Origin of the sequence: Streptomyces sp. NBC_01410, from assembly GCF_045040195.1 — a bacterium.
Classification (GTDB): domain Bacteria; phylum Actinomycetota; class Actinomycetes; order Streptomycetales; family Streptomycetaceae; genus Streptomyces.
Genome location: NZ_CP109530.1, coordinates 5957368 through 6015038, shown reverse-complemented (window position 1 = coordinate 6015038; position 57671 = coordinate 5957368). Strand labels below are relative to the sequence as shown.

The 57671-nt window shown below is 69.7% G+C and carries 45 protein-coding genes and 1 riboswitch (2 of these 46 only partly in view); of the genes, 19 read left to right on the top strand and 26 right to left on the bottom strand.

Annotated elements, in window-relative coordinates:
• The 8 genes from OG741_RS27780 to OG741_RS27745 form a co-directional block, all read right to left on the bottom strand.
• A protein-coding gene (locus tag OG741_RS27780) for an ABC transporter ATP-binding protein (RefSeq protein ID WP_405602362.1) crosses the window boundary here: on the bottom strand, positions 1–961 show its 5' portion. 332 nt of this gene lie to the left of the window's left edge; 961 of the gene's 1293 nt are visible here — the first part of the coding sequence; the start codon lies at positions 959–961; its stop codon lies off the left edge, out of view.
• Positions 962–981: 20 nt separating this feature from the next.
• Positions 982–2079 (bottom strand): ABC transporter ATP-binding protein, encoded by a 1098-nt coding sequence (locus OG741_RS27775; protein ID WP_405602360.1) that lies wholly within the window; start codon positions 2077–2079, stop codon positions 982–984.
• Complete coding sequence (locus OG741_RS27770) at positions 2076–3074, bottom strand: ABC transporter permease (RefSeq protein WP_324987716.1); 999 nt, start codon at positions 3072–3074, stop codon at positions 2076–2078. The genes OG741_RS27775 and OG741_RS27770 overlap by 4 nt, the downstream gene beginning before the upstream one ends.
• 125 nt (positions 3075–3199) lie before the next feature.
• Complete coding sequence (locus OG741_RS27765) at positions 3200–4978, bottom strand: ABC transporter substrate-binding protein (protein WP_405602358.1); 1779 nt, start codon at positions 4976–4978, stop codon at positions 3200–3202.
• 108 nt (positions 4979–5086) lie between these two features.
• Positions 5087–6085, bottom strand: coding sequence for an ABC transporter permease (locus OG741_RS27760; RefSeq protein ID WP_405602357.1), 999 nt, complete (start codon positions 6083–6085; stop codon positions 5087–5089).
• A gap of 438 nt (positions 6086–6523) precedes the next feature.
• Positions 6524–7312: an enhanced serine sensitivity protein SseB C-terminal domain-containing protein gene (locus tag OG741_RS27755; protein WP_405602354.1), complete on the bottom strand. Its 789-nt coding sequence runs from the start codon at positions 7310–7312 to the stop codon at positions 6524–6526.
• A gap of 67 nt (positions 7313–7379) precedes the next feature.
• On the bottom strand, positions 7380–8150 hold the full coding sequence (locus OG741_RS27750) for an enhanced serine sensitivity protein SseB (protein ID WP_405602353.1): 771 nt from the start codon (positions 8148–8150) through the stop codon (positions 7380–7382).
• 280 nt (positions 8151–8430) lie between these two features.
• Positions 8431–9093 (bottom strand): AAA family ATPase, encoded by a 663-nt coding sequence (locus OG741_RS27745; protein WP_405602351.1) that lies wholly within the window; start codon positions 9091–9093, stop codon positions 8431–8433.
• Positions 9094–9238: 145 nt separating this feature from the next.
• Positions 9239–9336, top strand: a riboswitch (glycine riboswitch).
• 148 nt (positions 9337–9484) lie between these two features.
• On the opposite strand from OG741_RS27745, the gene gcvT reads away from it, so the two are divergent.
• The 5 genes from gcvT to OG741_RS27720 all read left to right on the top strand — a co-directional run bounded on the left by gcvT (position 9485) and on the right by OG741_RS27720 (position 14385).
• On the top strand, positions 9485–10609 hold the full coding sequence (gcvT, locus tag OG741_RS27740; protein WP_405602348.1) for a glycine cleavage system aminomethyltransferase GcvT: 1125 nt from the start codon (positions 9485–9487) through the stop codon (positions 10607–10609).
• 59 nt (positions 10610–10668) lie between these two features.
• Positions 10669–11043, top strand: a complete 375-nt coding sequence (gene gcvH / locus OG741_RS27735; RefSeq protein WP_266489817.1) for a glycine cleavage system protein GcvH — start codon at positions 10669–10671, stop codon at positions 11041–11043.
• 22 nt (positions 11044–11065) lie between these two features.
• Positions 11066–12325 (top strand): serine hydroxymethyltransferase, encoded by a 1260-nt coding sequence (gene glyA, locus OG741_RS27730; protein WP_405602345.1) that lies wholly within the window; start codon positions 11066–11068, stop codon positions 12323–12325.
• Between the two features lie 127 nt (positions 12326–12452).
• The gene (locus tag OG741_RS27725; RefSeq protein ID WP_405602342.1) at positions 12453–13820 is read left to right on the top strand and encodes an L-serine ammonia-lyase; all 1368 of its coding nucleotides are present in this window, start codon (positions 12453–12455) and stop codon (positions 13818–13820) included.
• Between the two features lie 175 nt (positions 13821–13995).
• The gene (locus OG741_RS27720) at positions 13996–14385 is read left to right on the top strand and encodes an STAS domain-containing protein (RefSeq protein ID WP_405602339.1); all 390 of its coding nucleotides are present in this window, start codon (positions 13996–13998) and stop codon (positions 14383–14385) included.
• A 46-nt stretch (positions 14386–14431) separates the two neighbouring features.
• Here OG741_RS27720 and OG741_RS27715 read toward each other — a convergent pair whose 3' ends face one another.
• On the bottom strand, positions 14432–14647 hold the full coding sequence (locus OG741_RS27715) for an EF-hand domain-containing protein (RefSeq protein WP_405602336.1): 216 nt from the start codon (positions 14645–14647) through the stop codon (positions 14432–14434).
• A gap of 125 nt (positions 14648–14772) precedes the next feature.
• Between OG741_RS27715 and OG741_RS27710 the strand changes: the two genes are divergently transcribed.
• Positions 14773–15411, top strand: coding sequence for a GNAT family N-acetyltransferase (locus OG741_RS27710; RefSeq protein ID WP_405602334.1), 639 nt, complete (start codon positions 14773–14775; stop codon positions 15409–15411).
• Positions 15412–15414: 3 nt separating this feature from the next.
• On the opposite strand, the gene OG741_RS27705 is transcribed toward OG741_RS27710, so the two are convergent.
• The 5 genes from OG741_RS27705 to OG741_RS27685 all read right to left on the bottom strand — a co-directional run bounded on the left by OG741_RS27705 (position 15415) and on the right by OG741_RS27685 (position 21306).
• Entirely contained in the window at positions 15415–16605 is a 1191-nt protein-coding gene (locus OG741_RS27705) for a YncE family protein (RefSeq protein WP_405602331.1), read from the bottom strand.
• Positions 16606–17026: 421 nt separating this feature from the next.
• Positions 17027–17530 carry an ATP-binding protein gene (locus OG741_RS27700; protein ID WP_405602328.1) on the bottom strand — a complete coding sequence of 168 codons (504 nt, stop codon included), beginning with the start codon at positions 17528–17530 and terminating at the stop codon, positions 17027–17029.
• A gap of 263 nt (positions 17531–17793) precedes the next feature.
• Positions 17794–18561, bottom strand: a complete 768-nt coding sequence (locus tag OG741_RS27695; protein WP_405602327.1) for an enoyl-CoA hydratase/isomerase family protein — start codon at positions 18559–18561, stop codon at positions 17794–17796.
• A gap of 78 nt (positions 18562–18639) precedes the next feature.
• Positions 18640–19884, bottom strand: coding sequence for an Ig-like domain-containing protein (locus OG741_RS27690; protein ID WP_405602324.1), 1245 nt, complete (start codon positions 19882–19884; stop codon positions 18640–18642).
• Positions 19885–20079: 195 nt separating this feature from the next.
• Positions 20080–21306 carry an Ig-like domain-containing protein gene (locus tag OG741_RS27685; RefSeq protein ID WP_405602322.1) on the bottom strand — a complete coding sequence of 409 codons (1227 nt, stop codon included), beginning with the start codon at positions 21304–21306 and terminating at the stop codon, positions 20080–20082.
• Positions 21307–21468: 162 nt separating this feature from the next.
• Between OG741_RS27685 and glgX the strand changes: the two genes are divergently transcribed.
• From glgX to OG741_RS27665, 4 genes are all read left to right on the top strand, one after another.
• On the top strand, positions 21469–23775 hold the full coding sequence (glgX, locus tag OG741_RS27680; protein WP_405602320.1) for a glycogen debranching protein GlgX: 2307 nt from the start codon (positions 21469–21471) through the stop codon (positions 23773–23775).
• Positions 23776–23847: 72 nt separating this feature from the next.
• The gene (locus OG741_RS27675) at positions 23848–25668 is read left to right on the top strand and encodes an ABC transporter ATP-binding protein (RefSeq protein WP_405602317.1); all 1821 of its coding nucleotides are present in this window, start codon (positions 23848–23850) and stop codon (positions 25666–25668) included.
• The gene (locus OG741_RS27670; RefSeq protein WP_405602315.1) at positions 25665–27572 is read left to right on the top strand and encodes an ABC transporter ATP-binding protein; all 1908 of its coding nucleotides are present in this window, start codon (positions 25665–25667) and stop codon (positions 27570–27572) included. Before OG741_RS27675 ends, OG741_RS27670 begins: the two co-directional genes overlap by 4 nt.
• Positions 27573–27977: 405 nt before the next feature.
• Complete coding sequence (locus OG741_RS27665) at positions 27978–30011, top strand: M4 family metallopeptidase (protein WP_405602313.1); 2034 nt, start codon at positions 27978–27980, stop codon at positions 30009–30011.
• Positions 30012–30088: 77 nt separating this feature from the next.
• On the opposite strand, the gene OG741_RS27660 is transcribed toward OG741_RS27665, so the two are convergent.
• Both OG741_RS27660 and OG741_RS27655 read right to left on the bottom strand, forming a co-directional pair.
• A complete protein-coding gene (locus OG741_RS27660; protein ID WP_405602312.1) occupies positions 30089–30727 on the bottom strand; it encodes an NADPH-dependent F420 reductase in 639 nt (212 codons plus the stop codon).
• A 41-nt stretch (positions 30728–30768) separates the two neighbouring features.
• A complete protein-coding gene (locus OG741_RS27655; RefSeq protein WP_405602310.1) occupies positions 30769–31620 on the bottom strand; it encodes an inositol monophosphatase family protein in 852 nt (283 codons plus the stop codon).
• A gap of 126 nt (positions 31621–31746) precedes the next feature.
• On the opposite strand from OG741_RS27655, the gene OG741_RS27650 reads away from it, so the two are divergent.
• Positions 31747–32658, top strand: a complete 912-nt coding sequence (locus OG741_RS27650; RefSeq protein WP_405602307.1) for a LysR family transcriptional regulator — start codon at positions 31747–31749, stop codon at positions 32656–32658.
• A 15-nt stretch (positions 32659–32673) separates the two neighbouring features.
• On the opposite strand, the gene OG741_RS27645 is transcribed toward OG741_RS27650, so the two are convergent.
• The 7 genes from OG741_RS27645 to OG741_RS27615 form a co-directional block, all read right to left on the bottom strand.
• Positions 32674–33906, bottom strand: coding sequence for an alginate lyase family protein (locus OG741_RS27645; RefSeq protein WP_405602305.1), 1233 nt, complete (start codon positions 33904–33906; stop codon positions 32674–32676).
• A 185-nt stretch (positions 33907–34091) separates the two neighbouring features.
• A complete protein-coding gene (gene glgP, locus OG741_RS27640) occupies positions 34092–36767 on the bottom strand; it encodes an alpha-glucan family phosphorylase (RefSeq protein ID WP_405602303.1) in 2676 nt (891 codons plus the stop codon).
• 161 nt (positions 36768–36928) lie between these two features.
• Positions 36929–38215 (bottom strand): flavin-dependent oxidoreductase, encoded by a 1287-nt coding sequence (locus OG741_RS27635; protein ID WP_405602301.1) that lies wholly within the window; start codon positions 38213–38215, stop codon positions 36929–36931.
• Between the two features lie 18 nt (positions 38216–38233).
• A complete protein-coding gene (locus tag OG741_RS27630; protein WP_405602298.1) occupies positions 38234–39355 on the bottom strand; it encodes a monodechloroaminopyrrolnitrin synthase PrnB family protein in 1122 nt (373 codons plus the stop codon).
• A gap of 126 nt (positions 39356–39481) precedes the next feature.
• Complete coding sequence (locus OG741_RS27625) at positions 39482–40897, bottom strand: MFS transporter (RefSeq protein WP_405602296.1); 1416 nt, start codon at positions 40895–40897, stop codon at positions 39482–39484.
• The gene (locus tag OG741_RS27620; RefSeq protein ID WP_405602295.1) at positions 40894–42342 is read right to left on the bottom strand and encodes a 4-hydroxyphenylacetate 3-hydroxylase family protein; all 1449 of its coding nucleotides are present in this window, start codon (positions 42340–42342) and stop codon (positions 40894–40896) included. The genes OG741_RS27625 and OG741_RS27620 overlap by 4 nt, the downstream gene beginning before the upstream one ends.
• 103 nt (positions 42343–42445) lie before the next feature.
• Positions 42446–43414 (bottom strand): AraC family transcriptional regulator, encoded by a 969-nt coding sequence (locus tag OG741_RS27615; protein ID WP_405602293.1) that lies wholly within the window; start codon positions 43412–43414, stop codon positions 42446–42448.
• Between the two features lie 118 nt (positions 43415–43532).
• Between OG741_RS27615 and OG741_RS27610 the strand changes: the two genes are divergently transcribed.
• The 5 genes from OG741_RS27610 to glgB all read left to right on the top strand — a co-directional run bounded on the left by OG741_RS27610 (position 43533) and on the right by glgB (position 52657).
• Positions 43533–44462, top strand: a complete 930-nt coding sequence (locus OG741_RS27610) for an SDR family oxidoreductase (RefSeq protein ID WP_405602290.1) — start codon at positions 43533–43535, stop codon at positions 44460–44462.
• A gap of 611 nt (positions 44463–45073) precedes the next feature.
• Positions 45074–47074 carry an alpha-1,4-glucan--maltose-1-phosphate maltosyltransferase gene (locus OG741_RS27605; protein ID WP_405602288.1) on the top strand — a complete coding sequence of 667 codons (2001 nt, stop codon included), beginning with the start codon at positions 45074–45076 and terminating at the stop codon, positions 47072–47074.
• Positions 47071–48777, top strand: a complete 1707-nt coding sequence (treS, locus tag OG741_RS27600; RefSeq protein WP_266487617.1) for a maltose alpha-D-glucosyltransferase — start codon at positions 47071–47073, stop codon at positions 48775–48777. Before OG741_RS27605 ends, treS begins: the two co-directional genes overlap by 4 nt.
• A gap of 154 nt (positions 48778–48931) precedes the next feature.
• On the top strand, positions 48932–50320 hold the full coding sequence (locus tag OG741_RS27595; protein WP_405602285.1) for a maltokinase N-terminal cap-like domain-containing protein: 1389 nt from the start codon (positions 48932–48934) through the stop codon (positions 50318–50320).
• A 165-nt stretch (positions 50321–50485) separates the two neighbouring features.
• Positions 50486–52657 carry a 1,4-alpha-glucan branching enzyme gene (gene glgB / locus OG741_RS27590; protein WP_405605809.1) on the top strand — a complete coding sequence of 724 codons (2172 nt, stop codon included), beginning with the start codon at positions 50486–50488 and terminating at the stop codon, positions 52655–52657.
• Here glgB and OG741_RS27585 read toward each other — a convergent pair.
• Entirely contained in the window at positions 52632–54842 is a 2211-nt protein-coding gene (locus tag OG741_RS27585; RefSeq protein ID WP_405602283.1) for a HelD family protein, read from the bottom strand. The genes glgB and OG741_RS27585 overlap by 26 nt on opposite strands.
• A gap of 139 nt (positions 54843–54981) precedes the next feature.
• Between OG741_RS27585 and OG741_RS27580 the strand changes: the two genes are divergently transcribed.
• The 3 genes from OG741_RS27580 (at position 54982) to OG741_RS27570 (ending at position 57194) form a co-directional block, all read left to right on the top strand.
• Positions 54982–55545, top strand: a complete 564-nt coding sequence (locus OG741_RS27580; RefSeq protein WP_405605807.1) for a DUF6817 domain-containing protein — start codon at positions 54982–54984, stop codon at positions 55543–55545.
• A gap of 94 nt (positions 55546–55639) precedes the next feature.
• Positions 55640–56242, top strand: a complete 603-nt coding sequence (locus OG741_RS27575; protein ID WP_405602281.1) for a TetR/AcrR family transcriptional regulator — start codon at positions 55640–55642, stop codon at positions 56240–56242.
• A gap of 97 nt (positions 56243–56339) precedes the next feature.
• Positions 56340–57194 (top strand): hypothetical protein, encoded by an 855-nt coding sequence (locus OG741_RS27570; RefSeq protein WP_405602278.1) that lies wholly within the window; start codon positions 56340–56342, stop codon positions 57192–57194.
• A gap of 64 nt (positions 57195–57258) precedes the next feature.
• Here OG741_RS27570 and trxA read toward each other — a convergent pair whose 3' ends face one another.
• Positions 57259–57600 (bottom strand): thioredoxin, encoded by a 342-nt coding sequence (gene trxA / locus OG741_RS27565; protein WP_405602275.1) that lies wholly within the window; start codon positions 57598–57600, stop codon positions 57259–57261.
• On the bottom strand, positions 57597–57671 hold the end of the coding sequence (locus OG741_RS27560; protein WP_266487592.1) for a MerR family transcriptional regulator. The gene runs 342 nt beyond the window's last position; the window shows 75 of its 417 coding nt (coding positions 343–417); its start codon lies beyond the right edge, outside the window; it ends in the stop codon at positions 57597–57599. The genes trxA and OG741_RS27560 overlap by 4 nt, the downstream gene beginning before the upstream one ends.

The window sequence follows — 57671 nt, the reverse complement described above, 5'->3', positions numbered from 1 at the left end:
CCAGCAGCGGCGGCTCCTGCGTCTTGCAGATCTCCGTCGCCTTCCAGCACCGCGTGTGGAAGCGGCAGCCCGACGGCGGGGAGATCGGCGAGGGGACGTCGCCCTTGAGCAGAATGCGGTCGCTCTTGGTGCCGCGCCTCCTGGGGTCCGGCACCGGCACCGCGGAGAGCAGGGCCTTCGTGTACGGGTGCATCGGCGCCTCGTACAGCGACTTGCGGTCCGTCAGCTCCACGATCTTGCCGAGGTACATGACCGCGATACGGTCCGAGACGTGCCGGATGACCGACAGGTCGTGGGCAATGATCACGTACGTGAGGCCCAGCTCGTCCTGGAGGTCGTCCAGCAGGTTCACCACCTGCGCCTGGATCGACACGTCCAGCGCCGAGACCGGCTCGTCCGCCACGACCAGCTTCGGCTTCAGGGCGAGTGCCCGCGCGATTCCGATGCGCTGGCGCTGGCCGCCGGAGAACTCGTGCGGGTAGCGGTTGTAGTGCTCGGGGTTGAGACCGACCAGGCCCAGCAGCCGCTGGACCTCCTTCTTGATCCCGCCCTCGGGCGTCACGCCCTGCAGCTTGAACGGCGCGCTGACGATCGAGCCGACCGTGTGCCGCGGGTTCAGCGAGCCGTACGGGTCCTGGAAGATCATCTGGACGTCGCGGCGCATCGGGCGCATGCCCGCGACGCCGAGGTGCGTGATGTCCTTGCCCTCGAACTCGATCTTGCCACCGGTCGGTTCGAGCAGCCGGGTGATGAGCCGGCCCATCGTCGACTTGCCGCAGCCGGACTCGCCCACGACGCCGAGCGTCTCACCGGGAAGCACGTCGAAGCTGAGGCCGTCGACCGCCTGGACGGCACCGGCCTGGCGGCGCAGCAGCCCCTTGGTGATCGGGAAGTGCTTGACCAGTCCGGTGACCTTGAGCAGCGGCTCGGGCGAGGAGGTGGCCTGCTCCGGGATGACCATGCCGGAATCCTTTGTCTCACTCACAGCTTCGGCGCAATCTCTTCGGTCCAGATCCGCGTGCGGTCCTCCTGCGACATGTGGCAGGCCGAGTGGTGCCGGCTGCCGACCTCCCGCAGCTCCGGCCGTTCGGTGCGGGTGACCCCGCCCTTGGGCACATCTGCGTACGGGCAACGCGGGTGGAAGGCACAGCCACTGGGGATGTTGATCAGGCTGGGCGGGGAGCCCTTGACCGGGATGAGGCGCTCGGTCTGGTCACGGTCGATGCGGGGCATCGAGCCCAGCAGGCCCCAGGTGTAGGGGTGCTGCGGCTCGTAGAAGACCTGCTCGGCCGGACCGCGCTCGACGCAGCGGCCGCCGTACATCACCAGGATGTCGTCGGCCAGTTCGGCGACGACGCCCAGGTCGTGGGTGATGATGATGACCGCGGAGCCGAACTCCTTCTGCAGATCCCGGATCAGGTCGAGGATCTGCGCCTGGACGGTGACGTCCAGGGCGGTGGTCGGCTCGTCCGCGATGAGCAGCTCGGGGTTGTTGACCAGTGCCATCGCGATCATGGCGCGCTGGCGCATACCGCCGGAGAACTCGTGCGGGTAGCTGTCCACCCGCTTGTGGGGCTCCGGGATGCCCACCCGGTCCAGCAGTTCGACGGCTCGCTTCAGGGCCGTCTTCTTGTCCACCTTGTTGTGGACCAGGTACGCCTCGCTGATCTGCTTGCCGATGGTGAAGTACGGATGCATCGCGGACAGCGGATCCTGGAAGATCATCGCCATGTCGCGACCGCGCAGCTCACGCACCTCGTCCGGGGCGGCAGTCAGCAGTTCCTTGCCGTTCAGCCAGATCTCACCGGAGAGGTGAGCCTTCTGACGGCCGTACTGACCGACGCGGTGCAGGCCCATGATGCCGAGCGAGGTCACGGACTTGCCGGAGCCCGACTCGCCCACGATGCCGAGGGTCTTGCCCTTCTCCAGCGTGAAGGAGAGTCCGTCGACCGACTTCACCAGACCGTCGTCGGTCGGGAAGTGCACCTGGAGGTCGCGTACTTCGAGGAAGGCGCTGGACGGGGCCGACCCCGCGGAGACGGGTTCGCCGACGGCGCCGGTCTTCGTCAGATCGGTCATGAGAGCCTCACTCGGGGGTCGATCACTGCGTACATGAGGTCCACGACGAGGTTGGCGAGGACGACGAAGAAGGCCGCGATGAGCGTGACCCCGAGAATCACCGGCAGATCGTGGTCGCTGATTGCCTTCACCGCGTTGTAGCCGAGGCCGTGCAGGGAGAATGTGCTCTCCGTGAGGACCGCGCCGCCCACCAGGGCTCCGAGGTCCAGGCCGAGGACGGTCAGGATCGGGGTCATGGTCGAGCGCATGGCGTGCTTCCCGATCACCACGGGTTCCGTGAGGCCCTTGGCCCGGGCGGTACGGATGTAGTCCTCGTTGAGGACTTCCAGCATGGTGGCCCGGGTGAGCCGGGCGTACATCGCGGCGTACAGGAAGGCCAGCGTGACCCACGGCAGAACCATGCCGTTGAACCAGGCCGCGGGATCATCGCTGAACGACGCGTCCGGCCGGTCGAACCACCCCAGCTGGTCGGAGAAGAGCGCCAGGGAGAGCATGCCGGTGAAGTAGATGGGCAGCGAGACACCGCCGAGGGCGATGCCCATCGCCGAACGGTCCAGGGGCGTACCGCGCTTGAGGGCGGAGATGATGCCGGTGGAGACACCACCGATCACCCAGAGCACGACGGCGCCCGCGGCGAGCGAGAGGGTGACCGGCAGCCACTCGAGGAGCAGCGGCCAGACCTCCTGCTCGGTCTTGAACGAGTACCCGAAGCAAGGTGCGGCGCAATGCGTGACGTCGGCACCGTTGGCGTAGGTACGCCCGGCCACCAGGCCGACCACGAACTTCCCGAACTGGACCAGGATCGGGTCGTCCAGGCCCATCTTCTGCCGGATGCCCTCGATCGACGCGGGATCGGACTGCTTGCCGACGAAGTACAGCGCCGGGTCCGTCCCGATCATCTTGGGGAAGAGGAAGAAGATTCCGAAGGTCACCAGCGTGATGACCATCAGCATGACGACGACGGCGAAGATTCGCCTGATGAGATATGCAAGCACTGCGCTTGGCCCGACGGTGGCCCGGGAGCCCTCTCTTATGGAGAGGGCTCCGGGCCACCGTTCGCGGCCATCACCTGCCCTTCGTGCCTAGCGGGTGTGGCACTGAAACGTGAACTGACGGGGTTTTACTTGACGACGCCGAGCGAGGCGTAGTCGTAGCGGCCGTTGTAGGCGTCGGCCGTGTAGGCGTTGGTCAGTCGGCTGCTGCGCCAGGTGATCGTCTTGTCGTAGACGAAGGGCAGGTAGACAGCGGCCTCGGAGACCTTCTGGTTCATCTGCTTGTAGATCTCGCCGGCCTTGTTCGGGTCGGTCTCCGCGATGGCGTCGTCGAAGAGCTTGTTGACGGCGGGGTCGTTCAGCTCGGAGAAGTTGTTGTTACCGCTCTGGAGGATGAACCGGCCGTCGACCAGCGGCTGCGAGAAGCCCTGGCCGGTCGGGAAGTCCGCGCCCCAGCCCATGATGATGATGCCGTAGCCCTTGGACTTGACGACCTTCGGCGAACCGATGATGCCGGACGTCTGGGCGCCGTCGAACTGGTCGACCTGGGCGTCGATACCGACCTGCTTCAGCGCGTTCTGCAGCGAGACGGCAGTGGCGACCTCGACCGGCTTGTTGTTGCGCACCGCGATGGTGGTCTTGAAGCCGTTCGGCTGGCCACAGGCCTTCAGCGCCGCCTTGGCCTTCTCGACGTTCGGCTTGCCGTCGTTCTTCAGAACCTCGTACGGGTCGTACGAGGGGTCCGCGCCCTTGATGCCCGCGGGGAGCATGTTCGGGGCGATGTCGCCACCGGCCTGCGGGCCGCCACGCGCCGTCTGGAGCGACTTGTGGTCCGCGGCGTAGATGACCGCCTTGCGGCACTCGATGTTGTCGAACGGCTTGACCGTCTGCGGGAAGACCGCGTAGCGGATGAAGCCGGTCTGGCCGTTGTCCAGGTTGCCCTTGTGCTTGCGCAGGGCGGTGGTACGAGCGGCCTGGCCGATGCCCGTCGCGTTGATGTCGATGTCGAAGTCGCCCTTGAGCAGGCGCTTGTCCATGTCGTCCGCGTTGGTCATGAAGGTGACCGTGATCTTGTCCGGAAGCGCCTTGCGGATCGTGTCCGTGGACTGCTTCCAGTTGGCGTTGCGCGACAGCACCATCGACTTGTTCGGCGCGTACGAGTCGATCTTGTACGGGCCGTTGGAGAAGGGCTTCAGGCCGTACTTGGCGGCCGTGTCCTTCTCCTTCTTCACCGGAGTGGCGGCCGGCATGGCGAGCATCTGCTCGAAGTCACCGTTCGGCTTCGGCAGCTTGAAGATGATGGTCTTCGCGTCCGGCGTCTCGATGGCCTTCAGGCCGAGCTTGTCGGCGGCCTTGTCCTTGTAGGGACCCTTGTACTCGGTCTTCGGGTCGAGGACCTGCATCAGGTAGACCGGGCCGCCGGAGATGACGTCCTGGGCCCAGGTGCGCTCGATGCCGTACTTGATGTCCTGCGAGGTGATGGGCGAGCCGTCCTCCCACGTGACACCGTCCTTGAGGGTGTACTTGTAGGTCTTGCCGCCGTCCGAGACCTCGCCCTTCGCGGTCGCGAGGTCCGGGACGAGCTCGGTGCTCGCCTGGCCCGGCTCCGGCTTGAAGCTGACGAGCTGGCGGGTGTAGTAGCGCGAGAAGTCCCACATGAAGCCGTAGTAACCGCGCTGCGGGTCCCACGAGTCGGCGTCCTGCGTGCCGACGAACTTCAGTGTGCCGCCCTTGGCCGAGGACGCGTTGGCCACCTTGCCGATGCCCGCGTTGAAGCCGGCCGCCTTGCCGGCGCCGTCCTTGCTGTCGTCGTCCTTGCCACCACATGCCGTGGCTGTCAGCAGGGCCGCGAGCACGACAGCCGTGCCTGCGGCAAGCCTGCGCTTCGACGTGCGATTGGTTGTCACGATGCTCGCAACCTCCGTAGTAGTCACGGCCCTTGAGGGCAGTGGTTCTTGACTAATGCTCCTGACCACTTCGGCAGGGGCGGTGTGTCCGCAGGGACGGTGTGGGGGTCAGCGGGAACCCTTCGGATCCAGCGCATCTCGTACGCCGTCGCCGAAGAGATTGAAGGCCAACACGGTGATGAAGATCGCCAGGCCGGGGATGATCATGAACAGCGGATCGTCCTCGTAGGTGCGCACGGCCGTCGAGAGCATTTCGCCCCACGACGGAGTGGGCGGCTTGACGCCAACGCCGAGGAAGCTCAGCGCGGCTTCCGTCAGGACGTTGGTGGGGATCATCAGCGTCGTGTAGACGGTGATCGGGGCCACCAGGTTCGGCAGCAGTTCCCGGAAGAGGATGTACGTACGTCCCGCACCGAGGCTCCGGGCGGCTTCGACGTACTCCCGTTCACGCAGCGACAGCGTCTGCCCCCGGACGATCCGGCCGATGTAGGGCCAGCCGAAGAAGCCGATCACCAGCACGAGGACCGCGATCCGCAGACCCGAACCGGAGAAGCCCCAGAGTTCGTTCGGGACGACCGAGATCAGGGCGATGATGAAGAGCAGCTGCGGGAAGGCCAGGAGCAGGTCCATCACGCGGCTGATGGCCGCGTCGACCCAGCCGCCGAAGTAACCGGCGATGACACCGAAGACCGTGCCCAGGGTGACCGCGACGAAGGCGGACAGGAAGGCCACGAGAAGCGAGATGCGCGCGCCGTAGACGATGCGGCTGAAGACGTCCCTGCCGTTGACCGGCTCAACTCCGAGCAGGAAGTCGGAACTGATTCCACCCCAGTCGCCGATCGGGGTGCCGAGCAGCGGGTCGATCGCGTCCTCGTGAAGTTCCTCGGGCGGGTGCCCGAGCCAGCTCACGATCAGTGGAGCGAATATCGCGACCACGACCAGGAGAAGCACCACGAAGCCGCCGACAAGTGCGACCTTGTCACGCTTCAACCGGATCCAGGCGATCTTCCAGGGCGAACGCCCCTCAATGGCCTTCTGCGGGACATCGGCGGCGACATCGACGGCCGCGGTCTCGGCCGCGCTCGTGTCGTGCAGTGGTGCCGTCATCGTGGTGGGGACCCTCCCGGCCGGTGGTGACCGACCCATGCCCGCCGCTGTAGCGGCTTCGTTCACATCAGCGGTGCGAGTTGTGTGCGTGGTGCGAGGAACGCTTGAAGAAGCAGGTCGTACACAGGACCGAAGGGTCCTTGATGCGGGAGTCTTCAACGCTGCTGCGATCACCCGCCAGACCCCACGGGGAATGTTTGCTCAAACGTGATGCGGCGAGGTGGTTTCCGTTATACGGACGGAGTCGCCGACTGAGCGGCATAGTAAATACCGCATACAGGGCGAAAGTTGACCGATGAGCCGCCATGCGGACAACGGCGCCTCATTCGAATACAAGACGCCCGAAGGCTCAAGCGCACACAATCCGACGCTGAACACCGGTACGCGGCATGGAAATACGAGCGGCCGTGTAGCAAATGGGGCGAAATCGCCCTCGACTCAGCGGCCGTGGGGCGGGGGGTAGCCGTAGCCGCCGCCGACAGGCGCGGCGCCGTGAGCGTCACGGTCGTAGAAGGGGCGGGCATTGGCCCGCAGCCACATCGTCACCGGGTCGTACTCGTCGGACATCGCGACCGTGGAGAGGGGCAGCCCGTCCGGGACCGCGGCGATCGACTGCTGCATCATCGCCCGCACCGTGTCCACGGACTGCCTGCTCGTGTCGTACAGATCGAGCCCGATGGCGAGATACGGAGCACCGAGCGCGGGCTGCACCCAGGCGCGGCGCAGGGAGCGGACCGCGGGTGTGCGGTGGGCGTTCTGCGAGAGCAGGGCGTAGAACTGGTGGATCTCGATGGCCGGTTCGGACAGCCGCAGGGGGCCCGCGGGCATCCGGTCGAGACCGGTGGCGATCCGGCGGAGATCGAGCCAGGGGATGCCGACGCCGCCGCCCGGGGCGTGCGGGTTGAGCCAGATGCCCCAGCGCTCGGGATACAGGGCGCGGGCGATGTCCGGGCCGCTGATCACTTCGTGCGCGCGGTTCCAGCCGGAGGCGGAGAGCTCCTGGGCGGAGGTCACGCACGGCGCGTAGCCGACGCCGTCGACCTCCATGTTCCCGTACTGGGCGTCGGGCGAGCCGGCCTGGCCGTGCCAGAGCAGCATCCAGAGCCTGCTGCCCGCCGGGTCGGCGATGGCCTGCAGCAGCGCCTCGTACGCGTCATAGCGTCCGGGTGTCACCTGGCGCAGCATGTGCTCGACCTGCCCCGCCGCCGCGGTGCCTGACGCACTCACCCTGGGTTCCGCCCCTCTTCGATCGACCGGTCCAGCTTAAACGGCAGCCCTGACACCCACTTGACGACTACGCGTGCTGTCGTTGGTAGAAGGGCCGCACGCGCTCAAGCATCCACTGTCCGACCGGGTCCTGCGCGACATCCAGAAGTACGAGATTGACGGGCCAGGGCACCTGGACCCGGCCCAGTGCCCGGCCGAGGGCGTCCATCGGGGCATTGCGCTCCGCGGCCTCCCAGGAGGAGACCTGGACACCGATGAAAAGGGCCGGCGGCTCGCCCTCGACGGAGGCGAGCGCGCGCCGGGCGCTCAGGACCACACCGGAGGACTCGAACTCGCCGGCCGCGGCGGCCAGGAAGTCCACCGGCTCCTCTTTCCAGTCCGGCTCGAAGAGCCGCACCCTGCCCCCGCTCGCGGGGCCGTCCAGGGGCGTGCGGCCGACCCGGCACAGTTCGGCGACGGCGGGCGGGGGCAGCGGGGCGCCGACGGTGCCGCCCGGGTTGACGGCGATGCCGAGCTGCGGGGGCAGTCCGCGGGCGAACTCGCGGGCGGGGGCGACGGTGAAGGACATATGGCTGCCGACGCAGGCCATGAACTGCTGCTCGGAGCTGAAGACCGGGACGTACGCGGCGCCCTCGATCTCCATCGTGGGCAGATCGAGATTCGGGCTGTCGTTGCTGCCGCCGTTGGGCAGCGGCACCCAGACCTGACTGCGGCCGAGCACCTCGACGAGACGCCCGCCGGCGGAGGCGTTGCCGAGGGACGCGGCGAGCACCTCTTCGAGCTCGTTGGCCGGCCAGCCGCCGTAGGGATGCGGGTGGGCCTGCTCGGGTGTGTGCATGTGCGGTCCTTCTCCCCCGGGCGTGGTGCGGTCTGCGCGTCGACGATAACGCGGAGCGGCGGGCCTTATCCCGGGGGCTCCGCCCCCGGACCCCCGCGCCTCAAACGCCGGCGGGGCTAATTTCAGCCCGTCCGGCGTTTGAGGACATGCGGCCGGAGGTCGCATACGGGGGTCCAGGGGGCGAAGCCCCTTGGTTACGGGATGGGGGTACCTCCCACGGCCGCCAGGCCGTAGGGGGAGGGCGGGGTGGGGTGAAGCCCGCCGCAGGCGCACCCCCCGCCTACTCGAAGCCCACCCGCCCCAGCGCCCCCGCCGCATCCCGGTCGAGCAGGACCGCCGACGCGCAGCCCACCGGCAGCCGCCCCGACTCCGCGTCCGCGATCAGGCGGCCCAACGCCCGCCGGTGCCGGGCGAAGGCGTACCCGGAGACTCCGCGGCCGCGCTCACGCTGGCCCGCGCGGGCGACCGCCGGGCTCACGTCGAGCAGCAGCAGATGCAGCCCGCTCCCCCGGCGCCGCGCCTCGCGGGCCAGCCAGCGCCGCACCCAGGCCTGAGTGCCGCAGTCGTGCACGACGACGCTCTCGCCGGAGCGCAGCGCGCGCCGCAGCCCGGCGTAGTGGGCGAGACGTACGAGCGGGCGGTAGACGGCGTACGGCAGCAGGCGCGGCATGCGCGCGTCCCACCGGTCACGGGTGTCCTGCGAGTCGATGCCGCGGCCGGTCGCCGCGCGCCGGATCAGCGTGGACTTTCCGCTGCCGGGCAGGCCGGAGACGACCACCACGTCACCGGTGGCGAAGACCAGGCTTCCCGGGCTGCGCCCGCAGCGGTCCCTCAGGTCACGCAGCACGGGCGCGGGCGCCCCGAGCAGTCGCCGGGCGGGCAGAGCCGGCCGGGCCGGCACCCCCGCGGTCGTCGCGTAGGCCTCGGACCTCTGCAACGTCATCACTCTCCCCGATGTCGGGTCACCCACCCTTGCCCATGAAGTGTAAAGAAACGGTAATGCGGTACAACCGTTTTGCAGCGAAGCCGGGCCCCCACTCCGCCGCGATGCGTGCAATGATGTGCGCGCCAACTGCATACAGGCCGCTTGAATCCACGCGGGAGAGTCCTGGCCACTGTGTGTGCCGGGCGCCGAAGGAGCAAGTCCCTCCCTTGAATCTCTCAGGCCCCGTACCGCGTGTGATGAGGCAGATCTGAAAAGCGAGCCGCTGTCGAGCGGCTCCACCCAAGGTGCAAGTCGCAACCACCTGTACGTACGGTTGCGACGAACCTCTCAGGTTCCGATGACAGATGGGGAGGATCGTCCTCATCGGCCTGCCCTGGGAGCCACATCTATGAGCAACGCCCCCCGTCTGACTGCCCTCGACGCCCTGCACCGGTCGCTCGGCGCGACCATGACCGACTTCGCGGGCTGGGACATGCCGCTGCGGTACGCCAGTGAGCGCGACGAGCACAACGCGGTCCGCACCAAGGCGGGACTCTTCGACCTCTCCCACATGGGCGAGATCACCGTCACCGGTCCCCGGGCATCCGATCTGCTCGACTACGCGCTGGTCGGCAACATCGGCTCCGTCGGCGTCGGCCGCGCCCGCTACACGATGATCTGCCAACAGGACGGCGGCATCGTCGACGACCTGATCGTGTACCGACTCGGCGAGAGCGAGTACATGGTCGTCGCCAACGCGGGCAACGCGCAGATCGTCCTCGACGCGCTGACGGAGCGCTCCCAGGGCTTCGACGCCGAGGTCCGCGACGACCGCGACGCGTACGCCCTGATCGCCGTCCAGGGCCCCGAGTCCCCCGGCATCCTGAAGTCGCTCACCGACGCCGACCTCGACGGCCTCAAGTACTACGCGGGTCTGCCCGGCACGGTCGCGGGCGTCCCCGCCCTGATCGCCCGCACCGGCTACACCGGCGAGGACGGCTTCGAGCTCTTCGTCGAGCCACAGCACGCCGAGAAGCTCTGGCAGGCGCTGACCGAGGCCGGTGCCCCGGTCGGTCTGATCCCCTGCGGGCTCTCCTGCCGGGACACGCTGCGCCTGGAGGCGGGCATGCCGCTGTACGGGCATGAGCTGACGACCGCCCTGACCCCCTTCGACGCGGGTCTGGGCCGGGTCGTGAAGTTCGAGAAGACCACCAACGACGGCCGCTTCGTGGGCCGCGAGGCCCTTCAGGCCGCCGCCGAGCACGCCGAGACCAGCCCGCCGCGCAAGCTCGTCGGCCTGATCGCCACGGGCCGCCGGGTCCCGCGCGCCGGTATGTCCGTCGTCGCGGGCGGTGAGGTGATCGGCGAGGTCACCTCGGGCGCACCGTCGCCGACCCTGGGCAAGCCCATCGCCATCGCCTATGTGGACGCGGCGCACGCCGCGCCGGGCACCGAGGGCGTCGGCGTGGACATCCGCGGTACGCATGAGCCGTACGAGGTTGTCGCGCTGCCGTTCTACAAGCGCCAGAAGTGACCTTCAGCACCACCCCTCCCGTTCACCAGCACTCCCCCGCGTACAGGAGAATTCAGGCCATGAGCAACCCCCAGCAGCTGCGCTACAGCAAGGAGCACGAGTGGCTGTCGGCCGCCGAGGACGGCGTGTCGACGGTCGGCATCACGGAGCACGCGGCCAACGCGCTCGGCGACGTGGTGTTCGTACAGCTCCCGGAGGTCGGTGACACGGTGACCGCGGGCGAGACCTGCGGCGAGCTGGAGTCGACCAAGTCCGTCAGCGACCTGTACTCCCCGGTCACCGGTGAGATCGTCGCGGCCAACCAGGACGTCGTGGACGACCCGTCGCTGGTGAACTCCGCCCCCTTCGAGGGTGGCTGGCTGTTCAAGGTGCGCGTCGCGGACGAGCCGAAGGATCTGCTCTCCGCCGACGAGTACACCGAGTTCTCCGGCTGACCACGACCGTAGGGATCGCCTGATGTCGCTTCTCAACACCCCTCTCCACGAGCTGGACCCGGACGTCGCGGCCGCCGTCGACGCCGAGCTCCACCGCCAGCAGTCCACCCTCGAGATGATCGCCTCGGAGAACTTCGCTCCGGTCGCGGTCATGGAGGCCCAGGGCTCCGTCCTCACCAACAAGTACGCCGAGGGCTACCCGGGACGCCGTTACTACGGCGGCTGCGAGCACGTCGATGTCGTCGAGCAGATCGCCATCGACCGCATCAAGGCCCTCTTCGGCGCCGAGCACGCCAACGTGCAGCCGCACTCGGGCGCCCAGGCCAACGCGGCCGCGATGTTCGCGCTGCTCAAGCCGGGCGACACGATCATGGGCCTGAACCTCGCCCACGGCGGTCACCTGACCCACGGCATGAAGATCAACTTCTCCGGCAAGCTGTACAACGTGGTCGCGTACCACGTCGACGAGCAGACCGGTCAGGTCGACATGGCCGAGGTCGAGCGGCTCGCCAAGGAGTCCAAGCCGAAGCTGATCGTGGCCGGCTGGTCCGCGTACCCGCGTCAGCTGGACTTCGCCGCCTTCCGCCGCATCGCGGACGAGGTCGGCGCGTATCTGATGGTCGACATGGCCCACTTCGCGGGTCTGGTCGCCGCCGGACTGCACCCCAACCCGGTGCCGCACGCGCATGTCGTCACCACCACCACGCACAAGACCCTCGGCGGTCCGCGCGGCGGTGTGATCCTGTCGACGCAGGAGCTCGCCAAGAAGATCAACTCCGCTGTGTTCCCGGGTCAGCAGGGCGGCCCGCTGGAGCACGTCATCGCGGCGAAGGCGGTCTCCTTCAAGATCGCGGCCTCCGAGGACTTCAAGGAGCGCCAGCAGCGCACCCTGGACGGCGCCCGTATCCTCGCCGAGCGTCTGGTCCAGGACGACGTCAAGGAGCACGGCGTCTCCGTCCTGTCGGGCGGCACGGACGTGCACCTGGTCCTGGTCGACCTGCGCAACTCGGAGCTGGACGGCCAGCAGGCCGAGGACCGCCTCCACGAGGTGGGCATCACGGTCAACCGCAACGCCATTCCGAACGACCCGCGGCCGCCGATGGTCACCTCGGGCCTGCGGATCGGCACCCCGGCGCTGGCCACCCGCGGCTTCACGGACGAGGACTTCCGCGAGGTCGCGGACATCATCGCCGAGGCGCTGAAGCCGTCGTACGACACCGGGGCGCTGAGCGCGCGGGTCTCGGCGCTCGCCGCGAAGCACCCGCTCTACCCCGGTCTGTAACAGCCGGAGCAAAACAAATGGGGCACCACGCACACTGGACGTGAGCGTGGTGCCCCGCACCGCATACCCGCTTTCTGCACTACCCCGGCAGACAACGGCGTCTACCAACCCCCGCTAGGAGTTCCCCGTGGCCATCTCGGTCTTCGACCTCTTCTCGATCGGCATCGGCCCGTCCAGCTCCCATACGGTCGGCCCGATGCGCGCCGCCCGGATGTTCGCGAAGCGGCTCGAGAACGAGGGCCTGCTGGCCCGCACCACCGCGATACGCGCGGAGCTCTTCGGCTCGCTCGGCGCCACCGGCCACGGCCACGGCACCCCCAAGGCCGTCCTGCTCGGCCTGACGGGCAGTTCCCCGCGCACGGTCGACGTCGAGACCGCGGACGCCCAGGTCGAGGCCATCCGCACCGCCGGCCGGATCAGTCTGCTCGGCACGCACGAGATCGGCTTCGACTTCGACAAGGACCTGATCCTGCACCGCCGCAAGGCGCTGCCGTACCACGCCAACGGCATGACGATCTTCGCGTACGACGCCGCGGGCGCGCTCGTCCTGGAGAAGACGTACTACTCGGTCGGCGGCGGCTTCGTGGTCGACGAGGACGCGGTGGGCGAGGACCGGATCGTCCTCGACGACACCGTGCTGAAGTACCCCTTCCGCACCGGCGACGAGCTGCTGCGGCTCGCCGGGGAGACCGGCCTGTCCATATCCGCCCTGATGCTGGAGAACGAGAAGGCCTGGCGCTCCGAGGAGGAGATCCGCGAGGGCCTGCTGGAGATCTGGCGGGTCATGCAGGCCTGTGTCTCGCGCGGCATGTCCCGCGAGGGCATCCTGCCCGGCGGCCTCAAGGTCCGCCGCCGCGCGGCCAACTCGGCCCGCCAGCTGCGCGCCGAGGGCGACCCGCTGGCCCGCGCCATGGAGTGGATCACCCTCTACGCGATGGCCGTGAACGAGGAGAACGCCGCGGGCGGCCGGGTCGTCACCGCCCCCACCAACGGTGCCGCGGGCATCATCCCGGCCGTGCTGCACTACTACATGAACTTCGTGCCCGGCGCCGACGAGGAGGGCGTGGTCCGCTTCATGCTCTCCGCGGGCGCGATCGGCATGCTCTTCAAGGAGAACGCCTCCATCTCGGGCGCCGAGGTCGGCTGCCAGGGCGAGGTCGGCTCGGCCTGCTCGATGGCGGCGGGTGCGCTCGCCGAGGTGCTGGGCGGCACCCCCGAGCAGGTCGAGAACGCCGCCGAGATCGGCATGGAGCACAACCTCGGGCTGACCTGCGACCCGGTCGGCGGTCTGGTCCAGATCCCCTGCATCGAGCGCAACGGCATGGCGGCGGTGAAGGCCGTGACGGCGGCCAAGATGGCGATGCGCGGCGACGGCAGTCACAAGGTCTCGCTCGACAAGGTCATCAAGACGATGAAGGAGACCGGCGCGGACATGTCGGTGAAGTACAAGGAGACCGCGCGCGGCGGCCTCGCGGTGAACATCATCGAGTGCTGAGCCACGTCCCCAGCCAGTCAAGGAAGTTCACAAAGAATCACCCGCACGGGGGAGCTTTCCGAGCTCCGAACGTTTTTTCTCCTCCGGCCACCCAAAGGCTCCCACTAACGTCACAGTCTGTTCACCCAGGCCGCCGGTGGCCGGTACGGGCTCGTCGCACCAAGGAGAAACAGCCATGGCCGAGGGGCTCACATCCCGGTCCACCGACTTACGCGCCCCGCTTCCCGGTCCGTACGGACAGGTCTACAGAAGCCAGGAACGTACGATCGTCGAACTGCACGGCGAGATCGACATCGCGGCTGCCACGCTCGTCGGGGCCTATCTGGATGTGGTCACAGCCGTCCGCGAGCACGACGTGGTGGTCGATCTGACGCATGTCGCGTTCTTCGACTGCTCCGGCCTCGCGCTGCTGTGCCGGGCACGGCGCCGCGTCGCCGAGAACGGCGGGCGGCTGTGGGTGGTGTGCGACCGGCCCCCGGTGCTGCGGGTGTTCCGGGCGGGCGGGGTGCTGGACGTGTTCCGTACGGTGCCGACGCTGGAGGCGGCCCTGGCGGCCCAGGCCTGACCTCCCGGGCCGCGCGTCCAGGACCGCCGGACCGGCCGGCGGAGGGTCAGGCCTTGTTCAGCGAGGCCCAGAACTCGTCGAAGGTCAGCTGACCGTCGCCGTCGCCGTCCTTCGACTTGATGACGGCCTCGGCGACCGGCTCGGTGACATGGAAGTCGCCCAGCTGCGCCATCACGCTCTTGTACTCGGCCGCCGTGATCTTGCCGTCGCCGTCCAGGTCGTAACGGTCGAAGGCCTTGCGCGCCTCTTCGATGTCCACCACTGCTTCCGCCCCTTCTTGGTGCATTACTGACGAGGTCAGATTAACGGCCGGGTTGCGTCCTCAAGGCAGCGGCCAGGTATTACAGAGACCGGGTGTCAGCGGTCCAGAAGGAGAAGAGGAACACGATGAGCGAGGCACTGGCGGGGATCCTGGCCGCGGCTGCGGCCGGGGAGTTCCCGCCCCCGGACGGCGCCACCACCGTGATCGCGCAGCCGAATGCCCGGGACGCCGGGGTGATGGCCTTCACCGCGCACTCGGTGATCTTCACGGACGAGGATCCGGAGTGGATACGGGCCGAGCTCGCCGCCACCGACTCCGACCGGCTCGCCGCCGCGATGAACCCCTCGTTCCTGGCCGCGATGCTGGCCCGCACCGGCCGTTCGATGAACACCATCGACCTGGTGACGGTCGCCGGGGCGCTGCCCGGCAGACCCGATCTCGAACTGCGGGAGATCGAGGACCCCGATCATCCGCGGGTGGCACGGGCGTTGAAGTTCCGCGACGGCGTACGGGTCTGGGCCGCCGACGGCGGGGTCCTGGTCCTGGGCCGGGGCGTGGCCGGGCGCTGGGAGACCGCGATCGAGGTGGACGAGTCGGTGCGCGGGAAGGGCCTGGGACTCGCTCTGGCGCTCGCGGCCCGCCATCTGGTGCCGGACTCGGTGGTGTGGTCCCAGCAGTCGCCGGGGAACGCCCGCAGCGTGCGCACCTTCCAGGCGGCGGGCTTCCGGCCGGTGGGCTCGGAGGCGCTGTTCGTGGCCGGCTGACGGCTACCGGAAGATGCCCGTGTGGCCCAGCGAGTAGCGTCCCGGCTGCGGGTAGACCGCGAGGCCGTGCGGGCCCGCGCCCACCGGGATGCGGGCCAGTTGCCTGCCGGTCGCCGTGTCGAGCGCGTACACCTCGGCGTTGTAACGCCCCGACAGCCACAGCACTTTGCCGTCCGCCGAGACACCCCCCATGTCGGGACTTCCGCCGCCCGGCAGCGACCACTTCTTGGTCAGCCGGTTCTGCGCGAAGTCGAAGATGGAGATGGTCCCCTCACCACGGTTGGAGATGTACATCGTCCTGGAGTCGCGGCTGATGTAGAGGCCGTGGGCTCCCCTGCCGGTGGGCAGCAGCGCGGGAGTCGTGAACGTCTCGCCGTCCAGCACCCACATGCCGTGCGCCATCATGTCGGCGATGTAGAAGGTCTTCCCGTCCGGGGAGAGCTTCACGTCCTGCGGCATCGCACCCTGGAAGGGCAGCTTCTGCTGTCCGACGACCTCCATCTTCTCCGTGTCGACCTTCAGCAGCTCGCCGGAGAACTCGCAGGAGACGATGAAGTACCGTCCGTCGGCCGAGAAGTCCGCGTGGTTGACGCCGTAGCAGGACACCGGAGTGGTCTTGACCGGGCTCATGGTGCGAGGGTCGCGGAAGACGAGCTGGCGGTCCAGGGACGCCATGACGATGGCGTACCTGCCGTTGGGTGTGAAGTAGAGGTTGTACGGGTCGTGGACCTCGACCGGCTTGCCCGCGACGCCCGTTGCCGGGTCGATGGGGGTGAGCGTGTGGCCGCGGTTGTTGTTGACCCACAGGGTCTTCAAGTCCCAGGACGGGACGACGTGCTGCGGCTGGGCACCGACCTGGATCGTCTCGATGACCTTGTACGTCGCGGGGTCGATGACCGACACGGTGTTGGAGTTGGTGTTGGGGACGTACACCCGGGACGGAAAGCCCCTGACGGCCGCTGAGAGCTGGTTCGGCCGGTCAGCGGAGTAGATGTCGTTCGGGTCGAGGACGGGCGGCATGCCGGGCAGCCCGGCCGGGGCGGCGGCCCTCTCGGGCTCGGCGGGCAGCGCCGCGGCGTCGGTGCCGTGCGCCTGCGTCGTCCCGGTGGGTGAGCTGCAGCCCCCGAGGAGGGCGAGCAGGACGCCGGCGAGCAGGGCGGTGGTCCGCTTGGTACGGCAGGTCGTCGGGTGCATCAGATCAGCAGCTCCGTGGTCGTCACCGCGCACCGCGGCGGTCGATCGAGGTCACGGAAAAGCACAGTAGGCGCGAAATACGGGAAAGATAACGATTGACCCAATTCGGGACGCTCGCAGGTCACTGCCGACAGATCACCATAAGCATAAGTGGATCATTGAAACACTCGCCGAGGTGCAAGTTCATTCATTATTTTCCAGGCAGGTGGCTCACCTCACCTACGATTCATTTTGGATATGTCACGATTTGCCAGCTATGACCCGGTCAGGACTTTTGGCGCCGCCGCCCCCCGTCTGCCATAGTCGGTGACACGACCCCGTATTGACCCGGGCCAGGTCGTCATAAACCGCCATGGACACACCCCCCCAGTCCATGGCGACCAACAGAAGCCCCCGCTCAGGGGGCTTCTGTGTTGTCGCGTCAGCGGTCGGAGACGCGCATCTCGAACCAGGTGGTCTTGCCGCGCGGCAGCAGGTCCACGCCCCACCGGTCGGAGAGCTTGTCGACGAGGAAGAGCCCGCGGCCGCTGGTGTCCATCTCCTGGACCGGCATCAGACAGGGCAGACCGCGCGAGGGATCGCGGACCTCGATCCTGATCCAGCCGCGGCGGCGCAGCAGCCGCAGCCCGAAGACCCGGGCCCCGGTGTGGCGCACGGCGTTGCCGACGAGCTCGGAGACCAGTAAAACCGCGTGCTCGGCGGTCTGTGCGGACAGCGCCCACTGACGCAGCACCACGCACTGGGTCAACCGGCGTGCGGTGGCGGCGGATTCGGGGCGGGAGGGAAGCTTGACTTCCTCGTCCGTGGGGTTGCCGAACAACTCGAGCGCCTTGAGCGCCTGTTCGTCCTCGACAGCAGGTACCCACCGCGCCGCGGTAGCGCTGCCGCGCTGCCGCGGTTGCTCCACACCTTCGAGGCCCGCCATGCCTCCATCATGGCCGTAACAGGCGGCTTCCGGGGCCGTTCCAGGGGAATGGGGCCCCCGGAATCGGCCGTTCCGGGGGGAGCGGTTGGCATATGACTGTGGCCGCATGCCGACCCTCATACCCACCCTGAGCTGCGTTAACACTGCACTTACGAGTGATCACCAAGCGCAACTGACCAATGGTCGCTTAAGGCTGCCTTAAGGCTCAGCTAAGCCACACACAGGGTTGACGCCGGACGCAGAGGTGTCCAACCGCCCTTGATTCAGAGGAACTTGGCCTTACCCGGGCCCTCCTCCACAAAGCTGCGCATACCGCGCTCGCGGTCCTCGGTCGCGAACAGGCCCGCGAACCAGTTGCGTTCGATGGCGAGCCCCGTCTCGATGTCCGTCTCCAGACCCGCGTCGATGCACTCCTTGGCGGCACGCAGCGCCAGCGCGGGCCCCTGCGCGAGCTTCGCGGCCCAGGCGTGCGCCTGCTCGTACACCTCGCCCGCCGGGACCACGCGGTCCACCAGACCGAGAGCTAGGGCCTCGTCGGCCTTGACCATCCGGCCGGTGAAAATCAGGTCCTTGGCCTTGGAGGGACCGATCAGCCGCGAGAGCCGCTGGGTGCCGCCGGCGCCGGGGATCAGGCCGAGCAGGATCTCCGGCTGGCCGAGCTTCGCGTTGTCCGCGGCGATCCTGAAGTCGGCGCAGAGCGCCAGCTCGCAGCCGCCGCCCAGGGCATAGCCGGTGACGGCGGCGACGACGGGCTTGGGGATGCGGGTGACGGCGGTGAAGGAGTCTTGCAGGCCCCGGGACCGTACGACCATCGCCGTGTGGTCCATGGCCTGCATCTCCTTGATGTCCGCGCCGGCCGCGAACACCTTCTCGCCGCCGTACAGAATCACGGCTCGTACGTCCTCGCGGCGGGTCGCCTCCTCGGCGAGCTCGCGCAGCCGGTCCTGGATGGCGATGTCCAGTGCGTTCATCGGCGGGCGGTCGAGACGGATGGTGCCGACGCCTTCGGAGACCTCGAGAGAAACAGTCATGCCCAGCAGGTTAGCCCCCGTTAACGCACTGGGACCCGGTGCGATGAGTCACAGCACCGGGCCCCTGCGCGAAGGGTGTTACTTGATCCATTCCGCCCAGGACAGGTTCCAGCCGTTGAGGCCGTTCTCCGGAGAGATCTGCTTGTCCTTGGAGTTCTGCACGATCACCACGTCGCCGAGGATCGAGCTGTCGTAGAACCAGGCCGCCGGGGTGCCGCTGTCGCCCGCGCCGCGGGCGTCGCGCAGACCCACACAGCCGTGGCTGACGTTCGCCGAACCGAACGTGTCCGAGGGGGCCCAGTAGTTGCCGTGGACGAACGTGCCCGAGTTGGACAGGCGCATCGCGTGCGGCACGTCCTTGATGTCGTACTCGCCGCCGAAGCCGACGGTGGCGCCGTTCATCCGGGTCACCTCGTACTTCTCGCTGATCACCATCTGGCCGTTGTACGTCGTGGTCGACGGGGCGCCCGCGGTGATCGGGATGTCCTTGACCAGCTTGCCGTCGCGGACGACCTTCATCCGGTGCGCCTTGGCGTCCACGGTGGAGACCTGGCTGCGGCCGATGGTGAACTTCACCGTCTTGGTCTGCTTGCCGTACACCCCGGGGCGGCCCTCGACGCCGTCCAGGTTGAGCTTCACGGTCACCTTGGTGCCCGCGGCCCAGTACTTCTCCGGACGGAAGTCGAGGCGGTCGTTGCCGAACCAGTGACCCTCGATCGGCACGGACGGCTCGGCCGTCACCTTGATGGCCTTCTCGACGGCCGCCGGGTCCGTGATGCCGCGGGTGAAGTTGATCGAGACCGGCATACCGACACCGACCGTCGAACCGTCCTCGGGGGTGTACTGCCCGATGAAGGTGTTCTGCGGCACGAGCGTGGTGAAGCTGGTGTCCTTCGCCGACTCGCGGCCGTCCGCGTCCTTGGCGACGGCGTGCACCTTGTACTTGGTGGAGCCGGCCAGATGCTGCTGCGGCTGCCAACTGGCGCCGTCCGCGGAGATCTTGCCCTCGACCGCGACACCCTTGTCGTCCTGGACCGTGACCGTGGTCAGCTTGCCCTTCGCGGCGCTGACCTTCAGCGCGCCGCTGGTGGCGACCGAGGAGGCGCCGTCCTTGGGCGCGATGGTCACCACCGCCTGGGAGGCCGCGTTCGCGACCTTCCCGCTGTCCTTCTTGCCCTTGCCGTCGCCTGCGTCGTCCCCGCCCCCGCAGGCCGTGACCAGCAGCAGCACGGCGCCCAGCACCAGAGCCGGCAGAGCGGCGCCCCGGCGCCGTCGTATCCGTCCGGCTCCTGCCGACGCCCCCGATATCGGCTGCCCGTTCACAATGGTCTCCCCTCGCACGGCCTGGCCCCGCCACGGCCCGCACCCCCGCGCACCTCACGCACGCACGGCGCTAGATAATCACACCCCTGGTTGTTGAATCTCCCCGTGAATGTCACCGTTCAGTCCCAACTGTCCGGCGAGCTCAACTGAGTAGGGGTACGGGTACGGGCCCAGGTCCTGTCAGGTCAGCGGGGGTCAGTGCAGTGCGGAGCCCGCCTTCCAGGCGTTCCAGGCCAGGTTCCAGCCGCCGAGACCGTTGGCGGGGTCGACCCTTTTGTCCTTCGAGTGGACGACCTCGACCACATCGCCGATCAGGGTCCGGTCGAAGAACCAGCCCGCCGGTGCCTCCGCGCTGCCGCCCTTCTCGTCGCGCAGGCCGACGCAGCCGTGGGAGACGTTCGCCGAGCCGAAGGTCTCGGGCGCGGCCCAGTAGTTGCCGTGGATGAAGGTGCCCGACTCGGTCAGCCGCATCGCGTGCGGCACATCCTTGATGTCGTACTCGCCCTTGCCGTCCTTCTTCTTGAAGCCGACCGTCGCGCCGTTCATCCTGGTCACGTCGTACATCTCCGTGACCACCATCTTCCCGTTGTACGTGGTCGCCTTGGGCGCCCCCGCGGTGATCGGCAGCATCGCCAGGACTCCGCCCTCGCGCCGTACCTCCATGGTGTGCGTCGCCGCGTCGACCACCGAGACCTGGGAGCGGCCGACGGTGAAGGAGACGGTCTTCTGCTGGATGCCGTACACCCCGGGCGCCGCCTGGACGTCGCGCAGCCGCAGATCGACGGTGACCTTGGTTCCGGGCTTCCAGTACTCGCGGGGCCGGAAGTCGAGGCGTCCCCCGCCGAACCAGTGGCCGGCGATCTCGACCGGCGGCTCGGAGGTGATACGGATGGCGCGCTCGACGGCCGCGCGGTCCTCGATCTCGCGGTTGAAGCCGATGGAGACGATCATGCCGGTGCCGACGGTCGAGCGGTTCTCCGGCTTGAAGTAGCCGATGAAGCGGCGGCCGGGGACCTGTGTGGTGAAGGTGGTGTGGCGGGCCGAGCGGCGGCCGTGGCCGTCCAGCGCGACCACGTCGACGCTGTACTTGGCGGCCAGGTCGAGGCGGGTGCCCGGTTCCGGGTTCCAGCGCAGGCCGTCCTCGGAGATCGAGCCGCGGACTTCGGTGGGCCGGTCGTCCTCGACCTGGGTCACCTTCACCCGCTCCAGTCGTCCGCCGGGCAGCCGCACCTCGACAGGGCCGTCCGGGCCGACCCCCTTGGCGCCGTCCTCGGGGGTGACCCGGATGGTCTCCTGCGGCGACCGCGGCTTGTTGCCGATGTCGAGCGCCTCGCCGGTGCAGCCGGTCAGTCCGGCGATCAGTCCTGCCCATGTCAGGACGACGGCCGCGCCGTGCCTCGCCCGCTTCAGTACGTGTCTCACGTACCGCCCAACGACAGCGCCCCTCCAGGGGAAACGTGAGCGCGGGGCCATGTTGGGACAAGAGCAGTGCGGGCAGAACAGGTGGGAGGACCACGCGTGGGGTGCCACGGCCGGGACGCCGTGGGGGTCAGCGTGGCCCGACGAGCCGCGGGAGGCCGGCAGGTGTCGAGCGCAGCCGAGCAGGAGACAGTGCAGGAGGGGGCGCGGGGCGATCTGCCCGGCCCGCTCCTGGCGGCCGGGGACACGGCCGAAACGGCGGCCGGGGTCAACGGCCGCCATCGGGAGCCGGCCTCTCGCGGGCCGTCGGTGTGGCCGGGTGCGCCGACACCGCTCGGCGCCCGTTTCCGGGTCGGTCCCGACGGGGTCGCGGGCACCAACTTCGCGCTCTGGGCGGGTGGCGCGGAGGCGGTCGAGCTGTGCCTGTTCGGCGAGGGCGGCGCGTCGGCCGTGGAGACGCGGCTGCCGCTGACCGAGCTGACCCATGAGATCTGGCACGGCTTCGTGCCCGGGATCCGGCCCGGGCAGCGCTACGGCTTCAGGGTGCACGGACGCTGGGACCCCTGGACGGGCGCCCGCTGGAATCCGGCGAAGCTGCTGCTCGATCCGTACGCACGGGCGGTGGACGGGGCCAAAGGGAATGATTACAGCGAGCTGCCCGCGGAGGTGTACGGGCATGTGCGCGACTGGCCCCAGCAGCATGTCGCGGACACCGTCCGCGACGACCGGGACTCGGCTCCGTACGTGCCCAAGGGCGTCGTCGTCCACGATGACGACGACTGGGCGGACGACCGCAGGCCCAAGACCCCGTGGGCCGACTCGGTCATCTACGAGCTGCATGTACGCGGCTTCACCAAGCTCCATCCGGGGATCCCGGAGGAGCTGCGCGGCACCTACGCCGGCCTCGCGCACCCGGCGGCGATCGAGCATCTCGTACGGCTCGGGGTCACCGCGGTCGAACTGCTCCCGGTGCACCAGTACGCGCACGAGGACCATCTGCTGAAGCGGGGGCTGCGCAACTACTGGGGCTACAACTCCATCGGCTACTTCGCGCCACATGCCGCGTACTCGGCGAGCGGGACGCGGGGGGAGCAGGTCGGAGAGTTCAAGCGGATGGTGAAAGCCCTGCACACCGCCGGGATCGAGGTCATCCTCGATGTGGTCTACAACCACACGGCGGAGGCGGGTGAGCTCGGTCCGACGCTGTCGCTGCGCGGCATCGACAACCGCGGCTACTACCGCCTGCAGTCGGACGCCCGGACGTACACGGACTACACCGGCTGCGGCAACACCCTGCATGTGGTGCAGCCGCATGTGCTGCGGCTGATCACCGATTCGCTGCGCTACTGGGTGACCGAGATGGGCGTCGACGGCTTCCGCTTCGATCTGGCGGCCGCGCTCGCCCGCTCGATGCACGACGTCGACATGCTCTCCCCCTTCCTCGCGGTGATCGCCCAGGACCCGGTGCTGCGGCGGGTGAAGCTGATCGCCGAGCCGTGGGACGTGGGCAACGGCGGGTACCAGGTGGGCAGCTTCCCGCCGCTGTGGACGGAGTGGAACGACCGCTACCGCGACGCCGTACGGGACTTCTGGCGCGGCGCGCTGCCCGACGTACGGGACCTGGGATACCGGCTGTCCGGGTCCAGTGATCTGTACGCATGGGGTGGGCGGCGGCCCTACGCATCCATCAACTTCGTCACCGCGCACGACGGGTTCACCCTGCGCGACCTCGTCAGTTACGAGCACAAGCACAACGAGGCCAACGGGGAGGGCAACCGCGACGGAACCAACGACAACCGGTCCTGGAACTGCGGCACTGAGGGCGAGAGCGACGATCCGCACATCAACGCGCTGCGGCGGCGTCAGGTGCGCAACCTGCTCACCACCCTGCTGCTGTCGACGGGCGTGCCGATGCTGGTGGCGGGCGACGAGATGGGACGTACGCAGCGCGGCAGCAACAACGCCTACTGCCAGGACAACGAGGTCAGCTGGCTCGACTGGTCCCTGCTCGAGAGCCCGGGCCCGCGCGGCCTGCTGGAGCTGACCACCCGGCTGCTCTCCCTGCGGGGCAACCACCCGGTGCTGCGCCGCCGCGCCTTCTTCTCGGGCCGCGCCCGGGCGGCGGACGGTCTGCGGGACCTCGCCTGGTTCACCCCGCACGGCACGGAGATGACGGAACGGGACTGGTACGCCCCGGCGTCGACGCTGGCGCTGTATCTGTCCGGCCGTGACATCCCGGGACGTGACGCGCGTGGAGCGGAAGTGACGGACGACAGCTTCCTGACCGTCCTGCACGCGGCACAGGGCCCGACGAGCTTCCGGCTGCCCGGCCCGCCCTGGGCGCAGGCGTACGAGCTGGTGGTGGACACCTCGCTCGATGACCAGGCGTCGGCGCCCGGGACGGTGTTCGCGGGCGGGGAGACGGTGACGGTGCCGGCACGCTCGGTGCTGCTGCTGAGGGTCAGGAACTGACGATCCGGCTCCGCTTCGCCGGGCGCAAAACCAGATGAGCGATGTCAGTGGCGAACCGTAGGCTCGCGCCTGATGCCCGAACAACATTCAACCGCCAAGGACCGGTCGGCCGTACGTTCACTGCTGCGGCTGTGGCCGTACGTACGCCCCATCCGAACTCGCCTGTTCAGCGCGGCATTTGTCGCCATAGTGGCCTCGTGTCTGGGCCTGGTCATTCCACTCGTGCTGAAGTGGCTCGTCGACGGCCCGGTGGCCGGGCGGGACCCCGGCGGAGTCTGGCTCGGGGCGCTGGCCCTGCTGCTGCTGGGGCTCGCCGAGGCGGGGCTCTTCGGCTTCCGGCGCTGGCTGGTGGCCCGGCCGCTCGCCGGGGTCGAGGCGTCGATGCGGGCCGACCTCTACCGGCATCTCCAGCGGCTGCCGGTGGCCTTCCACGACCGCTGGGCCTCGGGCCAGCTGCTCTCGCGCGGCACGACGGACCTGATGCTGGTGCGGATGTTCCTGGCGTTCCCGCTGACCTTTCTGCTGGTCAACGCGACCACGATCCTGGTCGGATTCATCATTCTGCTGGGGCAGCAGTGGAGCCTGGGGCTGGTGCTGCTCGCGCCGATCGTGCCGCTGGTGATTCTCTGCTCGCTCTTCGAGACGCGGTACGCGATCGTCGCGCGCCGGGCACAGGACCAGGTCGGCGATCTGACCACGGTCGTCGAGGAGAGCGTCCTCGGTATCCGCATCATCAAGGGCTTCGGCCGTCACCGCAGCCAGGCGCTCGCCTTCCGGGAGCTCGCACGGCGGCTGCGCGGCACCGAGCTCGGCAAGGCGAGGCTGCTGGCCGGGATCTGGGCGCTGATCACGACCATCCCCGAGGTGGTCATCGGCGCCGCGCTGGTGCTGGGCACCGTCCAGGTCGCGGACGGCGGTCTGTCGGCGGGCACGCTGGTGGCGTTCCTGTCGACGGCACTCGCGCTGCGGTGGCCGGTGGAGTCGATCGGCTTTCTGCTGGCGATGAGCCAAGAGGCGGCGACCGCGACGGAACGGTACTTCGAGGTGATGGACGCACAGGAGGAGTCGGACACCGCCCTGGCGGGCAGGGCGATGGCCGAGGACGCGGCGGGGCTGCGGTTCAAAGCCGTCGCATTCCGCTATCCGGACGCGCCCGCGGACGCTCCGCCCGTGCTGGCCCGCATCGATCTGCGCGTACGGCCCGGCGAGACGATGGCTCTCGTCGGCGGGACCGGAAGCGGAAAGACCACGCTGACCGCGCTCGTACCGCGGCTGCACGAAGTGACCTCCGGGCGGATCACGCTCGACGGGGAGGACATCGCGGCGATGCCGCGGGAGCGGCTGCGCGAACTGGTGTCGGTGGCCTTCGAGGAGCCGACGCTCTTCTCTGCGAGCGTCGGCGAGAACGTACTGATGGGCGCGGAGGGCGCGGACGAAGGCGAGTTGGGGCGCGCGTTGGAGGTGGCGCAGGCCGGCTTCGTCGGTTCGCTGCCGCACGGCGTCGACACCCATGTCGGCGAGCAGGGCCTCAGCCTCTCGGGTGGTCAGCGGCAACGGCTCGCCCTGGCCAGGGCGGTGGTCGGCCGGCCGCGTTTCCTGGTGCTCGACGATCCGCTGTCGGCGCTCGACGTGCATACGGAGGCACTGGTGGAGGCGGCCCTGCGGCGGGTACTGGAGGACACGACGGCCCTGGTGGTTGCGCACCGCCCGTCGACGGTGATGCTGGCGGACCGGGTGGCGCTGCTGTCGGAGGGCCGGATCGCCGCCGTCGGTACGCATCAGGAACTGCTGCGTACGAACGCGGAGTACGCGTGGCTGATGTCGGGAGCGGACGCCGGCACCGGCGCCGACGCCGACGCCGACCGTGCTCACGCCGAGGAGGGGGTCCGATGACGTCGTCGACGACCACGACGCCGTACGCCGACGACGGCGGGGAGACGGCCGCTGCCGGCTCCCCGCCGGTCACTCAGGAGCCTGCGAACACGTCCGGCGCGCCCCGCCGGGACGATCCCTTCGACCGGGACGCCCTGCCCGCGCCCGAGGGGGCGACCCGTGCGCTGCTCGGTTCGCTCCTCGCGCCCCGCCGCGGGCGCGTGGCCCTCGCCGCCCTGCTCCTGCTGCTCCAGCAGGCCGCCGTCCAGGCCGGGCCGCTGCTCGTCGCGTACGCCATCGACCGCGGCGTGCCCGCCTTCCGCCGGGACGACTACGGGCCGCTGATCGCCGTCGCCCTCGGGTACGCCGTGTGCGCGATCGGCGCCGGACTGCTGCAGTACTCCTTCATCCGCGCCTCCGCCCGCGTCAACCAGGACGTGCTGCTCGACCTGCGCGGCCGGATCTTCCGCCATGCGCAGGCCCTCAGCGTCGACTTCCACGAGCGCTACACCTCGGGGCGGCTGATCTCGCGGTCGACCACCGACGTGGAGTCCCTGCGCGAGCTGCTCAGCGAGGGCCTCCAAGAGCTGATCATGGTCGTCCTTGCCTTCGTCTACATCTCGGCGATGCTGCTCTGGCTGGACCTCGGGCTCGGCGGGCTCGCGGTGCTCTCCTTCGTACCGCTGTATCTGCTCGTACGGCTCTACCAGCGGCGCGCCAAGACGGTCTTCAGCACGCGCTCCACGGCGATCGCCGCGGTCATCGTGAAGTTCGCGGAGACGATGAACGGCATCCGGCCGGTACGGGCCTTCCGGCGCGAGCGGGCAAACGACGCGGAGTTCCAGGTCCTCAACCACCGTCACGAGCGCAGCAACGGCGACGCGCTGCTCGAGATGGCGCGCTATGTCGTCGGATCCCGGCTCGTGGCCAACACCGCGGTGGCCGGAATCGTACTGTGGGGTGCCTACCGGGTCGCGGCGGGGACACTGGCGCTGGGTGTGCTGGCCGCGGCCGTGCTCTATCTGCGGCGGCTGTACGACCCGATCGACCGGCTCGGGATGTTCCTCAACTCCTACCAGTCCGCGGCGGCTTCGCTGGAGAAGATCGCCGGGCTGCTGGCCCAGGTCCCGTCCGTGCCCGAGGCCCGCGACCCCAAGGTGCTGCCCGCCCTGGCCTCCGACCACCCGGGGCGCGAGGTCGTCTTCGACGGCGTCCGCTTCGCCTACCGCACCGGTGGCGAGGTGCTGCCCCGCTTCGATCTGACCATCCCGGCCGGGCAGACGGTCGCGGTCGTCGGCTCGACCGGCGCGGGCAAGTCCACCCTCGCGAAACTGCTGGCCCGCTTCTACGATCCGACCGAGGGGCGGGTCCTCATGGACGGCGTCGCACTGCGGGATCTGGCCACGCCCGAACTGCGGCGGGGCGTGGTGATGGTCACCCAGGAAGCCTTCCTCTTCTCCGGGACGGTCGCGGAGAACATCGCGATCGGGCGGCCGGACGCGAGCCGCGAGGAGATCGAGCAGGCGGCGAAGGCGATCGGCGCGCACGACTTCATCGCGGGCCTGCCGGACGGCTACGACACGGACGTACGCAAACGGGGCGGCCGCATCTCCGCGGGCCAGCGGCAGTTGGTCGCCTTCGCCCGCGCTTTGCTCGCCGACCCGGCGGTCCTGATCCTCGACGAGGCGACGAGCTCACTGGACATCCCGGGCGAACGGGCGGTCCAGCGCGCGATGGACACGGTGCTGCACAGGCGCACGGCGGTGGTGATCGCGCACCGGCTGTCGACGGTGGAGATCGCGGACAGGGTGCTGGTGATGGAACACGGCCGGGTGGTGGAGGACGGGACGCCGGGCGAACTGATCGCCGGGGAGGGCAGGTTCGCGGGGCTGCACAGGGCGTGGCGGGACAGCGTGGTGAGCTGACGGGCCGGTCGCGGTGCGGGGTGTCCTCAAACGCCGGACGGGCCGGATATGCGGCCCTGCCGGAAGGCACGGAACCAGCCACAGTTCGGCGTCATCACCGCAACCGGGAACTATCCCCTGCTCAACACTCCGTTCACACAGGCCCCGTCCGGCCTGGACGGAACGCTCCTCGAATTCGGGCCGCACAAACGCTCGACGGCTTTCCGATGATGATCGCCGAAACGTCCGCTTAACGAACACGACCATTCAGGCACCGGACGATTTCCGGCCAACCTGTTGACGCGCTCCTGACAGGAGGCGTTCAGTGCTGGCACTCTTCCCCCGATCCACGCTCTACATGCTCCGCATGCTCTGCCCGGCCGACCCACCCAGTCGGCCGGTACCCCCCTCGCAGAAGGAGTTCGCGTGAGACCCACGCCTCGCCGGCGCGCCACCGCGACCGGAGCTCTCATAGCCACCGCCGCTCTCCTGGCGGTCGGATTCCAGACCGGCACCTCTTCGGCCGACCCGGCGTCAACCGCCGTGCCGGCAGCGGCGAAAGCGGGGAAGGCCGACCCCGGCGCCCTGCCGCTGAATCTCTCCCCCGCGCAGCGCGCGGAGCTGATACGCAAGCAGAGCGCCACCACCGCCGCCACCGCCAGGGAACTGGGCCTGACCGCCCAGGAGAAGCTGGTCGTCCGGGACGTCACCCAGGACCGCGACGGCACCACGCACACCCGCTACGAGCGCACCTACTCCGGACTCCCGGTCCTCGGCGGTGACCTCGTGGTCGCCGAGACCAAGGCGGGCGCCACCGAGTCGGTCACCAAGGCGTCGGCAGCGACCCTGAAGAACGTGGACACCAGCGCCGGCATCGCGCCGGCCGCCGCCGAGAAGCAGGCGCTGGGCGCGGCGAAGGCGGAGGGCTCGGCGAAGACGAAGGCCGACCGTGCGCCGCGCAAGGTGGTCTGGATGGCCAAGGGCACGCCGACTCTCGCGTACGAGACGGTCGTGGGCGGCATCCAGCACGACGGCACGCCGAACGAGCTGCACGTCGTCACCGACGCCGCCACGGGCGCGAAGCTCTTCGAGTGGCAGGCCGTCGAGAACGGCACCGGCAACACGCAGTACAGCGGCCAGGTGACCCTCGGCTCCACGCAGTCGGGCTCGACGTACAACCTGACCGACGGCGGCCGCGGCAACACCAAGACGTACAACCTCAACCGCGGCACCTCGGGCACCGGTACGCTGTTCTCGGGTCCGGACGACATCTGGGGCGACGGCACCCCGTCCAACCTGGAGACCGCGGGTGCGGACGCCGCGTTTGGCGCCGGGATCACCTGGGACTACTACAAGAACGTGCACGGCCGCTCCGGCATCCGCGGTGACGGCGTCGGCGCGTACTCCCGCGTCCACTACGGCAACAACTACGTCAACGCGTTCTGGCAGGACAGCTGCTTCTGCATGACGTACGGCGACGGCTCGGGCAACGCCAAGCCGCTCACCTCGATCGACGTGGCCGCCCACGAGATGACCCATGGTGTCACCGCCGCCACCGCGAAGCTCGTCTACAGCGGCGAGTCCGGCGGTCTCAACGAGGCGACCTCCGACATCTTCGCCGCCGCCGTCGAGTTCTACGCCAACAGCGCCCAGGACAAGGGCGACTACCTGGTCGGCGAGAAGATCGACATCAACGGCGACGGCACCCCGCTGCGCTACATGGACAAGCCGAGCAAGGACGGCGCGTCCAAGGACGCCTGGTACTCGGGCATCGGCGGCATCGACGTCCACTACTCCTCGGGTCCGGCGAACCACTGGTACTACCTGCTCTCCGAGGGCAGCGGCGCCAAGGTCATCAACGGGGTCAGCTACGACTCCCCGACCTCCGACGGTCTGCCCGTGACCGGCATCGGCCGGGACAAGGCCTCGCTGATCTGGTTCAAGGCGCTCACCACGAAGTTCAACTCCACGACCAACTACGCGGCTGCCCGCACCGGCACCATCGCGGTCGCGACGGAGCTGTACGGAGCCACCAGCGCCGAGGTCAAGTCGGTGACCGACGCGTGGGCCGGCATCAACGTCGGCGCCCGCCCCGGCGGCGGCGACCCGGGTGGCACGGTCTTCGAGAACACCGCTGACGTCTCCATCCCGGACAACGGCGCGGCGGTCACCTCCTCGGTCACCGTCACCGGCCGCACCGGCAACGCCCCGAGCACCCTCAAGGTCGGCGTGGACATCATCCACACCTGGCGCGGCGACCTCGTCGTCGACCTGGTCGCCCCGGACGGATCGGTCTACAACCTGAAGCCGTTCAGCGGCTCCGACTCCGCCGACAACGTCCAGGCCACCTACACCGTCAACGCCTCGTCCGAGGTCGCCAACGGCACCTGGAAGCTCCGCGTCCAGGACAAGGCGGCGTACGACACCGGCTACATCAACAGCTTCAAGCTCACCTTCTGAGCCTGGGCGCGAAGTGACACAAGGAACGTGACTCAAGGAAGCTGCCCGGGGGCCGAGCCCCCGGGCAGCTTGCGCGTTCAGCGGGCGACGGAAAGGGCCAACGGCCTCGGTCCGTGCCGGCGGAACAGGTGCGGGACGAGCAGGACCAGTGCCTCGGTCGCGCGGGCCGTGGTGATGTCACCCAGGTCCTCGATCCACTCCGGCCGCCAGCCGAGGTCGGCGAGCAGGCGGCCCACGGCCGCCTTGGCATCCTCGTCGTCGCCCGAGAGGAACGCCGTCGGCGGGGTGGACAGGCTCCCCGGGTCGGTCATGACCGTGAACAGCATGGTGTTGAGCGTCTTGACGACGCGGGTGCCGGGCAGTGCCTGCTGGAGCTGCTCGGCGAGGCTGCTGGTCGGGTAGCACAGTCCCCCCGGCAGTCCGTCCGCGCCGCGCTCGGTGGCGTTGGAGACGTCGACGAGGATCGTGCCGTCCAACTCCTCTCGCAGCGCGGTGAGCCGCTGCAGTGTGGTGTTGCCGGGGGTCGCGTTGATGACGACCGGGGCGTGGCGCGCGGTCCCGGCGTGGTCGGAGTGCCGGACGGCCGGACCGGTCCACTGGGCCGCTGTGGCGGTGGGGTTGCGGGATCCGACGGTCACCTCGTGTCCGACGGACGCGAGTTGGGCGGCGAGGCCGGTGGCCACTCGGCCGGATCCGAGAATGCCGATGCTGGTCATGGCGGTGTGCTCCGTTGCTGCTCGGGTACGGGACGGACGGGTCAGGCGACGGTGGCCAGGGCGTCGACAGCGGCCTGGTGGATTCCGGGGGCGGCGGCCAGGAAGTCCTCACTGGCCAGGGTCCACGGGCGTCCGCGGGTGTCGCTGACCTTCCCGCCCGCCTCCGAGACCAGCAGGGCGCCCGGCACCAGCCCGGAGCGGACCTGGCTGTACTGCCAGAAGGCATCCGTCCGCCCGGCTGCGACATGGACCAGCTGCAGGGTGGCAGGCACGGATACACCCACCAGCAAGGCGCGTTCCATCATCGCGGTGACCGACCGGCCGATACGGCGGTAGGTCTCGGAGCCCTCGCCGGGTGCCGCCTGGCCGGTGTAGACGTAGGCCGCGTCCAGATCGGTCTTGGCCGAGGGACGCAGCCGTACTCCGTCGAGGTGAGCGCCGCCCCCGAGAACCGCGGTGTAGAGGCCGCCGGTCACCGGCTGACTCACCGCCGTGACGACCGGCACGTTGTCACGCACCAAGGTGGCGGTGACGCACCAATGGGTCATCCCGTGAACGTGGTTGACGGCCCCTTCCACCGGGTCGCAGATCCACCACTCGCCCTTGGGCAGGACACCGGTGTCCAGCTCGTCCTCGACCCACCCCGCTCCCGGGCGTGCGGCCAGAAGAGGGTCGCGCAGATACTCCAGCGACACCGCGTCGCCTGCCTGGATCGCGTCGGCTATCCCGGTCCGGTCCACCGGGCGGGCGTCGTAGGAGAACTCCGCGAGCATCCGTGCCCCCGCCGCCTGGACGGCGTCGACGACGGCGGGCAGCAGCGCCTGGTCGGCGGCTGCCGCCGAGCGCTGGGCGTCGGACATGGTGCCCTGCGGGCTGTTGGTGTCGGTGGACATGGGTCTCCCCCAGGAAGTCGATGGTCCGCCCGGCGCGTTGCCGCGCCGGACCGCTGATGTCATCCGACGGTAGGCTTCGGCACATACGACTTCAAATGCATGTTATGCAAGTCAAGGATTACCCCCATGCAACTGGATCTGAATCTGCTCACCGCCCTGAACGCGCTGCTCGAAGAGGGCAGCGTGGCCGGCGCGGCCGACCGTCTGCACCTGTCGCAGCCCGCCATGAGCCGCACGCTCGGCCGGATCAGACGCGCCACCGGCGACCAGATCCTGGTCCGCACGGGCCGGAACATGACGCCCACACCCCGTGCCCTCGCGATGCGCGACGAGGTGCACAGCCTCGTGTCGCAGGCCCATGCCGTGCTGTCCCCCGATCAGGATCTCGATCTGGGCACGCTGGAGCGCACCTTCACGCTTCAGTGCCACGACGCCGTGACCACGGCGATCGGCCCGGGGCTTCTGGAGACCATCAGGTCCCGGGCTCCCGGCGTGACGCTGCGGCTCCTCGCCGAAGCCCCCAGCGACACCAGCGATCTGCGGCACGGGCGTGTCGATCTGGAGATCGGCTCGGCCGAACCGGCTCTCCCGGAGATCCACTTCGAGACCATCGGCCACGATCATCTCGTCGTGGCAATCCGCCCGGACCACCCGCTGGCGGACGGCGAGCTCACCGTCGAGCGCTACGCGGGCGCCCGGCACATCACCGTCTCCCGCCGCGGTCGCCTGCACGACCCCGTCGACGACGCCCTGGCCGCCCGCGGACTGCGGCGCCGCGTCGTCGCCGCGGCCCCGACCAGCACGGCGGCCCTTCATCTCGTCAGCCGGAGCGATCTTGTCGTCGCGGTCCCGGAGCGCATGTGCCGCCCCACCGTGGCCGCACTCGGCCTGCGCACGCCGGCCGTCCCGCTCAACCTGGCGCCCGCCCGCATCAACCACGCATGGCACCACCGCTACGACACGGACAAGGCCCATGCGTGGTTGCGCACCCAGGTCCGCGAGGAACTCCAGGCGATCTGCGGGCACGCCGACACATAGTCCAGGGAGCTTCCGCTAGGCGGGGTTGCCCGCGTGCGTCAGGGTCTCCCAGGCGACGAACAGGTTGTTCGAACCCGCGGGACGCTGCTGCTCCGTGAGGCGCTGGGTGTTGCTCATCTCGTAGCCCATGCGGTTGTGCAGCGCGTTGTAGCCGACCTCGGTGACCGGGCCGAGTTTGTCCTTGAGGCTGCCGTTGCACAGGTTGGCGGGCACCGGCCGGCCAAGCTGGTACTTGGCGTGCAGGCCCAGCGCGTGCCGGAGCCGGTCGGCGATCTCCGGGTAGAGGTCCTGGCCCTGGATGCGGCTGGTCTCGGCGATGTGCGAGACGGCGGAGAGGCCGTATCCGGTGTGGGTCAGATCGCGGCAAGTCTCCTGGCTGAGACCGTTCATGAAGGTCGACTGGCCCTGCCAGTACTTGATGATCTTCTCCCGTGTGTCGAGCCCCGAGCCGGGTGCGGTCCTGGGCAGCGACCCGTCGGTGGTCAGGTAGATGTACGCCGGGACGCGGCCGCGGAACTTCGAGACGGCCTTGTCGTACGCCGTCCGGTCCTCCAGGAAGACGGCGATGCCGATCGCCGCCTCCATCATGCTCAGTTCCCAATTGCCGTTGGAATGCGAGCCGTTGATGACCTTGGGGAGGTAGACAGTGCGCAGCATGGTGCCGAAGCGGCCGGAGTTCGGCCAGGAGCTGTAGGTGTACTTGACGATCTCCGCGGCCCTCGGCCAGGAGGAGCCCGCCCAGCCGGTCTGCAGCGGGGCGTTGCTGTTGGTGTGGTCCCTGATCACGGCGGACCACGCGTCCATGATCTCGATCGACTTCCGGGCGTAGCGGCTGTCCGAGCCGATGTACCAGGCCAGCGCCAGGGTGTACGCGGCGATGGCGTCCTCGCGCTCGTCCGTGCAGCCGTAGTTGGGGTTGGAGTACGAGCCGCACTCGACGACCGCGCGAGGCTTGGCGGTACGCGTGAGCGAGGCGTACTTGCTGGCGAGCATCTGGTCGTAGGCGGCCTTCCAGGGCTGGGAGCCCGCCGTGACCTTGGCTTTCACGAAGTCGAGCTGGGAGCGGCCGACGAGCACGCCGGGGTGGGTGAAGTCCGCGGGCGCGGCGGCCTGTCGGGCGGCGGCGGGGGTTTCTTTCACGGCGGAGGCCGGGGCTGTAAGCACCGCGGCGAGCGCGGCGGCCAGGACGGTGGCGAGGATGAGCAGCAGTGCTTTGGGCCTGCGCAGGGCACGTGATCCGGTACGCATGGGGGGTTGCCTTCCGGTGGGGGTCGCACTCCAACGAGGTTCACTCACCTGAACGTTGAGCGTAGGAGTGAACTCGCGGTGCGTGAGGAAACTAAAGGCATCCCATGAGCACGTCAAGACTTTGACTTCACGGCATGAAAAAAGGGCGGCACGGTGCCGGGCACCGTGCCGCCCCAGAAGCCGCCTCAGCGCATCAGCACGCCCGCGCCCTCCCCCGTCGCCTCCGTGGGCAGCGCCACCAGCCCCAGGTCGGCGCTGGCCGCGAGCAGCGGATGGGCCGGCAGGATGCGCACCGTATAGCCGAACGGCCCCGTGCGGTCCAGCGAGAGCGGGCCCTCGTAGACCCAGCGGCCCTCCAGGTCGGGCCCGCCCGCAGGCTTGAGCGGGAAGGTCTGGGCCTCGGCGATCGCGTCGTCCGGGTCGACGCGGCCGGACACCGCCTGCACCTCGACATCGTCCGGCTGGAGTTCGCCGAGTGCGACCCGCACCCGCAGGGCCAGCGTGGAGCCCAGCTCCGCCGTTCCCCCGGCAGCCGACTGCTCCAGCGCCTCCACATGGTCGACGGCCACATGCGGCCAGCTCATCCGCACCCGGCCCTTCCAGGACGCCAACTCCCGTGCCGTGTCCGCGTTCAGGGACCGGTGGGCCCGGGCGGCCGGGGCGTACAGACGCTCCACGTACTCCCGGACCATGCGACCCGCGAGCACCTTCGGGCCGAGCGTGGTCAGCGTGCGCCGGACCATCTCGATCCAGCGCTGCGGCAGCCCGCTCGCGCCCCGGTCGTAGAAGCGGGGCGCCACCCGGTTCTCGATCAGCTCGTACAGCGCGCCCGCCTCCAGCTCGTCACGCCGGTCGTCGTCCGTCGCCGAGCCGTCGGCGGTCGGGATCGCCCAGCCGAAGTCCGGCTCGAACCACTCGTCCCACCAGCCGTCGAGGACGGACAGATTGAGGCAGCCGTTGAGCGCGGCCTTCATTCCGCTCGTGCCGCACGCCTCCAGCGGCCGCAGCGGATTGTTCAGCCAGACGTCGCAGCCCGGGTAGAGCTTTTGCGCCATCGCCATCCCGTAGTCGGGCAGGAATACGATCCGGTGGCGCACCCGCGGATCGTCGGCGAACCGCACCAGCTCCTGCACCAGCCGCTTGCCGCCGTCGTCCGCCGGATGTGCCTTGCCCGCGACGACGATCTGCACCGGCCTGGTCGGATGCAGCAGCAGCTCCATCAGCCGGTCGCGGTCGCGCAGCATGAGCGTGAGCCGTTTGTACGAGGGGACCCGGCGGGCGAAGCCGATGGTGAGGACGTCGGGGTCGAGCACCCCGTCGACCCAGCCCAGTTCGGCCGCTCCGGCGCCCCGCTGGCGCCAGGAGGCCCGCAGCCTCTCCCGTACCTCCAGGACCAGCTGCTCACGAAGCTCACGGCGCAGCTCCCAGATGTCGGCGTCCGGGATGTCCGCGACGGCGTCCCAGCGCTGGGAGCCGCCGACGGACAGGGCGTCCTCCGCGCGGCTGGTGCCGATCTGGCGCACGCCGAGCCGGAACACCTCGGGCGCCACCCAGGTCGGCGCGTGCACCCCGTTGGTGACGGAGGTGATGGGCACCTCCTCGGCGTCGAAGCCGGGCCACAGCCCGGCGAACATGCCGCGGCTGACGGCCCCGTGCAGTGTGGAGACGCCGTTGGCGCGCTGGGCGAGCCGCAGGCCCATCACCGCCATGTTGAAGAGGTTGGGCTCGCCGCCCGGATAGGTCTCCATGCCGAGATGGAGCACCTTCTCGACCGGGACTCCGGGCAGCTCTCCGCGCTCCCCGAAATGGCGGGCGACGAGTTCGCGGTCGAACCGGTCGATCCCGGCGGGCACGGGTGTGTGGGTGGTGAACACGGTCCCGGCGCGTACGGCTTCGAGCGCGGCGTCGAAGTCGAGGTCCTGGCCGCCGCGCTCCTGGGGTTCGCCCAGTTCGCGGATGCGCTCCAGACCGAGGAAGCCGGCGTGGCCCTCGTTGGTGTGGAACACCTCGGGCGCGGGATGGCCGGTGAGGCGGCAGTACACCCGCACCGCCCGTACGCCCCCGATGCCCAGCAGCATCTCCTGGAGAAGCCGGTGCTCGCTGCCGCCGCCATAGAGCCGGTCGGTGACATCGCGCTCGCCGTGGCCGTTCTCCTCGACGTCCGAGTCGAGCATCAGCAGCGGTACGCGGCCGACCCGCGCCATCCAGATGTGCGCGCGCAGCGAGCGCCCGCCGGGCAGCGCGAGGGACACCAGGCAGGGTGTCCCGTCGGGCTCCCGCAGCAGGCTGACGGGCAGTTCGTTGGGGTCGAGCAGCGGATAGTGCTCCTGCTGCCAGCCGTCGCGGGACAGCGACTGGCGGAAGTAGCCGTGGCGGTAGAGCAGCCCGACGCCGATCAGCGGCACGCCGAGGTCGCTCGCGGCCTTGAGATGGTCGCCGGCCAGGATGCCCAGGCCGCCGGAGTACTGGGGCAGTGCGGCGGTGACACCGAACTCGGGCGAGAAGTAGGCGACCGCTGCGGGGAATTCGGCGCCCTCGGGGTCATGGTCCCCCAGGGCGCCACTGTGTGCCTGGTACCACCTGCGACCGTGCAGGTAGTCGTCCAGGTCGTCGGCGACGGCGGCGAGTCTGCGCAGAAAGCGCCGGTCCCCGGCCAGCTCCGCCAGCCGGGTGGCGGACACCGATCCGAGCAGTCGTACGGGATCGCCACCCGCCGCCTGCCAGCCGTCGGGGTCGACGGCCTGGAAGAGGTCACGGGTCTCGGTGTGCCAGGACCAGCGCAGATTGCGCGCCAGTTCACTGAGCGGAAGAAGCGGTTCGGGGAGGACGGGGCGGACGGTGAATCGACGAATGGCCTTCACAGGTTCCACCTTCGCAGGGGAGGTACGCATCCGAGGGGACGCACGACGGTGTGCGTCCTTTTCCGTCCCGACAGACGGTAGTGGTACCCCGCCCTCCTCAACCACGGCGCGCGCCGGGCCCACGGGCGGGCGCCGGTGCATTCAGCCCGTCGAAGGGGCGCTCAGCGCGGCGAGCGCACCGCCGGGTCGTAGGGAGAGCCCTGGTTGACGGTCCCCGGGTCGAAGGCCCCGGTGGCCGCGTACCGGGCGGCGATCTCGGCGAGTTCCCGCTTCGGGATCACCTCGTCGATGTCGGTGAAGCCACCGGGGGCGCGCTCGTGGGCGAGGTTGATGACGACCTCGGGGCCGAGGCGGCGGTTCGCCTGCTGGAGTTCGGTCATCGCGGGCCTGCGTTCGGCCTCGTACGCGGCAAGGGCGCGGGCCGGGTCGGGGTGCAGGGCCATGGCGTGACCGAGCGCGCGGGCGTCGATGATGGACTGGGTCGCGCCGTTGGAGCCGATCGGGTACATGGCGTGGGCCGCGTCACCGGTCAGCGTCGTACGGCCGACGGACCAGCGCTCCAGCGGATCGCGGTCCACCATCGGGTACTCGAAGGCGCCTTCGGCGGCCCGGAGCACCTGGGGGACGCTGACGCCGTCGAAGTCCCAGCCCTCGTAGTGGTGCAGGAATTTCTCGACCGGGACCTCCCGGTTCCAGTCTCCGCGCGTAGCGTCTCCGGCGGAGTCGGCGGGCATCGCGAGCGCCCAGTTGACCAGCACCTCGCCGCTGTCCCTGTCGGGCTCGGTCATCGGGTAGACCACGGCCTTCTGGCGGTCGTCGCCCGCGATGAACATGAAGGTGCCGGTCTGGTGGGCGGGCATCCACGAGACGCCGCGCCAGACGAGCATGCCGTTCCACGGCGGCTCGCCCTCGCCCGGGTTGAGCGCAGCGCGCACCGTGGAGCGGATGCCGTCGGCGCCGATGAGGACGTCGGGTTCGAGGGACGCCCTGCCGCGCCGGGCGCCGTCGCGGTGTTCGAGCTGGACCCGGGGGCGGCCGTCGGCGAGCGGTTCGAGGCCGGTGACCTTGACGCCGCCGACGATCGCGCCGGGCCCGAGCCGGGCGCGTACCGCGTCGGCGAGCGCGCGCTGGAGTTCGCCGCGCTGGATGGAGAGCTGGGGCCAGTGGTAGCCGGCGCCGAGGCCGCGCGGCTCGCGGGAGATGAGGCCGCCGCTGCGGTGGTAGTAGCGCAGCTCACGGGTGCGTACGGAGCACTCCTCCAGCCGGTCGAGCAGCCCGAGCGCGTCGAGTTCGCGCACCGCGTTGGGCATGATGTTCAGCCCGGCGCCGACCGGGCGCAGCTCGCGGACCGTCTCGACGACGGTGATCCGCTCGAATCCGGCGGTGTGCAGGGCGAGTGCCGCGGTGAGCCCGGCGATTCCTCCGCCGGCGATCATGATGTGGGTCATGGGGACCTCCAGGGACGGTCAGACGACGGGGGTGCGCGGCCGCTCGATCGAACGGCGTACGAGGGTCTCGTTGTCCCGGGTCAGATCGAGCACGGAGCGGAGCAGCTCGATGGGGGCGCCGCCGCTGCCCACCTCGTACAGCCGCACCTCCTCGTCGTACGCCTTGCGGGCGATGGTCATGTGGCGGGCCCGGAAGGTCTTGAGGATGCGCAGCACGCGGGCGAGGGAGACGGCGGACGCGGCGAGCTGCGGCGGCAGCCGGTGGGCCGCCTCCCAGCTGATGGCGGCCGAGAGCTTGGAGACGGCGGAGGTCCCGCCCTTGTGCTCGGCGTAGTGGTCGCGCCAGGAGGGGAGGCTGTAGCGCACCGAGTCGTCGAGGAAGGCGTCGTAGGCCCGGTTGCTGCGGTCGCACTGCCACAGCGTCAGATCGACCAGCCAGAGCGGCACCTGGGCGGCGGCCGGGCCCAGGTACTCGGTGCCCGCGACGTCGATCTCCTCGAAGTAGGAGCGCATCCGGGTCGCGAAGAAGACCGGCGAGACATTGGCGACGGTGAAGTCGATGGAGTCGACCATGGACTGCACATGCTGGGCGGTGCGGTCGAGCGCGAGGGCGAAGCCCGGTTCGTAGGGCTCCCTGCGGGCGAGTTCCGCGCAGGTGTCGAGCGCCGCCACCAGGCTGGGGAAGACCATCCGGACCGCGTCCTGGAGATTGCTCTCCATGATGTCGCCGGTGTACATCCGCTGCCGGGCGCCGAGCGGGTTCCAGGTCGTGTAGTGGTGCACGGTGTCGCGCGGCACCATGTCGGTGCGCCGGCCCAGCTCTTCGAGCACCGGAAGGACGTCGGGCACCGCCGCGACGGGCTCGACGCCGTGCCGTTTGAGCGATCCGAGCAGGATGCCGAGGTCGCGCATGGCGGCGAGCGCGTCGGTGACGCCGAGCGTGGCGACGCGTTCGGGCTCGGGCACCAGGGTGCGCAGGGCGACGGTGAGCGCGGGCACATCGGCGTCGGCGTTCATCGCGGGCAGGGCCGCGAGCAGCGCGTCGGCGCCGAGCGGGTCGGCCGCGCGTATCTCGGCTATCCGGTAGCGCGGATCGCAGCGCGACTGGAGACCGGGCGCGACAAGGTCGTACAGGGTCAACGGAATGCCCCCCTCGGGCAACGTCGGTTCAGTGGGTGGGATGCGGCGCAGTTGCTCGCGTCACGCGCTCACCGGACGCTTTCGCCGCCTGCGTACGCCTGCGCGGTACGCACTCGCCGCACACGGTCACTCCACGGCACCGCCCACAGGGTCCCGGCGCGGTGGCGCCGGGGCGGGCCCGGGCAGCCGCAGTCGTACGCAGAGCAGGGCGGCCAGTGCGGCGAAGGCGGCGCCGGCCAGCAGCGCGGAGCGGAAGCCGGAGGTCTGGGCGGCGGCCGAAGGGCCGCCTCCGGCGGTGGCCACGGCCACCAGGACGGCGAGCCCGAGCACCGAGCCGAACTGCTGGCTGGTGTTGACGAGTCCGGAGGCGAGGCCGGTCTCCTCGGGCGCGGCATCCGCGGTGGCGGCCACGTTGGTAGTGACCACGACCAGCGGCAGGGCGACGCCGAGGACCAGGCTGGGTGCCAGGACCGTCGTTGCGAAGGTTCCGTCGGCGGACAGGGCGAGCGCCAGCCACACCATGCCCGCGACGAGGAGCCCGAAGCCGGCGGTCATGGTGGCCCTGAGCCCGATCCGGACGATGAGGCGGCCTGTCTGCGGGGCGACGGCGACCACCACCAGTGACAGCGGCAGCAGTCCGAGTCCGCCGGTCAGCGGGGACTGTTCGAGAACGCTCTGCAGATAAAGGCTGACCAGGAAGAACATCGGGAACAGCGCCATCTGGGCCAGTGCGCTGAGGATGTTGGCGTCCCGCAGCGCGGGCCGTCGCAGCACGGCGGGCGGCACCAGCGGGCTCGGAAGCCTCGACTCCAGTACGGCGAAGGCCGCGAGCAGCGCGAGGCCCGCACCGCCGGCGGAGAGGGTCCGGGTGCTGGTCCACCCGGACTCGCCCGCGCCGACGAGTGCGTACGCCACCAGCCCGAGGCCGCCGGTGGCCGTGAGTGCTCCGCCCAGGTCGAAGCCGGACCGTGCGCTGCGCGTCCCCCCGTTGAGAACGCGCAGAGCGAGCAGTCCCATGACCAGAGCGAGGAGCACATTGAGCCAGAACGTGGAGCGCCAGCCGAGCAGATCGGTGAGCACTCCGCCGAGCACGGTGCCGAGCACCCCGCCCAGTCCGCCCATCGCGGCGAAGGCCCCGAGCGCCTTGTGCCGTCCGGGCCCGTCCGGGAACAGGTTGAGCAGCAGTGCGAACGCCGCGGCGGCGGCGAAGGCGGCGCCCACGCCCTGCACGGACCGCGCGGCGATCAGGGCGCCCGGCGTCCCGGCGAGCCCGCCCGCCGCGGAGGCGGCGGCAAGCAGTCCCAGACCGCCGAGGTAGAGCAGCCGGTGGCCGAGCAGATCGGCCAGGCGCCCCCCGAGCAGCAGCAGTCCGCCGAAGGCGATGAGGTAGGCGTTGGCCACCCAGGACAGTCCGGCCGAGCCGGAGCCGAGGTCGTCGCCGACCGACGGCAGCGCGACATTGACGATGGCCGTGTCCATGATCAGCAGCAACTGGGTGGAGGCGAGCAGCGCGAGCGCGGCGCCCGGACGGGCCGAGGTCACTGGCCCGTCCTCGGGTCCCGGTCCTCGCCCAGGCCGTATCCCTCGAGACAGGCCTGGGCCAGTTCCTCGCAGCTCTCCGCGCCGCCCGCCCACGTCTGCATGGTCAGATAGACGTGGGGGGCGCCATGGTAGAAGCGCTCGTACTGCTCATGGCGTCCGGCGAACTCCGAACCGAGCGCGTCCCACACCAGCTTGAGCAGCTTGACCCGGTCCTCGGCCGGGGTGCCGGGCACGCGCAGATACTTCCTCACGACCGGCCCGAGCTGCGGGTGCAGCAGATCCCCGCCGGAAGCCGGGAGCTGGATGATGCCACCGCCCGCGAGCAGCTTGATCTCCTGGACGGCGCGCGGGTAGATCTCCCCGGACATGATGCGCTGGGCGTAGGAGATCTCCCGGCCCGGCATGACGCCGCCGCGGCCGCCGTCGACCTGCTCATGGCTGGCCTCGGCCGCCAGTACGAAGGCCTTGGCCTGGGCGACCATGCCGAGCAGCCGCCCGACCGCCTGGGTGACGGCGGGGAGTTGGGAGGTGTTGTTGGCACGAGTCAGCAGAATGGCGAGGCCGGTGAGGAATTCGAGCTTGGTCCAGAAGCGGGTGGCCGCCTGGTGGCTGAAGTTGAGATAGGCGGGCGTCGCCCACCACATCGCCGCGGTGGCCTCGGCATTGCGGTAGGTCAGCACCCGCTCCCACGGTACGAAGACCTCGTCGCAGACCAGCAGCGCGTCGTTCTCGTCGAAGCGCGACGAGAGCGGGTTGTCGAAGACGCTGCGGGCCCCCGCCTCGTACGAAGTACGCGAGACGAGGGTCAGGCCCGGTGTGCCGACGGGCACTGAGAAGCAGAGCGCGTGCTCCACGTCATCGGGCGCCAGGGGCTCGATCGTGCCGACGAGCACCTCGTCGGCGAACACGGCCCCGGTGCCGATCATCTTGGCGCCGCTCACCACGATCCCGTCGTCCTTCTCGGCGACGACCCGCACGACCAGGTCGTCCTCCCCCACGCCGGACTGCGGGTTGGTGATGGTGAAGGCCGCGTACAGGTCGCCTTCGGCGAGCCTGCGGTGGTAGGCGAGGGCGTTGTCGGCACCGTCGAAGGAGTCGGTGGTGAAGACCTGGGGCAGAGCGGCGAAACCCGCTGCTCCACCTGCCATGTAGTCGGGCGTACGCCCGAGGAAGCCGAAGCTCGACTCGGTCCACACCTTGTAGGCGTGCCGCCGCGCGACCAGGTCCTCGTAGGAGCGCGGCACGGCGAAGGCGCGGTGGACGCCGCCGGAGGTGAGGACAGGGCTGTGCTCGGAGTCGTGCGCCAGGTCGTACAGGTGCGCGACCGACGCCGCGGTGTTGCGGAAGGCGGCATGGCGGGTGACGTCCTTGACCCGTTCGCCGTCGAGCCACACCTCACGCCCGTCACACAGCGATGCGAGGTATTCCTGGCCGGACCTGGTCAACGTCTCTCCTCGAACGGAACGTCCCCCGACACAGCCGAGCCTCGCTCCAGCCAGGGACACTGGGCAATGAACGACCGTCCAGCGGTGATTAAGAACCGGCCAGTCATGCAGCTGAGGGGCTTTTCGATCGGTACTCTCCCGGCGTCATTCCGTACCACTTGCGGAAGGCCAGGTGAAAACCGACCGAGCTCTGGTAGCCGACCCGCTCCGGCACGGCCGACTGGGGCAGCGACGTCTCCCCGAGCAGCCGGGCCGCCTCCTGCATCCGCCGCCCCGTCAGATGCCGGGCGGGCGCCTCGCCGACCAGCTCGCGGAAGGCCGCCGTGAACGCCGAGCGGGACATGCCGACCTCGCGGGCGAGCGACTCGATGGTCCAGGGCTCGGCGAACCGGGTCGCGATGATGACCATGGCCCGGCTGATACCGGGATGGCGCAGAACCGGCAGCGCGGAGGGATTGCGGGCCAGTTCGCGCAGCAGCGGCCGCAGCGCGAGCACCAGCGCCATCTCGAAGGCCCGCAGCGTGATCAGCCGGTCGCCGGGGCCGACCGGGCGGTCGGTGGCGGCGAGCAGCCGCAGCGTGTCGCGCAGCAGTGGCTCCCTGTCCACCTGGGAGTGGTCCAGCACCAGCGCCCAGGGCAGCGCCGTGTAGAGGTGGGTGGCCACGGAGGCGTCGTAGTGCAGCCCGGCGCAGAGCAGTCGGCTCTCGGGCCCGTTGCCCTCGATCCTGATCTCACCGGAGGTGCCCGGCGCGCGCTCGGGCAGTACGGTGCCGAGCGCGACGCCCCGCCGCTCCGGCCGGTCGGAGAGCCGGTGCGCGGTGCCGGTGGGAAAGACGGCGAGGTCGCCCTCGTGCAGTTCGAGCGGGGTCTGGCCCTCGGCCGTGATCCAGCAGCCGCCCTCGGTGATGAAGTGCAGTACGGCGCAGCTCTGTTCCGCGTCGCCCTCGATGGCCCAGGGGGCGCTGACATGCCAGCGGCTGTCGAAGACTCCCGTCAGACGTAAGGGTTTGAGCAGCTCGCTGAGGAGGTCGTCCCCTCCGCGCTTCGTCGGTTCCGTCTCCGTCGGTTCCATTGGACGATCCTTCAACCCCCGCCCCGGTTTGTTAATTGATCGGCCGAAGCCGCCGAAGCGAGCCTGGAAGAGCCGTTCACGGCAGCAGCCACACCCTATCGAAGGGCTCTTCAGACTTATGTCCGATCACATTCCGATGCGCGTAGCGGTCGTGGGGGCGACCGGGTTCCAGGGAGGTGCGACCGCCCGTCTGCTGGCCGAGCGGAAGCACCGCGTGCGCACACTGAGCCGCAAGCCCGAGGCCGATCGTCCGGAGCTGACCGGCGTTTCCGTCGCGAGCGGCGACCTCGGACGGTACGAGGACGTACGCCAGCTCTTCGAAGGGGCCACACACGCGGCGGTGGTGATGCCGCTGGTGTACCAGGCCGAGAAGGTCATGCGGTACGCCCAGCACATAGCGAAGGCGGCCCGCGAGGCCGGTGTGGGGCGGCTGGTCTACAACGCCAACACCCGTGTGCCCGACCGGAGCACGAATGTGGTGGCCTTCGAGACGCGCAGGCTCGCCGAGACGGTCTTCCGCGAGGGCCTCGCCCACAGCGGTGTGGAGCTGGTGGTCGTACGCCCGCCGGTCTATCTGGACAACCTCTTCAGCCCGTGGAACGGCCCGGCCCTGGTGAACGAGGGTGTGCTCGCCTACCCGCTGCCCGCCGACGTCCCGACGGCGTGGATCTCGCACCGGGACCTGGCGGAGGCGGTCTACGCGGCGCTCACGGTGGACGGTGTGGCGGGCCGTACCTTCGACATCGGCGGCGCGCAGACGCTGACGGGCGACGAGCTCGCGACGGCCTTCGGGCAGGGCCTCGGGCGCGCGGTCCGCTATGTGCCCCTGGAGCCGGGCGTCTTCGAGCAGGGGCTCGCCCAGATCCTGGGCGAGGAGTCGGCCGCCGGAGTGTCGGGGATCTACCACTACATGGCCACGGGCCTGGAGCCCGGCCTGATGGCGGGCGACGCGGGCGAATCGGCACAGGCGCTGTCGCTGAAGCCGGCGCCGGTGGACGAGTGGGTGGCACGGCAGCCGTGGCAGATGTGGTCGGGGGAGCAGTCATGAGCGCGCGGAGGCGAGAGCCGAGCTGGGGAGCGTAGCCGGGCCTACGCAATCGGGCGCGGGCCCCGACGCGAGTCGCGTCGGGGCCCGCGCCCGATTACGTACGCCACGTCTTGTGCAGTCACCTACGTCCTAGTAGTGCTGCATCCCCCGGGGGCAACCCCCGGACCCCCGGCACGAACCCCTCGGCCGCAACCCGGACCCCGGCCGCGTGCCCGATTACGTACGCCACGTCTTGTGCAGTCACCTACGTCCTAGCAGTGCTGCACACCCCGGGGGCAACCCCCGGACCCCCGGCACGAACCCCACGGCCGCAACCCGGACCCCGGCCGCGTGCCCGATTACGTACGCCACGTCTTGTGCAGTCACCTACGTCCTAGTAGTTAACACTCCACCGGATTGCCCACCCGAAGACCGTGGGAAGGCTCACCCGGTACGCATGCCACCGCACCCCTTCTCGACATTCTTTCCGCCCACCCGAGTGAACGCGGACAGGAGCGGCCATGCCCGCAGCCCGCCAGTCGTCGACTGAGCAGCTACAAAGAACCAGCAAACCTCGCATAGATGCCCAACGTGCTCAATCCGCCCTGCCCGCACCACCCTCAGGTGATCCCATGATCGGTCGTATCCCCGTCCTGGACGTCCGTCCCCAAGTCGACTGCGGGAGGAGGCCCGCAAAAGCGGTGACCGGTGAGACCTTCCAGGTCACCGCCACCGTCTTCCGGGAAGGGCATGACGCGGTCGCCGCCAATGTCGTCCTGCGCGATCCGACCGGACGCCCCGGCCCCTGGACTCCCATGCGTGAACTGGCCCCCGGCAGCGACCGCTGGGGCGCCGACGTCACCCCGGACGCCGAGGGGCGCTGGACCTACGCCGTCGAGGCGTGGAGCGACCCCGTCGCCACCTGGCGGCACACCGCCCGGATCAAGATCCCCGCCGGTATCGACACCGCGCTGGTGCTGGCCGAGGGCGCCGAGCTGTACGAGCGCGCCGCCGCCGGTGTCCCCAAGCGCGACGGCCGCGAGGCCGTGCTCGCCGCCGTCGACGCCCTGCGCGACGAGCAGCGCCCGGCCGCGACGCGGCTCGCCGCGGCACTCGCCCCCGATGCCACGGCCGCGCTCGACCGCCACCCGCTGCGCGAACTGGTCACCGCCTCCCGCCCGTTGGCCCTGATCGTCGAGCGCCGGCGCGCCCTGTTCGGCTCCTGGTACGAGCTCTTCCCGCGCTCCGAGGGCGCGATCGTCAAGGAGGGCGCGCCGCCCGTCTCCGGCACCTTCCGCACCGCCGCCGAGCGGCTGCCCGCCGTCGCCGCGATGGGCTTCGACGTCGTCTATCTGCCGCCCGTCCACCCCATCGGCACCACCTACCGCAAGGGCCCGAACAACACCCTCTCCCCCGGCGCCCACGATGTCGGCGTCCCCTGGGCCATCGGCTCCCCCGACGGCGGCCATGACGCGCTCCACCCCGACCTGGGCACCTTCGAGGACTTCGACCACTTCGTCGAGGCGGCCCGCGAGCTGCGCATGGAGGTCGCGCTGGACTTCGCGCTCCAGTGCTCGCCCGACCACCCCTGGGTGGAGAAGCACCCCGAGTGGTTCCATCACCGCGCCGACGGCACGATCGCGTACGCCGAGAATCCGCCGAAGAAGTACCAGGACATCTACCCGATCGCCTTCGAGGCGGACATGCGCGGTCTGGTCAACGAGACCGTGCGCGTGCTGCGCTTCTGGATGGACCACGGTGTACGGATCTTCCGCGTGGACAACCCACACACCAAGCCCGTCGTCTTCTGGGAGAAGGTGATCGCGGACATCAACCGCAGCGACCCCGACGTGATGTTCCTGGCCGAGGCGTTCACCCGGCCGGCGATGATGCACACCCTCGCCGCGGTCGGCTTTCAGCAGTCGTACACGTACTTCACCTGGCGCAACACCAAGCAGGAGCTCACCGAGTACCTCACCGAGCTGTCCGGCGAGGCCGCCTCGTACATGCGTCCCAATTTCTTCGTGAACACCCCCGACATCCTGCACGCCTATCTCCAGCACGGCGGGCGCCCGGCCTTCGAGGTGCGGGCGGTGCTGGCCGCGACGATGTCGCCGTCCTGGGGCGTGTACGCGGGATACGAATTGTGCGAGAACGTTCCCCTGAGGGACGGCAGCGAGGAGTATCTGGACTCGGAGAAGTACCAACTGCGGCCGCGGGACTGGGAGTCGGCGGAGCGCGAGGGCCGCACCATCACGCCCCTGATCACCGCTCTCAACCGGATCAGGCGCCGGCACCCCGCCCTGCAGCAGCTGCGGAACATCCACTTCCACCCGACGGACAACGAGGCGGTGATCGCGTACTCGAAAACCGCGGAGGGCGCTTCGGGTTCGAACACCGTGCTCGTGGTCGCCAACCTCGATCCCCACCACACCCAGGAGGCCACGGTCTCGTTGGACATGCCGCACCTCGGCCTCGACTGGCACGAGAGCGCACCGGTGCGCGACGAGCTCACCGGCGAGACCTATCACTGGGGCAGAGCCACCTATGTGCGCCTAGAGCCGGGCGTCACGCCCGCGCACATCGTTGCTCTGCGACCGTCCCCGCCGATCGGAGGGTCACCCACATCATGATCGTCAATGAGCCCGTCCACGACCTGTTCGAGGACACGCCCGCCAAGGACCGCGACCCCGACTGGTTCAAGCGGGCCGTCTTCTACGAAGTCCTGGTGCGATCGTTCCAGGACAGCAACGGCGACGGCATCGGCGACCTCAAGGGCATCACCGCCAAACTGGACTATCTGCAGTGGCTGGGGGTCGACTGCCTCTGGCTCCCGCCGTTCTTCAAGTCCCCTCTGCGGGACGGCGGTTACGACGTCTCCGACTACACCGCGGTACTCCCCGACTTCGGCGACCTCGCCGACTTCGTGGAGTTCGTCGACGCCGCGCACCAGCGCGGCATGCGCGTCATCATCGACTTCGTCATGAACCACACCAGCGACCAGCACCCGTGGTTCCAGGAGTCCCGCAGCGATCCCGACGGACCCTACGGCGACTACTACGTCTGGGCGGATGACGACAAGCAGTTCCAGGACGCCCGGATCATCTTCGTCGACACCGAGACGTCGAACTGGACCTTCGACCCGGTGCGCAAGAAGTACTACTGGCACCGCTTCTTCTCCCACCAGCCCGATCTCAACTACGAGAACCCGGCGGTGCAGGAGGAGATCATCTCGGCCCTGCGCTTCTGGCTGGACCTGGGCATCGACGGATTCCGTCTCGACGCCGTGCCGTATCTGTACCAGCAGGAGGGCACCAACTGCGAGAACCTCCCCGCCACCCACTCCTTCCTCAAGCGGGTGCGCAAGGAGATCGACGCCCATTACCCGGACACCGTGCTGCTGGCGGAGGCCAACCAGTGGCCCGAGGACGTCGTCGACTACTTCGGCGACTTCCCGGCCGGCGGCGACGAGTGCCACATGGCCTTCCATTTCCCGGTGATGCCCCGGATCTTCATGGCGGTACGGCGCGAGTCCCGCTACCCCGTATCGGAAATCCTGTCCAAGACCCCGGCGATCCCGAAGAACTGCCAGTGGGGCATCTTCCTGCGCAACCACGACGAGCTGACCCTCGAAATGGTCACGGACGAAGAGCGCGACTACATGTACGCGGAGTACGCCAAGGATCCGCGGATGCGAGCCAACATCGGCATCCGGCGCAGGCTCGCCCCCCTGCTCGACAACGACCGCAATCAGATCGAGCTGTTCACGGCACTGCTGCTCTCGCTGCCCGGATCGCCGATCCTGTACTACGGCGACGAGATCGGGATGGGCGACAACATCTGGCTGGGCGACCGCGACGCCGTACGCACCCCGATGCAGTGGACTCCCGACCGGAACGCGGGCTTCTCCTCCTGCGACCCCGGCCGGCTCTACCTGCCCACCATCATGGATCCGGTCTACGGCTACCAGGTCACCAATGTCGAGGCGGCGATGGCCTCACCGTCCTCGCTGCTGCACTGGACCCGCCGGATGATCGAGATCCGCAAGCAGAACCGCGCCTTCGGCCTCGGCTCGTACACCGAACTGCCCTCGTCGAACCCGGCCGTGCTCGCCTTCACCCGCGAGTACAAGGACGATCTCGTGCTCTGCGTGCACAACTTCTCCCGGTTCGCGCAGCCCACCGAGCTCGATCTGCGGGCGTTCGGCGGACGGCATCCGGTGGAGCTGATCGGCGGCGTGCGCTTCCCGGCCATCGGTCAGTGGCCCTATCTGCTGACTCTCGCAGGCCACGGCTTCTACTGGTTCCGGCTGCGCAAAGAAGCAGCCACCGCCTGACGCACAGGTAACGAGAGGTGCCTCCCGCGGGGCGGTTTCCCCCGCCCCGCACCGGGCACTCTCCCCCTCATCCCCGCGCGCCGCCGGACAGCCACAGCTGTAATCCGGGACACTCTGCGCATTCGTGGTGTACCCGGGGAAAGGACGCGATGCCATGTCGGAGGCTGCATCCACCCGGACCCCCGTCGCTCTTCTCCCGTCCCTCGCGCCCCTGCTGCTCGCCTGGCTGCCGAGACAGCGCTGGTTCGCCGGCAAGGGCCATCCGCTCACCGGCTTCTCGCTCGTCTCCGCGACCGAGCTGCTGCCACTGGACTCGAAGACCGGTCCGGGGCTGCTCCATCTGCTCGTACGCGTCCAGCAGACCGGCCTTCCCGCCCTCTCCTCGCAGGACTGCTACCAACTCCTCCTCGGTGTGCGCCGGACGCTGCCACCGCAACTCGCGCCCGCGCTGATCGGCCATCTGACCGAGGGCCCGCTCGCCGGGCGGACGCTCTACGAGGGCCTGCACGACCCGCGCCTGGCCGAGCTGATCCTGGAGCGGCTGCGCACGCCCGGCGCGCTCGGGCCGCTGCGCTTCGACCGCTTCGAGGCGGCCGGGGTGATCCCCGGCGGGCTCACCGCGCGCCCCCTGGAGGCCGAGCAGTCCAACTCCTCGCTGGTGTACGGCGACGCGTACATCCTCAAGCTCTTCCGCCGGGTCCATCCCGGTTCCAACCCCGATCTGGAGCTGCCGCTCGCGCTCGCCCGCGCCGGCTGCGGCCGGGTGCCCGCGCCCGTCGCCTGGTACGAGGCCACCGCGCCCGAGCCGTACACCCTGGGCGTGCTGCAGCCGTTCCTGCACGGCTCGCGCGACGGCTGGCTGCTCGCGCTCGAATCGCTGGCCGACGGAGGGGCCTTCACGAAGGAGGCCCGCGCGCTCGGCCGGGTCACCGCCGAGGTGCACACGGCCCTGGCGAAGGAGCTGCCCACCGTGATGCTGCGCCGGCCGCAGGCCGAGCATCTGGCGCAGGCGATGACGGCGCGTCTGGACGCGGCCGCGCAGGCGGTGCCCGCGCTGCTGCCGTACGTGCCGCGGCTGCGTGCCGCCTTCGACGCGATCGCCGCGCTGGGCAGGCGCGGTTGCGCCTGGCGGGCCCAGCGCGTCCACGGCGACCTCCATCTCGGGCAGACCCTGCGCGGCGGCGGCTCCCACGGCGACGGCCACTGGTCGGTCATCGACTTCGAGGGCGAGCCCGCACGTCCGCTCGGCGAGCGCCGCAGGCCGCAGCCCACGGTGATAGATGTCGCGGGCATGCTGCGCTCGTTCGACTACGCGGCCCGCACCCACCGCCCGTGGAACCCGAACTGGGCGGAAGGCTGCCGTGCCGCCTACTGCGAGGGCTACGCCGAAACGGCGGGCGCCGATCCCCGTACCGAACCCGAGCTGCTGCGCGCCTACGAGACGGACAAGGCCGTGTACGAGGTCGTCTACGAGGCCCGCCACCGCCCCGACTGGCTTCCGGTGCCGATGGCGGCGATCGACCGCCTGGCCGCCACCAACTGAATTTCCGCCAAGGAGGCAGACCCCGTGACCGCCCGACCCCCGTCCCGCAATTCCTCCGACTCCCACAGCCCCCGGCAGGCGGCCGACGCCGGGCCCCGCAAGAACACGGACGCGCCACGGCCGCGGGCGGGCGGCAGCCATGGCGTCCGGGCCGCGCAGCCGCTCATGGACGGGGACCGGGAGCGGCTGCTGACCGGCTCCCACCACGATCCGCACTCCCTGCTGGGGGCGCACCTGATGCGGGGCGGTGTCGAGCTGCGGGTGCTGCGTCCCTTCGCCCAGTCGGTGACCGTGCTCGCCAAGGGGCTGCGGGCGGAACTGCACGAGGACGGTGACGGCTTCTTCTCGGGTCTGCTGCCCTTGCGCACCGTCCCGGAGTACCAGCTGCTCGTCGTATACGACGGGACCGCGATCGAGGTGCAGGACCCGTACCGCTTCCTGCCCGCGCTCGGCGATCTCGACCTGCATCTGATCGGCGAGGGGCGGCACGAGGAGCTGTGGAAGGCCCTCGGAGCGAACCCCATGACGCACCAGCAGGTGACGGGCACCCGGTTCACGGTGTGGGCGCCCAATGCCCGCGGGGTCCGGGTCGCCGGCGACTTCAACTACTGGGACGGCACCGGGTGTCCGATGCGCTCGCTGGGTTCCTCGGGCGTGTGGGAGCTGTTCCTGCCCGGCGTCGGCGAGGGCGCGCTCTACAAGTTCGACATCACCCGCCCGGACGGCTCGCACACCCTGCGGGCCGACCCGATGGCGCGGCGCACCGAGGTGCCGCCCGACACCGCGTCGATCGTGACCGAGTCCCACCATGTGTGGCACGACGAGGAGTGGATGGCGCACCGGGCCGACCGGCCGGTGCACGAGGCGCCGTTCTCCGTCTACGAGGTGCATCTCGCCTCCTGGCGGCCCGGCCTCACCTACCGCCAGCTCGCCGTCCAGCTCCCCGCGTACGTCAAGGACTTGGGCTTCACCCACGTGGAGCTGATGCCGGTCGCCGAGCATCCCTTCGGCGGCTCCTGGGGCTATCAGGTCACCGGCTTCTACGCCCCGACCGCCCGGATGGGCACCCCCGACGACTTCCGCCATCTGGTGGACGCCCTGCACCGGGCCGGGATCGGCGTGCTGGTCGACTGGGTGCCCGCGCACTTCCCCAAGGACGACTGGGCGCTGGCGGAATTCGACGGCCGATCGCTGTACGAGCACGACGACCCGGCACGTGCCGCGCACCCCGACTGGGGCACCCTCGAATTCGACTACGGCCGCAAGGAGGTACGCAACTTCCTGGTCGCCAACGCCACGTACTGGTGCGAGGAGTTCCACATCGACGGGCTGCGGGTAGACGCGGTCGCCTCGATGCTCTACCTCGACTACTCCCGCGAGCACGGCGAATGGTCGCCGAACGAGCACGGCGGCCGGGAGAACCTGGACGCGGTCGCCTTCCTCCAGGAGATGAACGCCACGGTCTACCGGCGCTGCCCCGGTGTCGTCACCATCGCCGAGGAGTCCACGGCCTGGGACGGCGTCACCCGCGCCACCCACCATGTGGGCCCGGGCGGTTTCGGCGGCCTCGGCTTCGGCCTGAAGTGGAACATGGGCTGGATGCACGACTCGCTGGGCTATGTCACGCACGAGCCGGTGCACCGCAAGTTCCACCACAACGAGATGACGTTCTCGATGGTGTACGCGTACAGCGAGAACTACGTCCTGCCGATCTCGCACGACGAGGTGGTCCACGGCAAGCAGGCGCTGGTCAGCAAGATGCCCGGCGACTGGTGGCAGCAGCGCGCCAACCACCGCGCGTATCTGGGCTTCATGTGGGCGCATCCCGGCAAGCAACTCCTCTTCATGGGCCAGGAGTTCGCCCAGGGCGCGGAGTGGTCCGAGGGCCACGGCCCCGACTGGTGGCTGCTGGATCCCTCCTACGCCGCGGAGGCGGACCACCGCGGCGTACGGGACCTCGTACGCGACCTGAACACCGTCTACGCCGCCACCCCCGCGCTGTGGCAGCAGGACACGGACCCCGTCGGCTTCGCCTGGGTGGACGGCGACGCCGCCGAGGACAATGTCTTCGCCTTTCTGCGCTTCGACGCCACGGGGGCGCCGCTGCTCGCCGTCAGCCACTTCTCCCCGGTGGTACGCCACGAGTACCGCCTCGGTGTGCCGGAGGCGGTCCAGGCGTGGACGGAGGTGCTCAACACGGACGCGGCCGGCTACGGCGGCGGCGATGTGCTCAACCCGGACCCGCTGAAGCCGGAGTCGGTCCCCTCGCACGGCCGGCCGACGAGCATCCAGCTGACGCTGCCGCCGCTGGCTACGGTGTGGCTGCGGCCGGTCTGATGATCCCGAGCCGCTGGGTGGCCCGGGTGAGCGCCACATAGAGGTCGTTGGCGCTCATCCGGTCGGGGTCGACGACGAGGACGGTGTCGAATTCGAGGCCCTTCGCCTGGCGCGGGTCGATGAGAACGACGGGCAGGGACAGATCCAGTGGTCCGTCGTTCTCTTCCAGTCCCGCGAGTTCGGCGTGCAGCTCGCGCGGGGCGATCACCGCGAGCCGGCCCTCCTCCGGGGCCTCCTCGGCGGCGATCCGGGCCACCTCGCCGAGTGGCACGGTCCGCTCCCAGGGCCCCACACCCGTCGAGCGGATGGAGCGGGGCGGCTCGAAACCGGGGTCGGTGGCCCGCCGCCGCTGCGACGCGTACTCCATGATCTCGGCGGGCGTACGGTAGTTGACGCCGAGCCGGGCCAGCTGCCAGCGGTCCTGGACGTAAGGGGCGAGGATCTCCTGCCAGGATTCGCATCCGGCCGGGTCACCGGTCTGTGCCGGGTCGCCGACCAGTGTCATCGAGCGGGTCGGACTGCGCCGCATCAGCAGCCGCCAGGCCATCGCCGACAGCTCCTGCGCCTCGTCGACGATGATGTGCCCGAAGGCCCAGGTCCGGTCGGCGGCGGCACGTTCGGCGGCGCTGCGGTGGTCGGCCTCCTCCTGCCGCTCGGCCATGCGCTCGGCGTCGATGATGTCGTGCGCGGCAAGGACCTCGGACGCGTCCTCGTCGATCTCCTGCTTGTCCTCGAACTCGTAGGTACGGGAGGCGTACGAGACGTCGAGAACGCCCTGCGCGTAGGCGATCTGCCGTGCCCGCTCGGCCTCGGCGGCCGCCAGGGCCGCGGAGTTGTCCTCGCCGAGCAGCTCTGCGGCCTCGTCGAGGAGCGGGACGTCGGCCGCGGTCCATCCGCCGCCGGTGCGCCGGATCAACTCGGCGTCGTCTTCCGGCAGATGCGTGGGATGCGCGAGATAGTCCGCGAGGAACTGCTGCGGGGTGAGCGGGGGCCACAGCGACGCGATGGCGGCGTGCACCTCGGCGCTGGCGGCGATGGCCTTGCCGAGCTGGGCGATGTCGTCGGGGCCGAGGAAGTTCGGACCGCCGTACGGGTCGGCGCCGATCCGGTCGGCGAGCTGGGTGGTCAGGTCGTCGATGATCCGGAAGACGAAGTGCGGGCGGGCCAGATTGTGCGGCAGGCCGCTCTCGCGGGCCTTGTGCCGGGCCTCGACGGCGATGTCCCAGTCGAGCAGCAGATCCCCGTCGTCGTGCCGGATGACCACGGGGGCGTCCTTCTCGGGCACCTCCTGCCGGTCCCGTACGGCCTCGGCCAGGGCGCCGGCCATGTCCGCGCGGCCCTTGACGGCCGCCGCGGCGGGGCTGTCCGTGCCCGTGACGGCGACGCCCGGAAACAGCTCGCCGACCGTCGCCAGCAGCACGCCCGTCTCACCGAGCGAGGGCAGCACCTCGCCGATGTAGCCCAGGAAGGCCGGGTTGGGCCCGACGATCAGCACGGCACGCTTGGCCAGCTGCTCCCGGTTCGCGTACAGCAGATACGCGGCCCGGTGCAGCGCGACCGCGGTCTTCCCGGTGCCGGGCCCGCCCTCGACGACGAGCACTCCGCGGTGCGGGGCGCGGATGATGTGGTCCTGCTCGGCCTGGATGGTCGACACGATGTCGCCCATCCGGCCGGTACGGGCACTGTTCAGCGCGGCGAGCAGCACCTCGTCGGCGTCGTGCGACTCGTATCCGGTGCGGGTGGTGTCGGCGAGATCCATGATCTCGTCGTGCAGCGCGGTGACGGTTCGCCCCTGGGTGGTGATGTGCCTGCGGCGGCGCAGCCCCATCGGTTCATATCCGGTCGCGAGATAAAACGGCCGCGCGACGCGAGCCCTCCAGTCGATGAGCAACGGAGTCCGCTCGGCGTCGTCGCGCCGGATTCCCGTACGCCCGATGTGGTACGTGACTCCGTCGCGCCGGTCGATGCGCCCGAAACAGAGTCCGGCGTCGGCGGCATTCAGCGCGGAGAGCGTGGCGGAGTACTCGGCCACGCCGACATCGCGCTCCACCAGCGCCTGCCGATCGGTGCTGACCTGCGCGATCGTGGCGTTCATGGCGGCTTCGGCCCCGGCCCTGAGCTGGTCGAGCCGCTCGTGGGCGAGGGAGACGAATTGTTGTTCCTGCCGCAATTCCTCGCTTGACAATTCAGCTCCTGACGCGATACAGTGCCTTTATTGAACTTCTCCGTGCTATTCAATGTACGCGAACACGGAAACACTTAATATACGCAGAGAATGACCCCGGCCGTCAATTCGGTTCCGGGGTATTTTTCTGCCCGTGGACATACCTGGGAGTACGAGGGAAGCGGTCGCCCTGCTGCGTGAGCACGGCGCCGAGGGGATGGAACATCCGGGCGGGACACTGCTCGCCCACCTGGAGCGGGTCCGGCAGCGCCTGTCGCAGTGGGGTGCGCGGCCCGAACTCCAGCTGGCCGGCCTGTGCCACGCGTTCTACGGCACGGACGGCTTCGCGAACGCCCTGCTGCCACTGGACCGGCGCTCGGAGCTGGCGGCGGTGATCGGCACGGAGGCGGAGGAGCTCGTGCACTTCTACGCGAGCTGCGACCGCGAGGTGTCGTACGGGACGCTCGCGGACGAGGAAGCGGCCTTCCGGGACCGCTTCACGGGCGGGACGTACACGCCGCCGCTGGGCCGACGGCAGGACTTCGCCGAACTGACGGCGGCCAACGAACTCGACCTGGCGCGGGTGAACGACTCGTTCCGGATGGAGTGGGGCGGGGAGCTGCTGGTGCTGTTCACCAGGTGGCGCCCGCTGCTGAGCGAGGCGGCGTGGCAGGACATGTGCGATCTGCTGGTGTTGCGGGACGAGGAGGGGCAGCGTCGCTGAAGGACCGCCAACTTCCGGTGCGCGCAGGGGTATTGACGGGAGTTGCCCGCCGGTTTGAGAATGACATGTCATTCCGCCGACGGAGGGTTCGACCGTGCCCAGGGGTGTTGTCGACAAGCGCGACGCGATACTGCGCGCGGCGGGAAAGGTGTTCGCCGAGCGCGGCTACCACGCGACCGGCATCTCCGACATCGCCCAGGAGCTCGGGGCCGGACACGGCACGTTCTACCGGTACTTCAAGAACAAGGAGGACATCGCGCGCAGCGTGGTGTCGCGCGCGCTGGGCCAGGTGATGGACGCCCTCTCCGACGAGGATCCCGGCTCCAGCGAGACACTGTCGCACTACAGGCGACAGGTCAGGCGCATCGGCCACAAGCTGTTCGACCTCGTCGCCGCGGAACCCGCCCTGTGCCACATCCTGTTCTACGACGCCATCACCATCGACCGGGCCGAGCCGGATCTGGCCGGCCGGGCCATGGAAGCGGCGGCGGAGTACACCGCCGCCTTCATCCGCAACGGGCAGGACCGCGGCTTCCTGCGCCGAGACGTGGACGCGCAGGTGGTCGGGCTCGCGGTCAACGGAATGATCGTGACCGGGGCGGTGCGGCTCCTGCACGCACAGGACCCCGATGCCATGCGGGAGCCGTGGATTGGCACGGTGGAGACTCTCATGTTTGACGGCCTCGGCTCCCCCTGACGCTCAGCCCGCAGGACCGCTCAATTTCTTCTGCCTTCTTCTGCACTGCTTCTGCCTTCAGAACGGAATGACGTGTCATTCCGGAGAGGAGAGCACGATGGTCCAGGTCGATGTCTTCTGGTCCTACGGAATCGGCGCGAGCTTCGCGACCGCCGCCACGCATCAGCTCAGGAGCAGGACGGGCCCCGCGCGTCACGCCGGCCCGTGGTCGGACCCGTACTTGATGGCGACCGTCCTGTACTGCGCGGTGCTGTTCGCGCCCAGCGGTGCGTGGCTGCTGTGGGGCTTCCCGGACTGGGAGACGATGCAGACGGCGGACGGGCACGGTTCGCTGCCCGCCTGGCTGGTCGCCCTGTTCGCCGCAACGAACGTCAGCCAGGGCGTGCTCGGTTACTGGGTCGCGGCGCGCCTCATCGCCTCCGGCCGGGCCTACGCGGCGTTCCTTCAGGCCGGGGTCGGATACACCGGCATGTTCTTCATCCTCGTCCACGGGTGGGACGGCCGCGGGTACCAGCGATTCTTCTCCGCCGACCGGGAGTCGTTCGCGACCTGGCCGACGCAACCCGGCCCGGGGGAAGCCCTGTCGCGCATGGGCGACTGGCTGACCTCGCCGGTCGCGCTGACGCTCTACGGGATGGGAATCGTGCTGGTCCCGGTGATGCTGGCCCTGATGGTCCACTGGCTCCGTTCCGGCCAGCGCCAGGCCGCCGCAACGGTGACGGGCCGGCTCCGCATCCTCGGCACCGTACTGGGAGCGGTCTTCGGCCTGGCGCTCGGCACGGCGGTGGGCGCCTCCGTCCTTGTCCACCTGCTGGGTTGGTGGCTCGGCGTCCCGGTCGCCGTCGCCCTCGCCACGCTTCTGGTGGTACGCCGGGGCGCCGCGGCCGACCGCCTCTTCACGCTGCTCGCGCTCCCGCCGAGCGGAAGGGCGGGCTTGGAGCCGGTGCGGTGAGGAGCCCGGGCGACAGAACGCCGGGGCCAGAGGGGCGTCGGTGGCCCGACAAGGGTTCGCCAGACTACTGAGGCTGGATCACGTCCTCCAGCTCCTGGAGCAGTCGGCGCTTGGGACGGGCGCCCACCATCGACTTCACCGGTTCGCCCTCGCGGAACACCATCAGCGTCGGCATCGACAGCACGGCGTACCGCGTCGTGATCTCCGGGTTGGTGTCCACATCGAGCTGGACCACCTTGAGCCTGTCGGCCTCCTCGCTCGCCAAGGCGCTGAGCACCGGGGCGAGTTGGCGGCACGGGCCGCACCAGTCGGCCGTGAACTCCACCAGGACCGGGCGGTCGGCTCTGAGGACCTCGTCGTCGAAGTCGGCGTCCGTCACTTCGGCGACGCCCGCTGCGTGGATCATTCGTGTTCCCCTCCGTCGGTCACATGGGTCAGCTCGCACAGCGGCTCGGGCCCGCCCGGCAGCTCCGCCTC

What these genes read in the sequence shown, in the direction of transcription:
- OG741_RS27660 (WP_405602312.1), bottom strand. Translation starts at nt 30,727, where the DNA reads ATGACCAGCATCGGCATTCTCGGATCCGGCCGAGTGGCCACCGGCCTC.
- OG741_RS27775 (WP_405602360.1), bottom strand. Translation starts at nt 2,079, where the DNA reads ATGACCGATCTGACGAAGACCGGCGCCGTCGGCGAACCCGTCTCCGCG.
- OG741_RS27595 (WP_405602285.1), top strand. Translation starts at nt 48,932, where the DNA reads ATGTCGGAGGCTGCATCCACCCGGACCCCCGTCGCTCTTCTCCCGTCC.
- OG741_RS27720 (WP_405602339.1), top strand. Translation starts at nt 13,996, where the DNA reads ATGGCCGAGGGGCTCACATCCCGGTCCACCGACTTACGCGCCCCGCTT.
- glyA (WP_405602345.1), top strand. Translation starts at nt 11,066, where the DNA reads ATGTCGCTTCTCAACACCCCTCTCCACGAGCTGGACCCGGACGTCGCG.
- OG741_RS27750 (WP_405602353.1), bottom strand. Translation starts at nt 8,150, where the DNA reads ATGCACACACCCGAGCAGGCCCACCCGCATCCCTACGGCGGCTGGCCG.
- OG741_RS27675 (WP_405602317.1), top strand. Translation starts at nt 23,848, where the DNA reads ATGCCCGAACAACATTCAACCGCCAAGGACCGGTCGGCCGTACGTTCA.
- trxA (WP_405602275.1), bottom strand. Translation starts at nt 57,600, where the DNA reads ATGATCCACGCAGCGGGCGTCGCCGAAGTGACGGACGCCGACTTCGAC.
- glgB (WP_405605809.1), top strand. Translation starts at nt 50,486, where the DNA reads ATGGACGGGGACCGGGAGCGGCTGCTGACCGGCTCCCACCACGATCCG.
- gcvT (WP_405602348.1), top strand. Translation starts at nt 9,485, where the DNA reads ATGAGCAACGCCCCCCGTCTGACTGCCCTCGACGCCCTGCACCGGTCG.
- OG741_RS27760 (WP_405602357.1), bottom strand. Translation starts at nt 6,085, where the DNA reads ATGACGGCACCACTGCACGACACGAGCGCGGCCGAGACCGCGGCCGTC.
- OG741_RS27650 (WP_405602307.1), top strand. Translation starts at nt 31,747, where the DNA reads ATGCAACTGGATCTGAATCTGCTCACCGCCCTGAACGCGCTGCTCGAA.
- OG741_RS27745 (WP_405602351.1), bottom strand. Translation starts at nt 9,093, where the DNA reads ATGACGTTGCAGAGGTCCGAGGCCTACGCGACGACCGCGGGGGTGCCG.
- OG741_RS27645 (WP_405602305.1), bottom strand. Translation starts at nt 33,906, where the DNA reads ATGCGTACCGGATCACGTGCCCTGCGCAGGCCCAAAGCACTGCTGCTC.
- OG741_RS27615 (WP_405602293.1), bottom strand. Translation starts at nt 43,414, where the DNA reads ATGGAACCGACGGAGACGGAACCGACGAAGCGCGGAGGGGACGACCTC.
- OG741_RS27670 (WP_405602315.1), top strand. Translation starts at nt 25,665, where the DNA reads ATGACGTCGTCGACGACCACGACGCCGTACGCCGACGACGGCGGGGAG.
- OG741_RS27605 (WP_405602288.1), top strand. Translation starts at nt 45,074, where the DNA reads ATGATCGGTCGTATCCCCGTCCTGGACGTCCGTCCCCAAGTCGACTGC.
- OG741_RS27695 (WP_405602327.1), bottom strand. Translation starts at nt 18,561, where the DNA reads ATGACTGTTTCTCTCGAGGTCTCCGAAGGCGTCGGCACCATCCGTCTC.
- OG741_RS27635 (WP_405602301.1), bottom strand. Translation starts at nt 38,215, where the DNA reads ATGACCCACATCATGATCGCCGGCGGAGGAATCGCCGGGCTCACCGCG.
- gcvH (WP_266489817.1), top strand. Translation starts at nt 10,669, where the DNA reads ATGAGCAACCCCCAGCAGCTGCGCTACAGCAAGGAGCACGAGTGGCTG.
- OG741_RS27655 (WP_405602310.1), bottom strand. Translation starts at nt 31,620, where the DNA reads ATGTCCACCGACACCAACAGCCCGCAGGGCACCATGTCCGACGCCCAG.
- OG741_RS27570 (WP_405602278.1), top strand. Translation starts at nt 56,340, where the DNA reads ATGGTCCAGGTCGATGTCTTCTGGTCCTACGGAATCGGCGCGAGCTTC.
- OG741_RS27610 (WP_405602290.1), top strand. Translation starts at nt 43,533, where the DNA reads ATGTCCGATCACATTCCGATGCGCGTAGCGGTCGTGGGGGCGACCGGG.
- OG741_RS27700 (WP_405602328.1), bottom strand. Translation starts at nt 17,530, where the DNA reads ATGGCGGGCCTCGAAGGTGTGGAGCAACCGCGGCAGCGCGGCAGCGCT.
- OG741_RS27710 (WP_405602334.1), top strand. Translation starts at nt 14,773, where the DNA reads ATGAGCGAGGCACTGGCGGGGATCCTGGCCGCGGCTGCGGCCGGGGAG.
- treS (WP_266487617.1), top strand. Translation starts at nt 47,071, where the DNA reads ATGATCGTCAATGAGCCCGTCCACGACCTGTTCGAGGACACGCCCGCC.
- OG741_RS27705 (WP_405602331.1), bottom strand. Translation starts at nt 16,605, where the DNA reads ATGCACCCGACGACCTGCCGTACCAAGCGGACCACCGCCCTGCTCGCC.